47 protein-coding genes and 2 pseudogenes (1 of these 49 running past the window's edge) are annotated in these 57671 nt (G+C 62.8%); 27 read left to right on the forward strand and 22 right to left on the reverse strand.

Going from position 1 to position 57671, the window contains the following annotated elements:
- Positions 1 to 275 precede the first annotated feature (275 nt).
- Positions 276 to 1442 (forward strand): nucleotide sugar dehydrogenase, encoded by a 1167-nt coding sequence (locus tag ABD654_RS01995; protein WP_344701760.1) that lies wholly within the window; start codon positions 276 to 278, stop codon positions 1440 to 1442.
- 275 nt (positions 1443 to 1717) lie between these two features.
- On the opposite strand, the gene ABD654_RS02000 is transcribed toward ABD654_RS01995, so the two are convergent.
- Positions 1718 to 2044, reverse strand: a complete 327-nt coding sequence (locus ABD654_RS02000) for a hypothetical protein (protein ID WP_344701762.1) — start codon at positions 2042 to 2044, stop codon at positions 1718 to 1720.
- A gap of 272 nt (positions 2045 to 2316) precedes the next feature.
- Between ABD654_RS02000 and ABD654_RS02005 the strand changes: the two genes are divergently transcribed.
- A complete protein-coding gene (locus ABD654_RS02005; RefSeq protein ID WP_344701764.1) occupies positions 2317 to 3900 on the forward strand; it encodes a sulfatase-like hydrolase/transferase in 1584 nt (527 codons plus the stop codon).
- 5 nt (positions 3901 to 3905) lie between these two features.
- On the opposite strand, the gene waaF is transcribed toward ABD654_RS02005, so the two are convergent.
- Both waaF and rfaD read right to left on the reverse strand, forming a co-directional pair.
- Positions 3906 to 4934, reverse strand: a complete 1029-nt coding sequence (gene waaF / locus ABD654_RS02010) for a lipopolysaccharide heptosyltransferase II (RefSeq protein WP_344701766.1) — start codon at positions 4932 to 4934, stop codon at positions 3906 to 3908.
- Positions 4927 to 5883, reverse strand: coding sequence for an ADP-glyceromanno-heptose 6-epimerase (gene rfaD, locus ABD654_RS02015; RefSeq protein ID WP_344701768.1), 957 nt, complete (start codon positions 5881 to 5883; stop codon positions 4927 to 4929). The genes waaF and rfaD overlap by 8 nt, the downstream gene beginning before the upstream one ends.
- 122 nt (positions 5884 to 6005) lie before the next feature.
- Between rfaD and glyQ the strand changes: the two genes are divergently transcribed.
- The 5 genes from glyQ to ABD654_RS02040 all read left to right on the forward strand — a co-directional run bounded on the left by glyQ (position 6006) and on the right by ABD654_RS02040 (position 12361).
- Positions 6006 to 6980, forward strand: coding sequence for a glycine--tRNA ligase subunit alpha (gene glyQ, locus ABD654_RS02020; protein ID WP_344701770.1), 975 nt, complete (start codon positions 6006 to 6008; stop codon positions 6978 to 6980).
- Positions 6980 to 9046, forward strand: coding sequence for a glycine--tRNA ligase subunit beta (gene glyS, locus ABD654_RS02025; protein WP_344701772.1), 2067 nt, complete (start codon positions 6980 to 6982; stop codon positions 9044 to 9046). The genes glyQ and glyS overlap by 1 nt, the downstream gene beginning before the upstream one ends.
- 113 nt (positions 9047 to 9159) lie before the next feature.
- Positions 9160 to 9729 carry a D-glycero-beta-D-manno-heptose 1,7-bisphosphate 7-phosphatase gene (gmhB, locus tag ABD654_RS02030; RefSeq protein WP_344701774.1) on the forward strand — a complete coding sequence of 190 codons (570 nt, stop codon included), beginning with the start codon at positions 9160 to 9162 and terminating at the stop codon, positions 9727 to 9729.
- Positions 9730 to 9922: 193 nt separating this feature from the next.
- On the forward strand, positions 9923 to 10417 hold the full coding sequence (locus ABD654_RS02035) for a DUF3015 family protein (RefSeq protein ID WP_344701776.1): 495 nt from the start codon (positions 9923 to 9925) through the stop codon (positions 10415 to 10417).
- A gap of 87 nt (positions 10418 to 10504) precedes the next feature.
- On the forward strand, positions 10505 to 12361 hold the full coding sequence (locus tag ABD654_RS02040; protein WP_344701778.1) for an Lnb N-terminal periplasmic domain-containing protein: 1857 nt from the start codon (positions 10505 to 10507) through the stop codon (positions 12359 to 12361).
- Positions 12362 to 12506: 145 nt separating this feature from the next.
- Here the strand turns inward: ABD654_RS02040 and gyrB are convergent, their stop codons facing one another.
- From gyrB to dnaA, 4 genes and pseudogenes are all read right to left on the reverse strand, one after another.
- Positions 12507 to 14927 carry a DNA topoisomerase (ATP-hydrolyzing) subunit B gene (gene gyrB, locus ABD654_RS02045; RefSeq protein ID WP_344701780.1) on the reverse strand — a complete coding sequence of 807 codons (2421 nt, stop codon included), beginning with the start codon at positions 14925 to 14927 and terminating at the stop codon, positions 12507 to 12509.
- A 39-nt stretch (positions 14928 to 14966) separates the two neighbouring features.
- Positions 14967 to 16059 (reverse strand): annotated as a pseudogene (recF, locus tag ABD654_RS02050) (DNA replication/repair protein RecF).
- A 72-nt stretch (positions 16060 to 16131) separates the two neighbouring features.
- Complete coding sequence (gene dnaN / locus ABD654_RS02055; protein WP_344701783.1) at positions 16132 to 17235, reverse strand: DNA polymerase III subunit beta; 1104 nt, start codon at positions 17233 to 17235, stop codon at positions 16132 to 16134.
- A 63-nt stretch (positions 17236 to 17298) separates the two neighbouring features.
- The gene (gene dnaA, locus ABD654_RS02060; RefSeq protein WP_344701785.1) at positions 17299 to 18762 is read right to left on the reverse strand and encodes a chromosomal replication initiator protein DnaA; all 1464 of its coding nucleotides are present in this window, start codon (positions 18760 to 18762) and stop codon (positions 17299 to 17301) included.
- A gap of 615 nt (positions 18763 to 19377) precedes the next feature.
- On the opposite strand from dnaA, the gene rpmH reads away from it, so the two are divergent.
- The 6 genes and pseudogenes from rpmH (at position 19378) to ABD654_RS02090 (ending at position 26924) form a co-directional block, all read left to right on the forward strand.
- Positions 19378 to 19512 (forward strand): 50S ribosomal protein L34, encoded by a 135-nt coding sequence (gene rpmH / locus ABD654_RS02065; protein ID WP_344701787.1) that lies wholly within the window; start codon positions 19378 to 19380, stop codon positions 19510 to 19512.
- 13 nt (positions 19513 to 19525) lie between these two features.
- On the forward strand, positions 19526 to 19906 hold the full coding sequence (rnpA, locus tag ABD654_RS02070) for a ribonuclease P protein component (RefSeq protein ID WP_344701789.1): 381 nt from the start codon (positions 19526 to 19528) through the stop codon (positions 19904 to 19906).
- A gap of 125 nt (positions 19907 to 20031) precedes the next feature.
- Positions 20032 to 21726 (forward strand): membrane protein insertase YidC, encoded by a 1695-nt coding sequence (gene yidC, locus ABD654_RS02075; protein WP_344701791.1) that lies wholly within the window; start codon positions 20032 to 20034, stop codon positions 21724 to 21726.
- Positions 21727 to 21812: 86 nt separating this feature from the next.
- Positions 21813 to 23201 carry a tRNA uridine-5-carboxymethylaminomethyl(34) synthesis GTPase MnmE gene (mnmE, locus tag ABD654_RS02080; RefSeq protein WP_344701793.1) on the forward strand — a complete coding sequence of 463 codons (1389 nt, stop codon included), beginning with the start codon at positions 21813 to 21815 and terminating at the stop codon, positions 23199 to 23201.
- Between the two features lie 202 nt (positions 23202 to 23403).
- A pseudogene (locus tag ABD654_RS02085) lies at positions 23404 to 25197 on the forward strand (TonB-dependent receptor plug domain-containing protein).
- Between the two features lie 176 nt (positions 25198 to 25373).
- Positions 25374 to 26924 carry a Na+/H+ antiporter NhaC family protein gene (locus tag ABD654_RS02090; RefSeq protein WP_344701795.1) on the forward strand — a complete coding sequence of 517 codons (1551 nt, stop codon included), beginning with the start codon at positions 25374 to 25376 and terminating at the stop codon, positions 26922 to 26924.
- Positions 26925 to 26956: 32 nt separating this feature from the next.
- Here ABD654_RS02090 and ABD654_RS02095 read toward each other — a convergent pair whose 3' ends face one another.
- The gene (locus ABD654_RS02095) at positions 26957 to 27829 is read right to left on the reverse strand and encodes a LysR family transcriptional regulator (protein WP_344701797.1); all 873 of its coding nucleotides are present in this window, start codon (positions 27827 to 27829) and stop codon (positions 26957 to 26959) included.
- A gap of 149 nt (positions 27830 to 27978) precedes the next feature.
- Here ABD654_RS02095 and ABD654_RS02100 point away from each other — a divergent pair, with 149 nt between their 5' ends.
- Genes ABD654_RS02100 through ABD654_RS02115 form a run of 4 tightly spaced genes read left to right on the forward strand, consistent with a single transcriptional unit; the run spans position 27979 to position 33100 of the window.
- Complete coding sequence (locus ABD654_RS02100) at positions 27979 to 29445, forward strand: aldehyde dehydrogenase family protein (protein WP_344701799.1); 1467 nt, start codon at positions 27979 to 27981, stop codon at positions 29443 to 29445.
- 52 nt (positions 29446 to 29497) lie between these two features.
- Positions 29498 to 30505 carry a dipeptidase gene (locus ABD654_RS02105; RefSeq protein WP_344701802.1) on the forward strand — a complete coding sequence of 336 codons (1008 nt, stop codon included), beginning with the start codon at positions 29498 to 29500 and terminating at the stop codon, positions 30503 to 30505.
- A gap of 31 nt (positions 30506 to 30536) precedes the next feature.
- A complete protein-coding gene (locus ABD654_RS02110; RefSeq protein WP_344701804.1) occupies positions 30537 to 32330 on the forward strand; it encodes a hypothetical protein in 1794 nt (597 codons plus the stop codon).
- Positions 32327 to 33100, forward strand: a complete 774-nt coding sequence (locus tag ABD654_RS02115; protein ID WP_344701806.1) for an Ldh family oxidoreductase — start codon at positions 32327 to 32329, stop codon at positions 33098 to 33100. Before ABD654_RS02110 ends, ABD654_RS02115 begins: the two co-directional genes overlap by 4 nt.
- On the opposite strand, the gene ABD654_RS02120 is transcribed toward ABD654_RS02115, so the two are convergent.
- From ABD654_RS02120 to rdgB, 9 genes are all read right to left on the reverse strand, one after another.
- Positions 33097 to 33972 carry a Brp/Blh family beta-carotene 15,15'-dioxygenase gene (locus ABD654_RS02120; protein WP_344701808.1) on the reverse strand — a complete coding sequence of 292 codons (876 nt, stop codon included), beginning with the start codon at positions 33970 to 33972 and terminating at the stop codon, positions 33097 to 33099. The two genes, ABD654_RS02115 and ABD654_RS02120, sit on opposite strands and share 4 nt — an antisense overlap.
- Positions 33973 to 34111: 139 nt before the next feature.
- Complete coding sequence (locus ABD654_RS02125) at positions 34112 to 35302, reverse strand: lycopene cyclase family protein (RefSeq protein WP_344701810.1); 1191 nt, start codon at positions 35300 to 35302, stop codon at positions 34112 to 34114.
- Positions 35299 to 36345 carry a phytoene/squalene synthase family protein gene (locus ABD654_RS02130; RefSeq protein ID WP_344701812.1) on the reverse strand — a complete coding sequence of 349 codons (1047 nt, stop codon included), beginning with the start codon at positions 36343 to 36345 and terminating at the stop codon, positions 35299 to 35301. Before ABD654_RS02130 ends, ABD654_RS02125 begins: the two co-directional genes overlap by 4 nt.
- Positions 36346 to 36352: 7 nt before the next feature.
- Positions 36353 to 37942, reverse strand: a complete 1590-nt coding sequence (gene crtI, locus ABD654_RS02135) for a phytoene desaturase family protein (RefSeq protein WP_344701814.1) — start codon at positions 37940 to 37942, stop codon at positions 36353 to 36355.
- The gene (locus ABD654_RS02140) at positions 37939 to 39066 is read right to left on the reverse strand and encodes a polyprenyl synthetase family protein (RefSeq protein WP_344701816.1); all 1128 of its coding nucleotides are present in this window, start codon (positions 39064 to 39066) and stop codon (positions 37939 to 37941) included. The genes crtI and ABD654_RS02140 overlap by 4 nt, the downstream gene beginning before the upstream one ends.
- A gap of 110 nt (positions 39067 to 39176) precedes the next feature.
- Complete coding sequence (locus ABD654_RS02145; protein ID WP_344701818.1) at positions 39177 to 39947, reverse strand: bacteriorhodopsin-like; 771 nt, start codon at positions 39945 to 39947, stop codon at positions 39177 to 39179.
- Between the two features lie 383 nt (positions 39948 to 40330).
- Entirely contained in the window at positions 40331 to 41044 is a 714-nt protein-coding gene (locus ABD654_RS02150; RefSeq protein WP_344701820.1) for a YiaD family glycine zipper/OmpA-like lipoprotein, read from the reverse strand.
- A 38-nt stretch (positions 41045 to 41082) separates the two neighbouring features.
- The gene (gene hemW / locus ABD654_RS02155; RefSeq protein ID WP_344701883.1) at positions 41083 to 42252 is read right to left on the reverse strand and encodes a radical SAM family heme chaperone HemW; all 1170 of its coding nucleotides are present in this window, start codon (positions 42250 to 42252) and stop codon (positions 41083 to 41085) included.
- 8 nt (positions 42253 to 42260) lie between these two features.
- Entirely contained in the window at positions 42261 to 42881 is a 621-nt protein-coding gene (gene rdgB / locus ABD654_RS02160) for an RdgB/HAM1 family non-canonical purine NTP pyrophosphatase (protein WP_344701822.1), read from the reverse strand.
- A 201-nt stretch (positions 42882 to 43082) separates the two neighbouring features.
- Here rdgB and ABD654_RS02165 point away from each other — a divergent pair, with 201 nt between their 5' ends.
- Positions 43083 to 43310 carry a hypothetical protein gene (locus ABD654_RS02165; RefSeq protein WP_344701824.1) on the forward strand — a complete coding sequence of 76 codons (228 nt, stop codon included), beginning with the start codon at positions 43083 to 43085 and terminating at the stop codon, positions 43308 to 43310.
- 154 nt (positions 43311 to 43464) lie between these two features.
- On the opposite strand, the gene hemL is transcribed toward ABD654_RS02165, so the two are convergent.
- From hemL to ABD654_RS02185, 4 genes are read right to left on the reverse strand one after another with little or no spacing between them, the layout of a single operon-like run.
- The gene (gene hemL, locus ABD654_RS02170; RefSeq protein ID WP_344701826.1) at positions 43465 to 44748 is read right to left on the reverse strand and encodes a glutamate-1-semialdehyde 2,1-aminomutase; all 1284 of its coding nucleotides are present in this window, start codon (positions 44746 to 44748) and stop codon (positions 43465 to 43467) included.
- A complete protein-coding gene (gene thiD / locus ABD654_RS02175; RefSeq protein WP_344701828.1) occupies positions 44745 to 45587 on the reverse strand; it encodes a bifunctional hydroxymethylpyrimidine kinase/phosphomethylpyrimidine kinase in 843 nt (280 codons plus the stop codon). The genes hemL and thiD overlap by 4 nt, the downstream gene beginning before the upstream one ends.
- Positions 45587 to 46018 carry a protoporphyrinogen oxidase HemJ gene (gene hemJ, locus ABD654_RS02180; protein ID WP_344701830.1) on the reverse strand — a complete coding sequence of 144 codons (432 nt, stop codon included), beginning with the start codon at positions 46016 to 46018 and terminating at the stop codon, positions 45587 to 45589. The genes thiD and hemJ overlap by 1 nt, the downstream gene beginning before the upstream one ends.
- 37 nt (positions 46019 to 46055) lie before the next feature.
- Complete coding sequence (locus ABD654_RS02185) at positions 46056 to 47858, reverse strand: chloride channel protein (protein ID WP_344701832.1); 1803 nt, start codon at positions 47856 to 47858, stop codon at positions 46056 to 46058.
- Between the two features lie 125 nt (positions 47859 to 47983).
- Between ABD654_RS02185 and argC the strand changes: the two genes are divergently transcribed.
- The 5 genes from argC to ABD654_RS02210 all read left to right on the forward strand — a co-directional run bounded on the left by argC (position 47984) and on the right by ABD654_RS02210 (position 52093).
- The gene (argC, locus tag ABD654_RS02190; RefSeq protein WP_344701834.1) at positions 47984 to 49021 is read left to right on the forward strand and encodes an N-acetyl-gamma-glutamyl-phosphate reductase; all 1038 of its coding nucleotides are present in this window, start codon (positions 47984 to 47986) and stop codon (positions 49019 to 49021) included.
- A 113-nt stretch (positions 49022 to 49134) separates the two neighbouring features.
- Complete coding sequence (gene erpA, locus ABD654_RS02195; RefSeq protein WP_344701836.1) at positions 49135 to 49488, forward strand: iron-sulfur cluster insertion protein ErpA; 354 nt, start codon at positions 49135 to 49137, stop codon at positions 49486 to 49488.
- Between the two features lie 192 nt (positions 49489 to 49680).
- Complete coding sequence (locus tag ABD654_RS02200; RefSeq protein WP_344701838.1) at positions 49681 to 50502, forward strand: transporter substrate-binding domain-containing protein; 822 nt, start codon at positions 49681 to 49683, stop codon at positions 50500 to 50502.
- A 124-nt stretch (positions 50503 to 50626) separates the two neighbouring features.
- Complete coding sequence (locus ABD654_RS02205) at positions 50627 to 51298, forward strand: amino acid ABC transporter permease (protein WP_344701839.1); 672 nt, start codon at positions 50627 to 50629, stop codon at positions 51296 to 51298.
- Positions 51299 to 51307: 9 nt separating this feature from the next.
- Positions 51308 to 52093, forward strand: a complete 786-nt coding sequence (locus ABD654_RS02210) for an amino acid ABC transporter ATP-binding protein (RefSeq protein WP_344701840.1) — start codon at positions 51308 to 51310, stop codon at positions 52091 to 52093.
- 9 nt (positions 52094 to 52102) lie between these two features.
- Here the strand turns inward: ABD654_RS02210 and ABD654_RS02215 are convergent, their stop codons facing one another.
- Complete coding sequence (locus tag ABD654_RS02215) at positions 52103 to 52789, reverse strand: SDR family oxidoreductase (RefSeq protein WP_344701842.1); 687 nt, start codon at positions 52787 to 52789, stop codon at positions 52103 to 52105.
- A gap of 689 nt (positions 52790 to 53478) precedes the next feature.
- On the opposite strand from ABD654_RS02215, the gene mnmG reads away from it, so the two are divergent.
- The 4 genes from mnmG to ABD654_RS02235 form a co-directional block, all read left to right on the forward strand.
- Positions 53479 to 55398, forward strand: a complete 1920-nt coding sequence (mnmG, locus tag ABD654_RS02220; protein ID WP_344701844.1) for a tRNA uridine-5-carboxymethylaminomethyl(34) synthesis enzyme MnmG — start codon at positions 53479 to 53481, stop codon at positions 55396 to 55398.
- Positions 55395 to 56075: a 16S rRNA (guanine(527)-N(7))-methyltransferase RsmG gene (gene rsmG, locus ABD654_RS02225; RefSeq protein ID WP_344701846.1), complete on the forward strand. Its 681-nt coding sequence runs from the start codon at positions 55395 to 55397 to the stop codon at positions 56073 to 56075. The genes mnmG and rsmG overlap by 4 nt, the downstream gene beginning before the upstream one ends.
- Positions 56076 to 56843: a ParA family protein gene (locus tag ABD654_RS02230; RefSeq protein WP_344701848.1), complete on the forward strand. Its 768-nt coding sequence runs from the start codon at positions 56076 to 56078 to the stop codon at positions 56841 to 56843.
- A 71-nt stretch (positions 56844 to 56914) separates the two neighbouring features.
- Positions 56915 to 57671 carry the 5' portion of a ParB/RepB/Spo0J family partition protein gene (locus ABD654_RS02235; protein WP_344701850.1) on the forward strand. The gene runs 173 nt beyond the window's last position, so the window shows 757 of its 930 coding nt (coding positions 1-757); it begins with the start codon at positions 56915 to 56917; its stop codon lies beyond the right edge, outside the window.

Genomic DNA, 57671 nt, shown 5'->3' on the forward strand with positions numbered 1-57671 from the left:
CACCGGAAGACGATGCCGTCTCGAAATCGGCGTTCGGCGACGAGCTACCGGCTCCCCGGGGCTTCAGGATGCCCAATCAGCGTTCCGGTGAATAAGCCGGGTTTAAGCCAATGCTCGCTTGCCCCGGGCGCGCCGCTGGCACGCACTACGGCGCGGTCGGTATCATGCGCGTCGTTATCGCGCGACGCTCAGCGTGACGATCACGGGTGCGCTGGCATGGGTGGCATGAAACGGCCGCGCTGCTCTTTTACAGAAAACGGACGAAAAGGAACACTATGAACATCGCTGTTGCCGGTACCGGCTACGTCGGCCTTTCCAACGCTATGCTGCTGGCCCAGCATAACGACGTGGTCGCCGTGGATATCGTGGCGGAAAAGGTCAGCCTGCTGAATGACGGCGTCTCGCCCATCGAGGACGCCGAGATCAGCGACTTTCTCGCCAACCGCTCGCTAAACTTTCGCGCCACGCTGGACGGCGAGGCGGCCTACCGCGAAGCCGATATCGTGTTGATCGCCACGCCCACCGACTACGATCCGGACACCAACACCTTTGATACCTCCAGCGTGGAGGCGGTGATTCGCGCCGTCATGGCGGTCAATCCCGAGGCGCTGATGGTGATCAAATCCACTGTGCCGGTGGGCTACACCCGGGAAGCCAGCGAACGCTTTGCTACGCAAAACCTGCTGTTTTCACCGGAGTTTTTGCGCGAGGGCCGGGCGCTGTACGACAACCTGCACCCTTCGCGGATTATTGTCGGCGAACGCTCCGAACGCGCCGAGCAGTTTGCCGGCCTGTTGAAACAGGGGGCAGAAAAACGGGACATCGCCCGGCTGTTGACCCACAGCACCGAGGCCGAGGCCATCAAGCTGTTTGCCAATACCTACCTGGCCATGCGCGTGGCCTACTTCAACGAGCTGGACAGCTACGCCGAGTCCCACGGCCTGGACAGCCGCCAGATCATCGAAGGCGTGGGGCTCGACCCACGTATCGGCGATCATTACAACAACCCCAGCTTTGGCTACGGCGGCTACTGCCTGCCCAAGGATACCAAGCAGCTGCTCGCCAACTATCAGGACGTGCCCAGCAACATCATCCAGGCCATTGTCGATGCCAACCGTACCCGCAAGGACTTTGTCGCCGAGCAGATCATCAACCGCCGGCCGCAGGTGGTGGGGGTGTATCGCCTGATCATGAAGGCCGGCTCGGATAACTTCCGCGCCAGCGCCATGCAGGGGGTGATGAAGCGCATCAAGGCCAAGGGGATTGCGGTGATCGTGTACGAGCCGGTGCTGGAAGAAGCCACCTTTTATGGCTCACGAGTCGTGCGTGACATTGATGAGTTCAAGGGCGCCGCCGATGTAATACTCAGCAACCGTATGGTCAGTGAGCTCGCGGACGTCAGGGATAAAGTCTATACTCGCGACCTTTTCGGTAACGACTGACCGGGGCCGCTTGCCACTTCTAAACGCGGCTGGTCACGCTGGTCGCTGGGCAAATAATTAACTTTCGCTAATTAAAGTGACACGACTTTTCTTTCCCCTCTCGCCTTATGGCTTCGGTCGCATGGCATCAAAAGTCAGGTAACAAAACAGCAATTTTTGATGCCATCACTTCCTTCCTCTCGCCAATAATTTGACTTTTCTTCCCGCCTTTTCTTCGATTATTCTATTTAGCGATTGCTAAATTTATGGCAAATCCTGCAATTTTGCGGGAAATCTCATTCCGCAGTTTCCTCTGCAAAATTGCAGACCGCCACTGTAAAAATGCAGAATCGGTTGATGCCAAACCGGTGCGATTTTTCGGCTAATCCTGCAAAATTGCAGAAAATCGCATTCCGCCAAACGCCCTGCATTTTTGCAGAGCCACCGTGCAAAACAGCAACAGTCGGCAGCGTTTGAAATGAGCCGATTCTGCAAAATTGCAGAAAATACGATTCCATGGAAAGCCCTGCAAAATTGCAGAACGGCCTGCAAAATTGCATATCGGTGTCTCGTAAGCTATTGATTTTATTATACGGTGGCGATAAGTCGGGAATTATCGCCAACTATAACACCCCCGCGCTGTTCCACCTTTAGATCTACGCCAGCAAAGACGCTCTGGCCGAGGCACAAGGACCACCAATGAGCACTACAAGGAAATGCCGGTGCGCGCGGTGGTCAACGAGCTGATCGCCGATTTGCGCTTCGCCAGCGCTATTTGCCGGCAGCGGCACGGCCTTCGGGTCGTGCCGTTTTCATCTCCGTGATACGCTTTCGCCGTGATGCACTCGGGCTTATTTTTCATGAAAGATCACTACCTAAACCTTCGCGTTTCAGCATGCTTTCGCGCTTAGCGCCCGCTGCGTGGCTGCCCGCCACGGCGCTGGGCCTGGGGCTTGGCTATACGCTGATTACCCTGACGCGCCTGCCGTGGTGGACGCTGCCCGGCATTGCCGCGCTGGCCGGCGCGCTTGGCCTGCGGGTGCGGGCGGGCATGGCAGCCGGCGGCTATCGCCGGGCGCGGCCGTGGTCGCTGGTGCCGCTGTGCCTGTGGGGGCTTTACGTCTACCTGGCGGACAGCTTCGGCAACGTGGATCTCAGCGCGGTATTTTTCCATCTGCAGGCAGGCATTGCCGACCACGGCGGTAGCGAGCGCCTTATCGCCGCCGGGCTTTACACGCTTTCCATGCTGGGGCTGCTCTACGCGTTTACCTGGCTGGTGCGCCGGGATACGCGGCTGCGCCGCATCGAGCCGCTGATTGCGCTGGCGCTGCTGGTGAGCAATCCGCTGCTGGTCGGCGTCGGGCAGCGCAGCGCGGCGGTGGTTACCGAGGGCGGCAACTGGCTGGACCGCCACTATCGCCCGCCCGTTATCGAGCCGCAGCCGGCCCCGCCTAACCTGCTGGTTCTGTATCTGGAAAGTTTGGAGCGCACCTACGCCGCCCCGGCGTTTGGCGATGCCTACGATGACCTGCGTGCGCTGGGCAAAAACGGCGTGGTGTTTGACGGCGTCGAGCAGATCAGCAACACCGGCTGGACCATGGCCGGGATGATCGGCAGCCAGTGCGGCACGCCCTTGATGCCTGCCGGGCTGGTGCACGACCGCCAGTTTGCGCCGCTGGCCGAGGTGGTGCCGGGGGTGGACTGCCTGGGCGATGTGCTCAGCGAACAGGGCTACCGGCTGAGCTTTCTCGGCGGGGCAAGCAAGGCGTTCGCCGGCAAGGGCACGTTCTATCAGGGCCACGGCTTTGACCGCGTGCTGGGCCTGGACGAGCTTCGCCCGCGCCTGAATGATGCAGACTACGTCAACGACTGGGGGCTTTACGACGACACCCTCTACGACCTTACCGTTGAAGAAATCAAGCGCCTGGACGCCGAAGGCGACGGCCCCTGGGGCATGGTCAACATCAGCCTTGCCGCCCATGCGCCGGTGGGCTTTCCTGCCCGGCGCTGCCGCCGGCGCCAGGGCCAGTGGGACGGCGACGATATTCTCTACTCGGTGAGGTGTTCGGCCTGGCTGGCGCGCCGGCTGGTTGAACGGCTGGACGACCAAGGGCTTTTGGACAACACCCTGGTGGTGGTGGCAAGCGATCATTTGTCCATGCGCGTCTCGGCGTGGGACAAGCTTGTCGGCCTGCCCCGGGAAAACACCTTCATGCTGCTGGGCAACGGCCTTGAGCCGCGGCGTATTTCCCGGCGCGCCTCGATTGTCGATGTGTTCCCCACCGTTCTTGATGCTCTGGGCTACCCGCCGCAAGAGAACCGCGCCGGGCTTGGCGTTTCGCTTTTACAGCCGGAGACCCGCACGCTGCTGGAGCGCTACGGCAAAGACAAACTCAACGCCCGGCTGCTGGAAGAAAGCGCTCTGCAGCGCAGACTGTGGGAGGGGCTTGCGCCCAACCCCGGCCGCGCCGGCCGCTGACCGGGCTAGCCGTCGGTGGCGATGCGCCGGGTAACGGCGTGATACAGCGGCTCGGGGTAGAGATGGTTCAGGCAGTTAGTGTGGCCCAGCGGGCACACCCGCTTGAAGCACGGCGAGCAGTCAAGTGCCAGATAGTGAATCTGGGCGTTGGCCGTAAGCGGCGGCGTATACGCAGGCGAAGACGAGCCGTAAATCGCCTGCACCCGGGTGCCCACGGCGGCGGCCACGTGCATCAGCCCGGAATCGTTGGTCACCGCCTGCTCGCTGCCCGCCAGCAAGTCCACCGCGTCTGCAAGGGAGGTCTCGCCGCACAGGTTGCGGGCGTGCGCAAGCCCTTCAACGATGGCCTCACCGGCCGGATGATCCTTCGGCCCGCCGATCACGCGTACGGCATAGCCGTCTTCGCTCAGCCGTGCAGCCAGAGCGTGGAAGTAGCGCAGCGGCCACTGCTTGGCCGGGCCGTATTCGGCGCCGGGCATCATGGCAATGGCCGGGCGCTTGCCCAGCCCGTGCTGCTCGCCCAGCCGCGTCTGGCTTGCACGGTCGACTTCAAGGCGCGGTTCCGGCAGCGCAAACGCGCCGCTTGCGGTCTCGGCCTCGGGCAGCCCCAGCGCCACAAAGCGCTTGACGGTCTGGTCGAGCACGGTCTTGTCCAGCGCGCGGCGCTCGGTTAAAAGTCCGTAGCGCTGCTCGCCTAAAAACCCTACCCGCTCAGGGATGCGCGCCAAAAACGGCACCAGCGCAGCCTTCCACGAGCGCGGCAAAACAATGGCCCGATCGTAGCGGCCGCGAAGCTGTCGGGCCAGCGCCCGGCGGGCCTTCCAGCCGAACTCGCCGTGGCCCACCGCCAGCGGGTGCACGGCGTCCACCTCGGCCATGCGCTCAAGAATCGGCTCGGACCAGGGCGGCGCTACCACGCCGACGGTGGCCCCCGGGTAGCGACGTTTGAGCATGATGAACAGGCTCTGGGCCATGACCATATCGCCCACCCAGGACGGGCCCACCACCAGCAGGCGCGGGGCTTGTTCAGCCATTCAGCCACTCCAGATAGGCCGTCACGCCCTGGGCGACGGTCTTGAATGCCACGTCGCAGCCGGCCGCGCGCAGGCGGCTGATGTCCGCCCGTGTATAGCTCTGATAGCGGCCCTTGAGCGCTTCGGGGAAATCGACGTAGTCGATACGGCCCTTGCCGTAAAAGTCGATCACCGCCTCGCCGATGGCCTTGAACGGCTCGGCCCGGCCGGTGCCCAGGTTGAAAATGCCCGAACGCTCGGGGTTGTCCAGAAACCACAAATTGACGTCCACCACGTCACCCACGTAGACGAAATCCCGGCTCTGCATGCCCGCTTCGTAGCCGTCCCAGGCACCGAACAGCTTGAGATTTTCGCCGTTGCTGATCTGGGTGTGGTGGTGAAACGCCACGCTTGCCATCTTGCCCTTGTGCTGCTCGCGCGGGCCGTAAACGTTGAAGTAGCGAAAGCCCACCACCTGGCAGGAAAGCGTGTCCCAGCGCTCGCGAACGTGCTGGTCAAACAATAGCTTGGAATAGCCGTAGACGTTGAGCGGACGCTCGTATTCGGGGGCTTCCTTGAACACGCTGCTGCCGCCGTAGGTCGCCGCCGATGAGGCGTAGAGAAAGGCAACGCCGTAGCGGTCGCAGTAGTCCAGCAGCGTGCGCGAGTAGGCGTAGTTGTTCTCCAGCATGAACTTGCCGTCCCACTCGGTGGTGTCCGAGCAGGCGCCTTCGTGGAAGATCGCCTCGATCTGCGGAAGGTCGGTGGGCTCGCCGGCAAGGGCCGCGCGCACGTCGGCCAAAAAAGCGTTCTTGTCGCGGTAGTCGGCAAGCGTCAGGTCCGCCAGGTTGGCGAACTGGGTGCCGTCGGTTAAATCGTCCACCACCATGATGTCGGTGCGCCCGCGCGCGTTGAGCGCCTTGACGATGTTGGCGCCGATAAACCCGGCGCCGCCTGTGACTACGATCATGCTGGCTCCTTTTGTGAAATCGCTGGCGCCGCGCCGGTCTCAACGCGACGGGCGCCTATAACCTGTCTGCCATGAATTGTATACTTGACGGTCTGTGAATTCATGGTCAACGGGGCTTTGCGATGAGTGTTTCAACCAATAGCGCGACACCCGACGTGTCGACGTTCCAGGGCTTGATCCTGGCCTTGCAGCAGTACTGGGCCGAACAGGGCTGCGTGGTGCTCCAGCCGCTGGATATGGAAGTGGGCGCGGGCACTTTTCACCCGGCAACGTTTCTGCGCGCCATCGGCCCGGAAAACTGGAACGCCGCCTACGTACAGCCGTCGCGGCGCCCCACCGACGGCCGCTACGGAGAAAACCCCAACCGCCTGCAGCACTACTACCAGTTTCAGGTGGTGATGAAGCCGTCGCCGGCCCACTTTCAGGATTTGTACCTGGGCTCGCTCAAACGTCTGGGGCTGGACCCGCTGGTCCACGACGTGCGCTTTGTCGAGGACAACTGGGAATCCCCTACGCTTGGCGCCTGGGGGCTGGGCTGGGAGGTCTGGCTCAACGGCATGGAAGTCACCCAGTTTACCTACTTTCAGCAGGCCGGCGGCATTGAGTGTTTCCCGGTCACCGGCGAGCTGACCTACGGTTTGGAGCGCATCGCCATGTACCTGCAGGACGTGGATAGCGTCTACGACCTGGTGTGGACCGTCGCCCCGGACGGCAGCCGCGTGACCTACGGCGATGTCTACCTGCAAAACGAGCGCGAACAGTCGGCCTACAACTTTGAGCACGCCGACGTGGACTACCTGTTCAAGGCCTTTGACCATCAGGAAAGCGAATGCGCCCGCCTGCTGGACGCCGGCCTGCCGCTGCCCGCCTACGAGCAGGTGCTCAAGGCATCCCACACCTTTAACCTGCTGGACGCCCGCCACGCCGTCTCGGTGACCGAACGCCAGCGCTTCATCCTGCGCGTGCGCACCCTGGCCCGCAACGTGGCCAGCGCCTACTACGCATCTCGCCGCGCGGCCGGCTTCCCGCTCGCCGCCGAAGCGCTGCGCAATGAACTGCTCAATGATGAACCTGTGAACGACCAGGGAGACGCCTGATGGCCACGGATACGCTGCTACTCGAACTTGGCTGTGAAGAACTGCCGCCGGCGGCCCTGGACGCTCTGTCCGACGCCTTTGCCGAGGGCATAAAAAGCGGCCTGGAAGCCGCCGAGGTGCCCTTTGGCCGGGTGCGGGCGCTTGCCTCGCCGCGCCGGCTGGCGGTGGTCGTTACCGAGCTTGCCGCAAGCCAGCCCGACCGCGAAATCGAACGCCGCGGCCCCGCACTCGCCGCCGCCTTCAAGGACGGCGCGCCGACCAAGGCCGCCGAGGGCTTCGCCCGCTCCTGCGGGGTGGCCGTGGATCAGCTGATCGAGCTGGAAACGCCCAAGGGCACCTGGCTTGGCTTTCGCGAACGCCAGGCAGGCGAGCGCGTCAGCGCGCTTTTGCCCGGCATTCTCAACAAGGCGCTCGACGCGCTCCCGGTGCCCAAATACATGCGCTGGGGCGATACCCGCACCGAGTTTTCCCGCCCTGTGCACTGGCTGGTCGCGCTTTACGGCCGCGAGGTCGTCGCCGCTGAAGCTTTGGGGCTGAGTGCCAGCCGCACCACCTACGGCCACCGCTTTCACGCGCCGGACGCGCTGCAGCTGGCCCACGCCGACGACTACGTCGCCGCGCTGGAAAACGCCTTTGTGCTCGTCGATCGCGAACAGCGCCGAGAGCGCATCCGCGAGCAGGTGCTGGCCGAGGCCGAGGTCAACGAGGCCACCGCCGTCATCGACGAGGACCTGCTCGGCGAAGTCAGCGGGCTGGTGGAGTGGCCGGTGGCGCTGACCGGCAGCTTCGATGCGCGCTTTCTGGACGTGCCGGCGGAGTGCCTGGTGTCGTCCATGCAGGGCCACCAGAAGTATTTCCATTTGCTCGACGAGCACGGCCGGCTCAAGCCGCTGTTTATCACCGTGGCCAACATTGAAAGCCGCGACCCCGCGCAGGTCATCGCGGGTAACGAAAAGGTCATCCGCCCGCGCCTGGCCGACGCGGTGTTTTTCTTCGACGCCGACCGTAAGCGCACCCTGGCCAGCCGCCGGGCCGAGCTTGGCAGCATGGTGTTTCAGCACAGGCTGGGCACGCTTGCCGACAAGGCGCGGCGCAGCGAAGCCGTGGCCGCCTTTATCGCCGAGCGCATCGGCGGCGAGCCGGCCCACGCCAAGCGCGCGACCCAGCTTGCCAAGTGCGATCTGGTCACCGAAATGGTGCAGGAATTCGCCGAGCTGCAGGGCGTGATGGGGCGCTATTACGCCGCCGAAGACGGCGAGGCCAGTGAGGTCGCCGTCGCGCTTGAGGAACAGTATCTGCCGCGTTTTGCCAGCGATTCTATTCCGCAAACGGCCACCGGCAAGGCCCTTGCCCTTGCCGACCGGCTGGATACGCTGACCGGCATTTTCGGCATCGGCCAGCGCCCCACCGGCGCCAAGGACCCCTTCGCCCTGCGCCGGGCCTCCATCGCCGTGATCAATATTCTGGTCGCCGGCGAGCTGGATCTGGACCTGCGCGAGCTGCTGACGCTGGCCGCCGAGCAGCACGCCGATCTGCCCGGGGCCGACACCGTGGTCGACGACGTGCTGACCTACATGCTCGACCGCTTCCGCGCCTGGGGTCAGGATGCCGGCATCAGCGCCGAGATGTATCTGGCCGTGCGCAAGCGCCCGGTGACCAAGCCGCTGGACTTCGCTCGCCGGCTATACGCGGTCAAGGCGTTTGCCCAGCGCGACGAAGCCGCCGCGCTTGCCGCCGCCAACAAGCGCGTGTCCAACATCCTCGCCAAGCAGGACCACGACGGCAGCACCGGCGTAAACGCTGAGCTGCTCAGCGAGCCGGCGGAAAAGGCGCTGCTGGAAGCGCTGGGCAACCGCCGCGAAAGCGTGGCCCCGCTGCTGGCCGAAGACCGCTACACGGACACCCTGGACGCCCTGGCAACGCTGCGCGAGCCGGTCGACCGCTTTTTCGACCAGGTAATGGTCATGGCCGACGACGACGCCGTGCGCCGCAACCGCCTGGCGCTGCTGGCCAGCCTGCAGGCGTTGTTCCTGGAAGTCGCGGATATTGCCGAGCTGCCTCAGTAACCCGGGCCGCACCATAACGGACGAGAAAGCCCGGCACTTGCCGGGCTTTTTTTATGCGCCACCTTCGCGCACCGTGTCATGTTTCACGTGAAACACTTATCCAGGATCAAGATATGAAGGCGATAACCGCCCCGCTATCCCTTTTGCCAACGCGCCTGATCATGCTCGATCGGGACGGGGTGATCAATCAGGACTCCGACGCCTACGTCAAAACCATCAACGAGTTTGTCGTCTATCCCCAGGCCGTTGACGCCATCGCCCGGCTGAGCCGGGCCGGCTATGCCGTGGCCGTTGCCACCAATCAGTCGGGCATTGCCCGGGGCTATTTCAATATCACCACTCTGGAACAGATGCACGCGCACCTGCACGCACAGATAGCAAAAGCCGGCGGCCGGCTCGATGCCGTTGCCTACTGCCCCCACGGCCCGGAAGACGGCTGCAGCTGCCGTAAGCCGCTGCCCGGCCTGCTCTATCAGCTACGCGACAGACTGGGCCTTGAGACGCTTGCAGGCAGCTGGATGGTTGGCGACAGCCTGCGCGACCTGCAGGCCGGCACGGCCGCCGGCGCCCGCCCAGCGCTGGTGCGCACCGGCAAGGGCGCACGCACTGAAGCCAGGTGCTACGCCGCCGATACGCCGGTGTTCGACGACCTAGCAGGTTTTGCCGACTGGGTGCTGGAATAAGCGCGGTTTGCACACAGGGCAGAAAACATCAGAATAATTGATTAACTATATTTAACTTTTTGACTTATTGTGCAAAAATCATGCATTCATTTTTCGTACTTCTTACCAATAAAAACATACCAGATATCGGGCATAGGTTGGCCTGCCCGATCCATCGCCAAGGCCAACATCAGGAACAAGGGATGACACCTGGATGAAATTTTCTTTTACAACCGCCGCCGCCCTCACTGGCAGCCTGCTTGCCTTGAGCGCCACATCAGTCAGCGCTTCGGATGACATCAATCCATGGCAGCACTGCGGCATCGGCGCCGCTATCTTTGACAGCAACACCACGGCTGCCGCGCTTTCCAACGTTATCTGGGATTCGGGTACCACGGCCGTAACGTCGGCGACGATGTCTCCCGAGACTTGTAACAGCAAGGAAGTGGAAGTCGCCCAGTTTATCGATGAAAGCTACGATCAACTGGCACTGGAAACCGCCATGGGGGAAGGTGAGTATCTTAATGCAGCACTGAGCCTTATGAACTGTCGTCACAGCGCCACTCAAGACAACGTGGTACGCCAGCTTCGTTCGGATCTGTCGGCCGCCAGCGCAGTGTCCAGCTACACAGAGCAGCCCTACGCTGCAAAAGCCTACGACTACTACAAAAGCCTGAACCAGGCCACGGCCGACTGCAGCGCTAGCTAAAATCCAATAGCAGGTGATGTATAAAGGCCGGCCAGCCCGGCCTTTTTTATCCTTTCCTTTCTTGCACGCCCCACAGGTACTATCTCCATGCGACGCCTTACGGTGGCGCTGACGGCGGCTCTATGCCTGTCAGTTAGCACAGCTCATGCTCGTTTGAATGCTCTGGCCGGCGACCCCCAGTGGCTTTCAATGCTGCATTTCGACCGCGACGGTTTATTTGATCAGCCGCGCAGTGCCGTACTCGACAACGACTTTTTTTTTGCCCCGGATGGCCGCCATTCTCCTCAGCGGGAGTTACGTGCCACCCTGAACGCTTTGCGTCAGCCGCCGGTAGAGGGCAAGACTCACGCACGCTGCCGATTTCCCGCGCGCGCTTTGTGGCTCACCCGCAAACTCGGGGAGCAGTGGCCTGAAGCCTCCTGCCCGGAATGGGAAGCCTGGCAGCAACGGCACGGACAAACAGCGCCTACACTGATATTTGCTTCTGGCTACTTGGGCAATCCGGCTTCTTTTTTTGGCCACTTGATGCTGCATCTTGAGCAAAAGGCCTCACCGCAGGACGCTGCGTTTTCCTACCTGATGGATACAAGCCTCAATTTTGGCGCTGACGTACCCGAAAACGACGGACTTGCCACCTATATGGCCAAAGGGCTTTTGGGTGGCTACCGAGCCCGATATTCGCGTGCGCCTTTCTATCGCAACACCACGCTGTATTCAGAACGCGAGATGCGCGATCTCTGGCAGTACCGCCTGGCACTGTCAGAGCCCGATCGTGAGCTTTTGGTCGCTCATCTTTATGAAATCATGGGACACGATTATGAATACCTTTTCCTTACCCAAAATTGCGCTTCGCGTATTGCACGCACCCTAGAACTTGTCGTGGATGAGGACCTGACACCTGGCCATGCCCCCTGGGTCGCACCGGAAGCGCTGATTCGTGCCGTCGGCAAAGCCCATATGGACGGCACGCCGCTACTTGCCGACGTCCGCCACGAACCTTCAAGGCGGCTAAAAACGCAGTGGCGATACCACGACCTTACGCACAACGAGCAGCAGGCCGCTCAGGCCGTTTGGCCATTGATCAATACGCTTGCGTTGCACGCCCCGCGTTTTCAGCGGCTGAAAGAAAAGCGCCAATCGGCCGTTCTCGATACGCTGCTGGGGCATGCTGCTTTTCTCAAACAAACCGGAGAGGCAGCAGAGCTGGCCGGCATTGAGCGGCAGCTGCTTCAGGCACGCCTTGAATTACCTGCCGGAGCAGCTGCGCTCCCTGAGCGCGATATCCAACCAATCCATGAAAGCACGCCGCCGGGGCTCGTACGGATTTCCGGCGTTCATAACAGCGAACTGGGCAACGCGGCCAGGCTAACGCTTCGCCCTCTGCAGTATGACCTTCTGGACAGCAATGCCTCACGCATGCCGGATGCAGCACTGGAGATGGCACGGACAGAGCTGGACTTCCACGAAGGTTCTGTCCGGCTGCGACGCTTCGATCTATTCCACATCACGAACCTTCACGCTCGCAGCGTGCCGCTCCCTGATCTGCCAGGCACGGCCTGGCATGCCTCCGGCAGCGTTTACCGCGCCCGCCTGAGCTGCGATAACTGCCTTGAGGGCGGCGTGACACTCCTGGCAGGAAAATCATCCCGACTAGGCCGGCACCTCCCCTTTGCGCTGTTCGGAGGACAGCTGCGAACCACGCGACATCAGACAGGCCCGCTCGCACCTGCCGTACAGCTGGGCCTTCTCAGCAACTGGAGTACGCATCAGCGTACACTGATGAAAATCACTCGAACTGATGCCTTGAAAGGCAAAGCAGGTCAAACAACACGCTGGGAAGCGCAGTATCGATGGCGTCTGGGCAAAACCCTTGACCTTCGCGCAGGCGTAGAAGGAGATGATCAGGCGCATGAAATTCGCGTCGGTTTTTCAACCTACTGGTAAATTTTCAGGCTAGCGCTTCTTGTTTTGCGCCCAAATAAAAACGCCGCTTGAATAAGCGGCGTTTTTTGTTGCACGTACTGCGCAAAACTACGATACGAGCCCGATAGGTTTCACGTGAAACATGGCCGTTGTCGTTTATGCACGATCAAATATCAATATTGGCCACCAGCGCGTTGGACTGGATAAAGTCACGGCGCGGCTCGACTTCATCCCCCATCAGGGTATTGAACATCATGTCTGCGGCGATGGCGTCTTCAATGCTCACGCGCAGCATGCGCCGGCTTTCCGGGTCCATGGTGGTTTCCCACAGCTGCTCGGGGTTCATTTCGCCCAAGCCCTTGTAACGCTGTACGGAAAGCCCGCGCTGGCCTTCCTGCATCAGCCAGGCGAGTACCTCAGCGAAGCTTGCAACCGGCTTTTTGCGCTCGCCTCGGGTAATGTGGGCACCCTCTTCCAAAAGCCCGGCAAGCGCCTCGCCCATCACCGTCATGGCCCGGTAGTCGGCGCTTTCGAAAAAATCCAGCCCCCAGACGTAGCTGTTGGTAACGCCGTGGGCCACCAGCGATACCGCCGGCAGATGCAGCCCGCGCTCTTCGTCTTCGTGCAGGTAAAAATGGTAGCGCGGCCCGCCTTCGTAGGCGGCCTTGCTGTCCATGAGCTGCTGAACCTCATCAATCCAGTTTTGCATGGTGACGCGATCTTTCAGACTTTCTTCGCCGGAAAGCGCCGAGGCCTGCACCATCTGTTCCAGCACGGTGAACGGATAAATCCTTGAGAGGCGTTCGATGCGATTCATCACTCCGCGGTACTGGGTTACCAGCGCTTCCAGCTGCGAGCCGCTGATGCCCGGCGCGTCGGCGTTGACGTAGAGCTGGGCGCCGTCCAGCGCGGTGCTGGTGAGGTAGTCCACCATGGCCTGCTCGTCTTTGAGGTAGAGCTCCTGCTTGCCGCGCTTGACCTTATAAAGCGGCGGCTGGGCGATGTAGACATGGCCGCGTTCGATAAGCTCGGGCATCTGGCGGAAGAAAAACGTCAGCAGCAGCGTGCGAATGTGCGAGCCGTCAACGTCGGCGTCGGTCATGATGATAATCGAGTGGTAGCGCAGCTTGTCCGGGTTGAACTCTTCGCGACCGATGCCGCAGCCCAGCGCGGTGATCAGCGTGCCGACTTCCGCCGAGGAGAGCATCTTGTCAAAGCGGGCTTTTTCGACGTTGAGAATCTTGCCCTTGAGCGGCAGGATCGCCTGAATGCGCCGGTCGCGCCCCTGCTTGGCGCTGCCGCCGGCGGAGTCGCCCTCCACCAGATAGAGCTCGGACAGGCTGGGGTCTTTTTCCTGGCAGTCGGCCAGCTTGCCCGGCAGCCCGGCGATATCCAGCGCGCCCTTGCGCCGGGTCATGTCCCGGGCCTTGCGCGCGGCTTCACGCGCGCGGGCGGCGTCAAGCATCTTGTTGACAATGGCCTTGGCTTCGTTGGGCTTTTCCACCAGGTAATCGGCCAGCAGCCGGCCCATTTCCTGCTCGACGGCGGTTTTCACCTCGCTGGAGACCAGTTTTTCCTTGGTCTGGGACGAAAACTTGGGGTCCGGCACTTTTACCGAAACAATCGCCGTCAGCCCTTCCCGGGCGTCGTCACCGGCGGTGCTGACCTTGGCTTTTTTCAGCAGCCCCTCGGCTTCGATGTAGTGGTTGAGCGTGCGCGTCAGCGAGGCGCGAAAGCCGGCCAGGTGGGTGCCGCCGTCGCGCTGGGGAATATTGTTGGTATAGCAGAGGATATTTTCGTTGAAGGTATCGCTCCACTGCATGGCCACTTCCACTTCCACGCCGTCGTCACGCTCGGCGGTAAAGTGAAACACCGGATTGAGCACCGTTTTGCTGCTGTTGAGGTGCTCAACAAACGCCTTCAGGCCGCCTTCGTAGCGAAACAGCTCTTCCTTGCCGCTGCGTTCGTCCATCAGCCGGATGGCAACGCCGGAGTTGAGAAACGAAAGCTCGCGCAGGCGCTTGGCCAGGATGTCGTAGTGGAATTCAATATTGGCGAAGGTTTCCGCCGAGGGACGAAAGTGCACGCGGGTGCCGCTTTTGTCCGTGGTGCCCACCACGCCGAGCGGGGCCCGGGGAACGCCGTGGTGATATACCTGCTCAAACACGTCACCCTGGCGCCAGACGGTCAGCCGCAGCTCTTCGGACAGCGCGTTGACCACGGAAATGCCTACACCGTGCAGCCCGCCGGATACCTTGTAGGAGTTGTCATCAAACTTGCCGCCGGCGTGGAGCACGGTCATGATGACCTCGGCGGCGGAGACGCCCTCTTCTTCATGGATCTCGGTTGGAATGCCCCGGCCGTTATCGCTTACGGTGACCGATTCGTCCGGATGAATGACCACGCGGATCTCGCTACAGTGGCCCGCCAGAGCCTCATCGATGGAGTTATCCACCAGCTCAAATACCATATGGTGCAGCCCAGTGCCGTCGTCGGTATCACCGATGTACATGCCCGGACGCTTGCGCACCGCGTCCAGCCCCTTGAGCACCTTGATGCTGGATGAATCGTAAGCCTGATCGCTCATTGACCACTCCGTCGTGAAGTCTGTCGCGTTCCGTGTCGCCTAGCCTTCCACCAGCCGGCCTGACGCCGGCCGGCCCGGCTCCTCCCCGTCGGCATGTTTCACGTGAAACATTTTGGCCGCCGCCTGGGGGAGCCAGCGGGCACCCGGTTCAACGCTGGTAATAAATGCTTGGCACTGCATGGCGCCCAGCAGCTCGCCGAAGCGCTGCCGATAGCCGTCGTCCAGCTCTGCCGGCAGGTCATCAATCAGATAAACACAGTGCCGGCCGGGCGCGCTGGACGCTGACATGCTTTCCAGAAGCCGGCCCTGAGCCAGCTTGAGCGCGCTCACCACCAGTTTCTGCTGGCCTCGGGAAAGCACCTCGATCGCCGGTTTTTTGTACACCCGAATGCGCAGATCCGCCCGCTGGGGGCCCTGCTGGGTAAACCCCATCTGGGTATCGGTGCCGCGCCCGGCGAACAGCGCCTCGCTCAGCGAGCGCTGCCTGTCCCAGCCACGGGCGTAGTGCAGGGTCAGCCCGCTAAGCGGCAGCAGCGCTTTCAGGGTTTCTTCAAACACCGGCAAAAAAGCGCGAAACCACTCGCGGCGCAGCCGATCCACGGCCTCGCCGTGAGCGGCCAACTCCTGCTCCCATACGTCCAGCTNTCAGCGCCCGGCGTGCGCCCTTCCAGGCGGCTAAAAACGCATGTTTCACGTGAAACACGCCCCAGTCGAGAAACTCCCGCCGCCCCGCCGGTGAGCCCTCCAGCAGGCGAAAGGCATCCGGATTGATCAGCTGTAGCGGCAGGGTTTCCACCAGCTCGGCCAGGCGCACGCCGCGCTCGCCGCGCAAACGCAGCTCCAGTTCACGCTCGTCACGCAGCCGGCGAACGCCAAGCGTGGCACCGCCGCTGCCGTCTTCCCGAGCGGCCAGGCGGCCGAACAGAGCCAACTCGCGGGCGTCGTGCTGGATGACGTTTTTCAGCTGGCGGGTACGAAACGAGCGTCCCATGCCCAGGATATGAATGCCTTCCAGCAGGCTGGTCTTGCCGCTGCCGTTGGCGCCGGTGATCAGGTTGATACCGGCCGCCGGCGCCAGAGACAGCGGGTCAAGGTTGCGCAGCCCGTGAAACGTTAGCTGCTCGATACTCATGCAGGACTCATGTGGGCACCCAGTGGCAATAAACGAAAAGAAAACGGCGCTACAGCCACAGTTTGCGCGGCATTACAGTCGCATAGGCATAATTACGTAAAGCGCATCGCCGCCGCCGGGCTCTTCCAGCAGCGCACTGCTGTTGGGGTCGGCCAGAGTCACCTGCACACGGTCTTCGCCCAGCACGCTCATCACATCGATCAGATAGCCGACGTTAAAGCCCATCTCCATGGCCGGGCCGTCGTATTCCACAGCGACGCTTTCTTCGGCCTCTTCCTGTTCGGGGTTGTTGGCCATGACCTTGAGGTTGCCGGCCTCCAGGTATAGCCGTACGCCGCGGTATTTCTCGTTGGACAGAATCGCTGTGCGCGACAGCACCTGGCGCAGCTCGGCGCGCTCGGCCAGCATGACCTTGTCACCCCCGCGCGGTATCACCCGTTCGTAGTCGGGGAATTTGCCGTCGATGAGCTTGGAGGTGAACGTAAAGTCGCCGGTGTGGGCGCGCACGTGGGTTGGCCCCAGGGTGAGGCTGACCGGCTCGTCGCTGTCGTCGAGCAGCCGCGTGAGCTCAAGAACGCCCTTGCGCGGCACGATCAGCTTTTGCGGCGCGTCAACGTTGACCTCAAGCTCGCGCGAGCACATGGCCAGGCGATGGCCGTCGGTGGCCACGGCGCGTAGCAGGCCGCTTTGCATTTCCAGCAGCATGCCGTTGAGGTAGTAGCGCACGTCCTGCTGGGCCATGGCGAAGGCTGTGGCGTCCATCAGGCGCTTGAGCGTGCCGCGAGGTACGCTGAGCTCCTGGCTGGCGTCGGTGCCCTCAATGCCGGGAAATTCTGCCGCGGGAAGCGCAGACAGGGTGAACCGCGAACGCCCGCTGACCAGCAAAACGCGCCGATCTTCCACAGACAGCTCGATTTCGGCCTGCTCGGGCAGCGATTTGCAGATATCCATCAGCTTGCGCGCCGGCACGGTAATCGCTCCCGGCTGCTCTACGGCGCTGGCCACGGTGCGCCCGATCAGCTCGACCTCAAGATCACTGCCGGTCAGGGCCACCTGATCACCGTCGATGTCAATCAATACGTTGGAAAGCACCGGCAGCGTCTGGCGGCGTTCCACTACGCCTGCCACCAGCGTCAGCGGGCGCAGCAGCGCTTCTCGGGAAATGGAAAATTTCATCAAGGCTCCGGTTTCGACTTGAAGGATTGGAATGGCGCCATTTGCGCCTTTTGAAAGGCGCCGTCAGCTGGTCAAAAGGCGCAGCAGATTTTTATAGTCTTCGCGAATATCGGCGTTTTCTTCCTGCAGCGCACGCACCTTGCGGCAGGCGTGCAGCACCGTGGTGTGATCGCGCCCGCCGAAGGCATCGCCGATCTCGGGCAGGCTGTGGTTGGTCAGCTCCTTGGCCAGCGCCATGGCCACCTGACGCGGACGCGCCACCGAGCGCGAGCGCCGTTTGGAGAGCAGATCCGCCACCTTGATCTTGTAATACTCGGCCACGGTGCGCTGGATGTTGTCCACCCCCACCTGCTTGTCCTGCAGGGCGAGCAAATCCTTGAGCGACTCGCGAATGAAGGTTTGGGTAATAGGCTTGCCCATGAAGTGCGAGTCGGCAATGACTTTTTTCAGCGCGCCTTCCAGCTCGCGGACGTTGGAGCGAATCTTCTGGGCGATAAAAAACGCCGCGTCGTGGGGCAGGTCCACCTTGGCCTGATCGGCTTTTTTCATCAGGATCGCAACCCGGGTTTCCAGCTCCGGCGGCTCGATGGCCACCGTCAGCCCCCAGCCAAAGCGTGATTTCAGCCGCTCTTCGACGCCGCTGATTTCCTTGGGGTAGCGATCCGAGGTCAAAATCATCTGCTGGCCGCCTTCCAGCAGCGCGTTGAAGGTGTGGAAAAACTCTTCCTGGGAGCGCTCCTTGCCGGCGAAAAACTGAATATCGTCGATCAGTAAAGCGTCGACGCTGCGATAGAAGCGCTTGAAATCGTTGATGGCGTTGAGCTGCAGCGCCTTGACCATGTCGGCGACGAAGCGTTCGGAATGCAGATACACCACCCGGGCGTTTTCCCGACGCCCGGCCAGAGCGTTGCCCACCGCATGCATCAGATGGGTTTTACCCAGCCCCACGCCGCCGTACAAAAACAGCGGGTTATACGCCCCGCCGGGGTTTTCCGACACCTGACGCGAAGCGGCCCGGGCCAGCTGGTTGGATTTGCCCTCAACAAAGGTATCGAACGTGAAATTGGCATTCAGCCCGCTGGTGTGTTTGAGACTGCCTTCCACCTGCACCTGCCGTTCGCCCGAGGGACGCGGCGTTTGCTGGCTAAGACCGTTGACGGCGTGCTCGCCGCCTGCGCTGCTGCGAGGAGGCGAATGCGCCGCCGAGCCGGTGCTGGCCGGTGCGGCCGACACCGGGTTGCCCAGCTCCCGCGGGTCAGGGGCGGATGCAGCGGCGGCGCGGCGGCTGCCTACGCTCAGGCTGACGCGAGGCGGCTTGGCAGGGGCAAGTTCGCGCATCAACTCGCTGATTCGCTTGGCATATTTATCGCTTACCCAGTCACGCACGAAGCGATTGGGGGCCAGCAGAAAAAGCTCGTTGGCTTCTCCCTGCTCGGCCTGCAGCGGGCGTATCCAGGTATTGAACTGCTGGGAGCTAAGCTCATCTTGCAAGCAGTCCAGGCACTGATGCCAAAGCGCGAGTGACACTTATCTCACCATGGGATTGAAAAAGGTCGGCCATTGTAGCGCTCAGCGACGCTGTTATCCACATGCAAATACGCACGACTCTGCCTGTGGATAACCTCTTGGTAACATGGTGATTTCTCGTTGATAACCGCTGGATAACTCGGGGGATAACCGAATTGCTCCAAAGCGTCCACTGCTTCGTCACAGGTTATGCGCACTTTTTCCAACGCTTACCCACAGACTTTTCATCTATCTAGCCGTTTGATTCACGCAGTGAAAAATGAGTTATCCACAGATATGGCCTGCACCAATAATAACAACAGCAGTAGACCTTTAATAACAATAGTAACTGTTATGTCCCGATGCCCGCGCCTGTGCGGCATGGCCGTTTTCCCCATTTATCCCGGGCGTGGGTCCAATCAAGCCAGACCCGAATTCGCTCAGAAACGCCGATAACGAATCACAAACCGGCAAAACGCACGCCGGTCGCTTTGGAATTCGCCACGGAAAAATTGCACCGGGCGGATGGAAGCTCTACAATTTGCGGTCTTTCATTGGATATCCCCGTGCGGCGGCTGCCGGACAGGGGCTTCCAGCATTGATGTTTCGTCCTAAACCACGTGGGAATCACCAGTTATGAAACGCACTTTTCAACCCAGTGTTATCAAGCGCAAGCGCCTGCACGGCTTTCGTGCCCGCATGGCCACCAAAAGCGGTCGGGCGGTCATCACCCGCCGCCGTGCCAAAGGCCGTAAGCGTCTGAGCGCCTGATCAAGCGTTGGGTGTGTCCCGTCAAGGTTTTCCCCGCGCGCTGCGTCTGCTAAGCGCCGGGGATTTCCGTTACGTTTTTGCGCAAGCCGATCTGAAAATCCACGCGAAAGGCATGCTGGCACTGGCCCGTTTCAACGACGGCGATCATGCGCGCATCGGTCTGGTAGCGGGCAAGAAAAACGTCAAGCTTGCCGTCGAGCGCAACCGCTTCAAGCGCCTGACCCGGGAGTCGTTTCGCCTGCGCCAGGAAACGCTGCCTGCCGTTGACGTGGTGATACTTGCCCGGCGCGGCGTAGACGACATGGACAACGCCATGCTGCAACGCCAGCTACACGGGCTATGGAAACGGCTAAAGCGCGAAGCCTTGCGGCGCAGCGGCGCCCCCAGGACATAACGTGACGCTTGATGCCAACACGCCGCTCGACCCCGGCCTGCCGTACGGCAGGCTTTTGCACGTCATGGGTCGGGTAAAACAACACTGCGCCATTGCATGTTCATCACCCAGCGGGCAGAACCCTCATGGACGTTAAACGACTGATATTAGTGATTCCACTGGCAGTACTTGCGTACCTGCTGGTGGTCCAATGGAATCAGGACTACGGGCAATCGGCAAAGCCTGCGCCTGCCGTTGAAAATACCCGGCTTGATAGCGCTACAAACGGCAAAGCCGGTACGGCCAGCACCGACGACAACGGCCTGTCTGTTCCTGATAAAACGCCGTCTGCCAAGACCGACGACGATGCCAGCCTGGCCGATGCCGGCGATGAAAGCCGGGGCCGCGACGTGATCGCTGTGACCACCGACGTGCTTGACGTGCGTATCGACCCGCACGGCGGCGACATCGTGTATGCCGCCCTGCCGCAGCACAAGCAGACGCTGGACACCGAGCGCAACTACGTGCTGCTTTCCGACAACAGCGTGCGCAGCTACGTCGCGCGTTCCGGCCTGCAGCTCGGCGGTGACGCCAGCCGTATTGCGTTTACGCCGGAAAAAACCGAATACCACCTAAGCGAAGACGAAGATCGGCTTGACGTCGACCTGAAAGCAGAGGTCAACGGCGTTGAAGTGACCAAGCGGCTACGCTTTACGCGCGGCGACTACGCGGTCAACGTGCGCTATCTGGTCGACAACCAAAGCGAGACACCGGTGGATGCGCGCTTTATCGGCCAGCTGGTCCGCGATGACAGCCCGGACCCCTCCACCGGTTCCGGCGTAGGCATGCGCTCCTTTTTGGGGGCGGCCTACTCTACCCCGGAAAACCGCTATGAGAAGGTCGACTTTGAAGACATTCAGAAAGGCAACGTAGAAAACCGCGAAGCCGAGGGCGGCTGGATCGCCATCCTGCAGCACTATTTTGTCTCTGCCTGGGCGCCGCCGCAGAACCAGCAAAACCTGTACTACGTCACCACCGATGCCAAGGGGCGCAACGTCGCCGCCTTTGCCGGCCCCACCAAAGAGCTTGGCGCCAGCGAACAGACCACGCTTGATGCCACGCTCTACATGGGGCCCAAGGTGCAGGACTACCTGGAACAGGTCGCCCCCAACCTGCGTTTGACCGTGGACTACGGCTGGCTGTGGTTCATCGCCAACCCGCTGTTCTGGCTGCTGGACAAGATCCACGACGTGATCGGCAACTGGGGCTGGTCGATTGTGCTGCTCACCGTGCTGGTGAAGGCCGCGCTGTTCCCGCTGTCGGCCAAGGCCTACCGCTCCATGGGGCGGATGCGCAAGCTCGGCCCGGAAATGAAGCGCATCAAGGAACGCTTCGGCGACGATCGCCAGAAGATGTCCCAGGAAATGATGAAGTTCTACCAGAAGGAGAAGATCAATCCGCTGGGAGGCTGTCTGCCTATCGTGGTGCAGATGCCGGTCTTCATTGCGCTTTACTGGATGCTGCTGGAATCCGTCGAGCTGCGCCACGCGCCGTTCATGTTCTGGATTCAGGACCTGTCGATCAAGGATCCGTACTTCATCCTGCCGATTCTGATGGGCATTTCGATGTTCGTTCAGCAGCAGCTCAACCCCACGCCGCCGGATCCCATGCAGGCCAAGATCATGAAGATGCTGCCGGTGATCTTCACGTTCTTCTTTTTGTGGTTCCCGGCCGGTCTGGTGATCTACTGGGTGGTCAACAACGTGATTTCCATCACCCAGCAGTACTTTATCACCCGACAGATCGACAACGATCCGAGTATTGGCAAGGGCAAGACCTAGCGTTTGGTTGAGCCTGTTACCGTACCCTCCGAACCCCCGCCCCTGCGGGGGTTCGGCGTTCCGGCAGCTGCCCACAGAGAGCCCCTATGGCCGATTACTTTTACACCCCCGATACCATTGCCGCGCTTGCCACCCCGCCCGGTCGCGGCGGCGTAGGCATTATTCGCCTGTCCGGCCCGCACAGCCGGGAAATGGCCGCCGCCGTTCTCGGCCGCTGCCCGGCCCCGCGCTACGCCCACTATGGCCCTTTTTACGGAAGCGCCGCCCTGCACGGCGAGCGCGAGATTATCGACGAAGGCATTGCGCTGTTTTTTCCCGGGCCGCATTCGTTTACCGGCGAAGACGTGCTGGAGCTGCACGGCCACGGCGGCCCGGTACTCATGGACCTGCTGCTTGAGCGCTGCGTGGCGCTGGGCGCGCGGCTGGCCCGGCCCGGCGAGTTTTCCGAGCGGGCGTTTCTCAACGACAAGCTCGACCTCGCCCAGGCCGAAGCCATTGCCGATTTGATCGACGCCACCTCGCGCTCGGCGGCACAAAACGCCGTGCGCTCGCTACAGGGCGAATTTTCCCAGCGCGTCGCCGGGCTGGTGGAGCGCCTGATCGAGCTGCGCATCTACGTCGAGGCGGCGATCGACTTTCCCGAGGAGGAAATCGACTTTCTCGGCGATGGCCGCGTGGCAGCCATGCTCAACGCCGTCATGGCCGAACTGCGTAAGGTGCGCGCCGCCGCCGGCCAGGGCGCGCTGATGCGCGAGGGCATGAGCGTGGTGATTGCCGGGCGGCCCAACGCCGGCAAGTCCAGCCTGCTCAACGCGCTCACCGAGCAGGACACCGCGATTGTCACCGACATCGCCGGCACCACCCGGGACGTGCTGCGCGAGCATATCCACATCGACGGCATGCCGCTACACGTCATTGACACCGCCGGGCTTCGCGACACGCCCGACGCCATCGAAAAAATCGGCGTGGCCCGGGCCTGGGAAGAAATAGAAACCGCCGACCGCGTGCTGCTGCTGGTCGACGCCGCTACCACCGACGCTACCGATCCGCGCGCGATCTGGCCCGAGTTTGTCGATCGCCTGCCGGATACTGGGCGTTTGACGCTGGTGCGCAACAAAATCGATACCAGCGAAGAAACGCCGGAAACCGACTTATCCACAGCCCACCCAACCGTGCGCCTGTCGGCCAAAACCGGGGCGGGTGTGGATAACCTGAAAGACCACCTGAAATCCATCATGGGCTTTAACGCCACCACCGAGGGGCGTTTTTCCGCCCGCCGGCGCCATCTGGACGCCCTGGACCGCGCCGCCGCGGCGCTGGACAGCGGCCAGGGCCAGCTCACCGGCTTTGGCGCCGGCGAGCTGCTCGCCGAAGATCTGCGCGACGCCCAGCAGGCGCTTGGCGAGATCACCGGCGAGTTCAGCGCCGACGACCTGCTGGGCGAAATTTTCGGCAGCTTTTGTATTGGCAAGTAAAGCGGGACGTTTGAAGCAATAAATGAATGCGAATCAATTTCAATCGCTTTATTTTTCGCTATAATGCGGCCCGCCGTACACACCACATCACAAAGGCACCCCCATGAAGAGAACACACTGCAAACGCATCGCGCCCTGCTTGGCCGGCCTGACGATATTGCCGGCGCAGATGGTTTTGGCGGCTGACGCTGAGCTCGAAGAGATGGTGATTACCGCCAGCGCAGGGCTGAAAACCACACGGCTTGAAGCGCCGGCCACCGTGACGGTGATCGATGCCCAGGAGCAAAGCAAATACCAAATGGCCGCTGACGTGGGGGAACTGATCGCTGATGCACCCGGCGTGAACGTATCGTCGCAGTCAAACGGTTCACGCGGTGTTCGCATTCGCGGCATGAGCAACGAGTACACCCAGGTGCTGTTGAACGGCCGGCGCTCCTACACCAAAGAGGCCTTGTGGCGCGGAAGCGATAACGCCTTGAGCCTTACCCCGAGCATTGCCATTGACAGCATCGAGGTGATCCGCGGCCCCATGTCGACGCTTTACGGAGCGGATACGATGGGCGGGGTTGTGAACGTGAAAACCCGCAAGCACAGCGGCGTTGCAGAAGGCGCTGTGAGCGTGGAAGGCCAGCATAACCAGGGGGACGAAAACGGCAACGGCCAGGTGTACGGCGTGTATTATTCAGCGCCGGCAACCGAATCTTTGAGCTATACCGTTTACGGCAACTATCTGGATGTCGACGAGTCGTTCTACGACGATCATCCCGACGCCACCAAACACCGCTCTCAGGAAAACTACAACCTGGTCAACCGGTTTGATGTTGCCCTGGATGAGCAAAACAGCCTGGATCTTGAAATTCAGCTGTCAGAAGAAAACCAAACGGGCACATCGCTGTTTCGAGGGCGTTCCTATGAGCAAGAGCGCGCCCTGAACCGCTACACCCTTGGCTACGGCTACCAGTCCGCCACCGCCGAGGCAGACGCCCATGTGTACTACAGCGACTTTGACGTTGACTACGACACGCCTGCCTCTGACATCACTGAGACAGACTACGGCAGCGATGCACAGGCGGTCTTTTTTATAGAGGACCATACGGTGACGGTGGGTGCTGAAGCGCGAAACGCGGAAATAGAAAACACGCGCATTGCCGGCGGCTCAACCGATAGAACCAGCTCCGCTGCGTTTGTGGAAACAACCCTGGCGCTGGCCGACACAACGAAGCTGACCTTGGGCGGGCGCTTCGATCACGACACCTTGTTTGACGATGAATACACCTACCGGGGCTATCTGACCCAGTCGCTAACCGATAGCTGGAGTTTGAAGGCGGGCGCCAGCACCGCTTTCAAGGCCCCTACCATGGCGCAAATATCGCCCTCCTATTCCGCGCCGGGCTGCGCCGGCAGGTGCAGCGTCAACGGTAACCCTGATCTGAACGCCGAAACGGGCACGTTCAGCGAACTGGGCGCGTACTACGCAAACGGCGCCACCTCTGCCAGCGCCACCCTGTTCTACAACGAAGTTGACGACATCATCAGGATGGCAACAAATCCCAGTCCCACAAACGATGATGTGTCTTTTATCAACGTCGACGAAGCGACGCTCAAGGGAGTAGAACTCTCTGTAAAGCAGCAGTTTGCAAAAATGGACCTTGATCTTTCCTACACCTACCTGGATGCGTAGGACAATCGCGGTGACGTTCTCGTCGGCACCTCAGAGCATGAAGCTTCGTTGAAAGCCAACTGGTTCGCCAGCCCCGTGATGGATGTATTTGCCAGAGCGCAGTACAGAAGCGAGGTAACCGGTGAGCTGGGCAATAACGACGTTGCCGATGCCTATACCACGCTAGACGTCGGCATGCGCTACAGCCTGCTGGCCGATGTTGATGTAAAACTGGGGCTTAACAACATAACAGATCAGGAAATATCAAGCCCGGATACCTACAGCGAGGTGCTCAAGGGCCAGACCTACTATGCCGGGCTGAGCTACCGCTTCTAGGGATCAGCCAGCGTTTGCTGCCTTGACCTGGCCGCTTCAAGCAGCTGCATTCCGGCGGCCGGGACAAATATGGCCAGGTGCTTTCGCGAAGCGGGGATCAATGCGCTAGTATTGCCGACCTCGACGCCGCCGCGTCTTTGAAACTGGCAACAACGATACCCTGAGAGAGAGCCACGATGTCCTTTGGCCTATATTCCCTGCTTCCCCCTTTGCTCGCCATCGTGCTGGCGCTGGCAACCCGCAACGTGATTCCTGCCCTGTTCTGCGGGGTCTGGCTGGGCGCCACCATGCTCAGCGGCGGCAACCCGGCGGCCGGGCTTTACAGCAGCTTCGGTGATTTCATCATTCCAAGCGTGGGCGACGAATGGAGCGCGACCGTGCTGATCTACTGCGCCCTGTTCGGGGTGCTGATCACGGTGCTGCAGCGAACCGGCGGCGCCCAGGCCATTGCCCGTTCGATTGCCACCCGGGTGGCCTCGCCCCGGGGCGCTCAGGGCGCCGCCATGGGATTTGGCGTGCTGATTTTTTTTGAAGACTACTTCAACGCGCTGACGGTGGGTAGCGTCATGCGCCCGATTACCGACCGCATGCGCGTTTCCCGGGAAAAGCTGGCCTATATCGTCGACTCGACCTCGGCGCCGATGTGCCTGCTCGGGCCGGTCTCTACCTGGGTGGTGTTTGTCATGGGCCTGATCGGCACCCAGCTGACCCAGATGGACATGGCCGGCTCAGAGTATCTGATCTATCTGTCGTCGATACCGCTCAATTTCTACGCCTGGCTGGCGCTTTTGCTGATTTTGATCATGGTGATAACCCAGCGCGACTTCGGCCCCATGGCCCAGGCCGAAGCGCGCGCCCGGGAAACCGGCAAGCTGCTGGCAGACGATGCTCAGCCGCCTTCGGATCGCGAAGTCGCCGAGATGGCGGGCGTCGCCGAGGAGCATTCGCTCAAGCGCAACATGCTGGTGCCCATCGCCGTGCTGGTGGGGCTGATCCCGGTGCTGTTCCTGTGGACCGGCAACGTCGTTGAAAACGGCTTGATCGTCGCCATGGGCGAAGCCGACGGCGGCAAGTCGATTTTGATCGCTACCTTTCTCGCCGTCAGCGTTGCCCTGGGCATGGGCCTTGCCCAGCGGCTGTTTGATTTTCGCGAGGCCATGGAGCTGGTGGTAACCGGCATCAAGAGCATGACGCTGGTCTACATCATTTTGACGCTTGCCTGGTCCATCGGCAGCGTGACCGAGGCGCTGGGCACCGCCGACTACCTGGTCACGCTGGCCCAGGCCGGCGTCGCGCCGAGCCTGATTCCGGTGCTGCTGTTTCTTATCGGCTCGCTTGTCGCCTTTACCACCGGCACCTCCTACGGCACCTTCGCCATCATGATCCCCATTGCCATGCCGGTGGCCATGGCGCTGGACATGCCGCTGGCGCTGGCCATCGCGGCGGTGCTCAGCGGCGGCATCTTCGGCGATCACTGCTCGCCGATTTCCGATACCACCATTCTCTCCTCGGCGGGCTCTTCCTGCGATCATATCGACCACGTTCGCACCCAGCTGCCCTACGCGCTGAGCGCCGGCACGGCGGGAATCGTGGCGTTTTATATCGCCGGGGTGACGGGCAGCGCCTGGCTGGGCGCCATCACCGGCACCGCGACGCTATTGATCGTGATTACCGGCCTGAGACGGTTCTGGCGGCCGGCGTCGAGCGCATCAAAAAGCGCGACATAGCGCGCTGCAGGGCAGGCCTTAAGGCGGCGCGGCTAGCCCAGTGCCCGGGTAACGAAATCCGCCATGGCGCGGGCGCCGGGTGAAAGGCTGCGCCCGGCCAGGCGCAAAAGGCCGATTTCCCGCGTTACCCGGGGCGCGCTCAGCGGCACAAAGCGCAGGCGCTCGTACTCTTCGGGAAATGCCAGCCGGGGCAGGGTAGTAACACCCAGCCCCGCCACCAGCATGGCGGTTAGCGACACCATGTTGGAAATATAAAAAGCGTGGTGCTCGCTCAGTGCGGCGGCGTCGGTGCCCTGCAACAGCCGTGAGGTGCCGTTGCCGATCAAGCGCTCTTCTACAAGCTCCCGCCAGTGCACGGCCTGCCGGCCGGCGAACGGATGATCATCGCGGCAGACCACGCCCAGCGCGTCGCGCAGCAGCGGGGTAAAGCCCAGCGCCGCCTCTTCCTCCCACAGGCTGGTCAGCCCCAGATCGACCTCGCCGGCGAGCACCTGATCACGGACGAAGTCGGCGTTGCCGTCGTGCAGGCTCACTCGAATGCCCGGATAGTCGGCGACAAAATCGGCTAGCAGCTCGGGCATCAGCCGGCTGGCCACCGACGGCACCGCGGCCATGTCCAGATGCCCGGCCTGGCGCTCTACCTGCGCCGTAAGCTCCCGGCCCAGCCGGTCGTGCTGGGTTAAAAGCTCGCGAAAGCGCGGCACGCAGTAGCGGCCGAACGGCGTGAGCGTGGCCTGGTTGCCGCGCTCAAAAAGCGCCTCGCCCAGGCGGCTTTCCAGCTCGCGTATCGCCATGGAAAGCGCCGGCTGGGTGCGGTGTACCTTACGCGCTGCGGCGTGAAACCCGCCCTGGTCGACCACCGCCAGCACGTAGCGCAGCGGCGTTATTTTAAGCTCGGGCAGCATGGCACATCTCCGGAAAAACGCCGCGAGAAGCGGGGCAATCGCTGTGCAACGCAGCGGTAAGAAAAAGTGATCATTCAGTATTAATTATTGATTATCTTTATACATGCCGCGCCCCTAGCCTGTCATTACCGACTTTCAAGGAGGCAGTCATGACACACGCAGCGTCCCCGTCTCGCACGCAGAGCCATGCGCTTTATCTCAACGGCCGGTGGGTCGAAGGTGAAAGCCACGTGGAAAACCGCAACCCGTCCGACCTGAGCGACGTGATCGGCCACTATGCCCAGGCAAGCGTGGCTCAGATGCACGAAGCCGTTGCTGCCGCCAAGCAGGGGCAAAAAGCGTGGGCCAAGACCGGCCTTGAGCACCGCTACGGCGTGCTGATGGCGATTGGCGACGAGCTGATCGCGCGCAAGGCCGAGCTTGGCGAGCTGCTCGCCCGGGAAGAAGGCAAGACCCGGGCCGAAGGCGCGGGCGAGGTGCACCGCTCGGGGCAGTTTTTCCACTACTACGCCGCCGAAGTGCTGCGCCAGATCGACGAGCGCGCCGAATCGGTACGCCCGGGCGTGGAAGTCGATATCCGCCGCGAGCCGGTGGGCGTGGTGGGCATTATCAGCCCGTGGAACTTCCCGCTGGCTACCGCGGTGTGGAAGATCGCCCCGGCGCTGGCGTTCGGCAACGCCGTGGTGTTCAAGCCCGCCAATCTGGTGCCCGCGAGCGCCTGGACGCTGGCCGAGATCATCAGCCGCCAGGACATGCCCGCCGGCACCTTCAACCTGATCTTGGGCCCCGGCAGCTCCGTGGGTGACGCGCTGATTTCAAGCCCCGAGATTCACGCCCTGAGCTTTACCGGCTCGCTGGCCGTGGGCCGTCGGGTGGCGGCTGCCACCGCGGCGAACCTGGTCAAGTGCCAGCTGGAAATGGGCTCCAAGAACGCCCTGATCGTGGCCGACGACGCCGATCTGGATCTGGCCGTGGAGGCCGCCTTCAACGGCGCGTATTCGGGCACCGGGCAAAAGTGCACCGCCTCGTCCCGGCTGATCGTCACCGAGAAGGTCCACGACGCCTTCGTTGAGAAACTCACCGCAAAGCTTGAGCAGGTCCGGGTCGGCCACGCGCTGGAAGACGGCGTGCACTTCGGCCCCGTGGCAAGCCAGAGCCAGCTGGAATCCAACCTCGAATGGGTCGAACGCGCGCAGCGGGACGGCGCCACGCTTGCCTTCGGCGGCGAGCGCCTCGAGCGCGACACCGACGGCTACTTCATGGCACCCACGCTGTTTGTCGACACCACCAACGACATGGCGATCAACCGCGAGGAAGTCTTCGGCCCGGTGGCCTGCGTGATCAAGGTGGCCGACGCCGATGAGGCCATCGAAGTGCTCAACGACACCCAGTACGGCCTGACCGCGGGCATCATCACCGATTCGCTGGCGCTGGCCACCGAGTTCAAGGCCCGGGCCGAAACCGGCTGCGTGATGGTCAACCTGGCCACCGCCGGCACCGACTACCACGTGCCCTTCGGCGGGCGCAAGAACTCAAGCTTCGGCCCCCGTGAGCAGGGTCGCTATGCCCGGGAATTCTACACCGTGGTCAAGACCAGCTATGTCAAAGCCAACTGAGTCAAGGCCAACCGAGTCAAGGCCAACCGAGTCAAAGCGTAAGGAGGCTGATATGTCACAGGACATGCTGATCGTCGACGGTTTGCAGTATTCCAACTGGTCCCGGGAGATTTTCCAACAGATGCGCGAGGGCGGCGTCGACGCGGTTCACGCCACGCTTGTCTACCATGAAACCACCCGCGATACGCTCTCCCGGCTGGGCGAGTGGAACCGCCGCTTCGAGGCGCACAGCGATCTGATTATGCCGGTACGCGAGCCGGCGGATATCCACCGCGCCCGCCGACAGGGCCGGGTGGGCGTGTTTCTCGGCGCGCAGAACTGCTCGCCCATCGAGGACGATATCGACATGGTCGAGGTCATGCGCGATCTGGGGCTTTTGATCATGCAGCTGACCTACAACAACCAGAGCCTTCTGGCCTGCGGCTGCTACGAGTCCGAAGACAGCGGCATTACCCGCTTTGGCCGTCAGGTAATCCGCGAGATGAACCGGGTGGGCATGGTCATCGACATGTCCCACAGCGCCGAGCGCTCGACCCTTGAGGCCATTGAACTCTCCGAGCGGCCGGTGATCATTTCCCACGCCAACCCCGCGGCCTGGCAGCCGGCCAAACGCAACAAGTCGGACAAAGTACTCCACGCCATCGCCGAGAGCGACGGCCTGCTGGGCTTTTCGGCCTACCCTTTCCACCTGAAAAACGGCCCGGACTGCACGCTGGCCGAGTACTGCGAGATGATCGCCCGTACCGCCGACAAAATCGGCGTGGAGCACTTAGGCATCGGCACCGACCTATGCCAGAACCAGCCGACATCGGTGCTCGAGTGGATGCGCAACGGCCGCTGGTCGAAGGACATGGACTACGGCGAGGGCAGCGCGGCCAACGCCGGCTGGCCCGACCCGCTTTCCTGGCTGCGCGACAGCCGCGATTTTCCCAACCTGGTGGCCGGGCTGCGCGAGGCGGGCTTCGCCGAACACGAAGTCGCCGGCATCATGGGGCAGAACTGGGTCGCCCTGCTGGAACGCACCACCGCGCCGCAGTGCGCGGTGGCCTCAGTTGCCTGACGCGCGCCATTGCCGTCTCGGGAGGTGTGAGATGATAAACCGTATTTCCCCGCGTGAAGAAAACCTGCGCCTGCGCCCGCCGGAGCGGGTGATGGATCTGGAGCGGCTGGGCAGCCTGCACGCCAGCCGGCTGAGCTTTACCCGCAGCCTGATCCGACAGATGGCCCGCCAGCGCTGGCAGATCAGCGCCGCCCGTTTCGACCTGGATGATGCAGGCCACGGCACGGTGATCTACCGGCTGCAAACGCCGCGCGGGCGCTATCACGGCGTGATCTTTTCCCAGCCGCTGGACGACGAGGCGCGCTCGGATCGGGTCATCGCCGAGGCCTGGGATGTTACTTTCGGCGTGGTTGAAGGCGAGGTCGACGAGGCCCTGCTGGAACAGATGGCCGCCAACGTGCCGCTGCAGGAAGCCGGCCGCCAGCATCCGCGTCTGCTGGTGCTGTCCCGGGCCAACCGCAGCCTGCGCAACTTTGATGCGTTCACCCGGGCGCTGGCCGAGGGTTACCAGCCCGACCCGGCCTGGCTGACTCGGGCCGGCTACCTGTATCGCACCACCGCGGTGTACGGCAACGGCAAGTTCGGCATCGCCGATTTTGGCCGGCTCAAGGACAATCCCGACTTCCAGCGGCCGTTTTCCGCCCAGATGCTGGCGGTCTATCTGCTGCGTCACTTTTCCATCCAGCAGGTGGAGCATATTGCCCGCCGCCAGGCGCCGGCGACCGCCGTAGGCCTGGCCACGCCGCTGAAGCGCTATCTGGGCATCGGCAACGCCACCGGGCTTGGCATGGCGCCGTTTTTGATCAACCACCCGCAGCTCATCGAGCAGTGGGTCAAAAGCCGCGAGCAGGCGCTGGCCCAGATCAGCGCGCAAACGCCGGACGAGGCCCAGCGCGAGCGGCTGCTGGCGCTGCTGGAGCGCGCCCGGCGCCATCTGGAGCAAACGATCACCGGAGACGTTCAACAGGGCGAGCGCAACCGTGAAACGGCCGCCGCGCTGCCCGACGTGCGCGCCTGGCTTGAGCAGGTGCCGCTGACCGCCGATCTCTGGCGCGAGCTTACCGAATGGAGCCATCGCACCCTGCCGCTGGAAGCCCAGGAGCTGATCAACACCCTGCTGCTGGAGCTTTATCCGGCCATTGTCGAGCCGTTCGAAAACCGCATGGGCGTTGATGAACGCCTGGAGCTCACCCCGGAAATGCCGCTGGTGCACTTGAAGCAGCTCATTGAAACCCACTACGACTGGGCGCTGGCCGTTGACTTCGACGCCCCGGACAGCCGCTACTGGTTCTGGTACCGCTCGGTGGAAAAAGAAGAGCCGCGCCTTGGCGTACGCGGCCATGAGCCCGGCGCTGACCGCGAACTCAAGCTGGCGATTGCCCCACGCGTGGCCGACACCCACCGCGCCGTTGAGGCATATCTCGGTGATAACCCCCACGCCACCACGGTGGAATTCCTGATCGCACACTGTCGCCACAAGGACATCGTACGGCGCATTCAGACCATGGCCGAAACCCCTTACGGTGAGATTCGTGCCAACCTCTGGGCCCGGGAGATGAAGCCCATGCACCTGCTGCGCGCCAAGCTTGCGTTTTTCGGCGCCGGGCGCTTTGATCCCAAGTCGGACCGCTGGGTACGTATTACGCTGTTCCAGGGCGCGCCGCTGGTCGAAGAGCTCAACGCCGAGCCCGACGACCTGCGCGATTTTGACGACTGGAGCTTTCCTCTGGAGCCGTCGCCTGAAACAAGCGCACCCGACTCGGCCTGTCTTTCACACCGCACCGCTTCACACCGTACTGCGGCCACGAACGGAGTCGCCTTATGAAGGTCTCCTACAACGAACTACAAGGGCTCTGCCGCAAGGCGTTTCTGGGCATGGGCTTTGGCGACGGCGATGCCAGCGACGCCGCCGACATGGTCGCCTGGATGCAGCTTCACGAGCTTGACGGCCTCCAGGCGCTCAACCGCGGGCTTGACTACCTGCTGGCTGAGCAGTTGGAAGGCGCACGCACGCCGGTGATGCTCTACGCCGACGGCGATCTCGCGGTGCTCGACGGCCAGGGCGGCAGCGTGCTGGGCAGCTCCAGCCTGGCGCTGGAGCTTGGATTTGCCAAGGCCCGCGCTCGGGGCCTTGCGGTGATCAAGATTCGCCGCTGCCACAACCGCCAGCTGATCATGGGCTATCTGGCGCGCATTGCCGGGCGCGGGATGAACGCCACCGCCTTCTGGCGCAACGCCCAGGCCCCGCTGACCGAACAGGTCGTCGGCTTTCGCGCGGGCGGCTCGGTGCCCGAAATCCGCGTGTACGCGGTGACCCAGGTGCCCGAAGAAAACGCCCACAACGACGGCGTTACGCTGTTATTTGCCAACCACGTGGAGCTGCTGCCTTCCATGCGCTCGGAATACGCGTATGACCTGCTGGCCTGCCATAGAGAATCCGACCTGCTGGCCAGCCGCGAGCGCGCCATGCTTGACGGCATCCTTATCGATGACGCCGTCTGGGACAGGCTCAAACACCTGGCTACGCGCATACTGGTCGAGTCCACCGAGGCCTCGCGCAGCGGAGCCGGGCCGGGAACAGACGACAGTGATTAAGGTATCGCCCGGGACGCCTTGGGCGATACCATCCACAGGCCGACCAGCAAGGCGTGGGGCACGGTCAGCACGGCCAACCCCCAGAACACCACTCTGACACCGTCCGCTAGCCAGTCCGCCTGCAGCGCGGCGTACGTACCCCCGCGCTGCAGGCCCCACCATGCCAGCAGACCCAGCACGATCGCCCCGAGCGTGGCGGGCGCGGCGCGCCGTGCCAGAGCGGCCGCGTTAAAGGCCGGCTGCTGGCAGCGCTGCGCGGCCAGCAGCGCCAGAAAATGGCGCATGCTGTGCACCGCACAGAAATAAAAGGCAAAGCCCAGCAGCGGCGGCAAGGCAAGCAGCAGACCGCCCACGATACCCAGCTCCATCAGCAGGGCCGCGCGGCTGTCGCGAGCCGTTTTAACCAGAACACCGGCCAGCAGCGCTCCCCAGGCGAGCAGCAGCCCATACCCTGCGATTTTTACCAGCGGTACCAAAGCGCTGGCTTGCTGCTGGAGTAGCCAGGCAAAAAGTGCGGCCACCTGCTCTGGATGGCCGACCATGGGGCCAACGATGGGCAGGCTCCCACTTAGCCATCCGGCAAGTGAAGGCGTTTGTGCGGGCAGAAACAAGCGATCCGTGGAGGCGAAGTGCCAGGCCGAGAGGCACAAAAAACCCACCAGCGCAAGCGTTGGCTGCCATACGATAAACGCCACCGTCAGCGCCATCAGTATCAGATAGCCGCCTAGCCAGAGGGCGCTGCTGGAGCGCTTGGTCGCGCTAAGCGCTCTGATGAGAATCGGGTCCGCCCCGCCGTGTGACATGCCGAAAACGGCGATCGGTAACAGCACGACCCAGAACTGGCCGGCAAGATCCATGGTGGGCAACCACACGGATGCGACACCGCATGCCATAGCCGTGATGACCAGTCCCAGGCGGTGGCGTCGAACGGTAGTGCTTGCAAGCGCTGGCATGAGAAAACCTCCCTTTTACTCGGCTTTTTAGCCCGGCAAACAGCTCAGCCCCTGAACGTCAGGCGCTATGGGTGGGGGTAAAAGCGGCACGCAAAAAAGGCCCCGGCGGCAGCGCGCGCATGATGGCAAAAAGATCGCTCAAGCGGGGCTGATCGCCGAGAAAGCGCCTTTGCTGTGCGGCGCTGCTGCCCTGAAACAGCCGCATGAACCAGTCAGGCGCCTGCTCGGGATGCCGGCGTATGGCGTGCAGAAAAACCTTGTCCATCCACTGAAGCGAAGACGGTCTGATACGTGGTGCGACGAGATTCCAGCGGCCGGACGCGTGGGCCTGGCGCAGCTGGCGCGCCACGTCGGCAGCGCCTTGCTGGCAGCTGGCAAACATGTAGCCGGTGGCAGGGCGCATCCATCCGCCGCGAATGCCGGCGGAGAGATAGCGTGGCCCCCGGCGCGGCGGCAAGACCGGCATCATCGGCAAACAGCCGGTTTCATGACGCGTCACCGACCAGCCCGGCCTTAGCCGTTTGTCCAGCCATTCGCCCAGCGCAGGCGGCGTTGCGTGCTGGTTCAGCAGCGCCTGGCAGTCCTCGTGCGCGCGATCGGCATGAAAACAGGTCCACTCAACCAGCAGCCGATGGGCTCCCAGGGGCAGCACATAGATGAAATGAATACCGCTCGATGCCGGCTGAAAGTCCATCAAACGGGCGGTAGACGGCGGATAGCCATGATCCGGGGCCGCAATTTCCAGACCGTGAAAGACCTGCCACACACCGCCGTGGGCGACAAGCGCTGTGCTCGGCGGCGGGCGCGTATCGATGACGGCCCTGGCCCTGAGACGACCGCTCGACGTGGCCACGTCGAGCGCGCTGTCGGAAGAAGTCACCGCGTCCACCGCCACGCCCCGGATCATGGTGAACTCCTCGCGCTCAGCCAGTGCGGCGTAGGCGCTGCGCCTGAAGTCGGTGGCCGTGATCATGGCGTAGCCGTGCCTGCCGTCTTCGCGCTCGACCGTTTGTCCGGCGTGGCGCACCTGCCAGCGTGGCCAGCGGTGGCTGATTGCTTGACGAAACGGGTGCGGCTGCTGATCCCAGAAACACCAGGTGCGATCCTGCGTGTCTTCGCGGCGCGCATCAAGGATATGCACCTGCGGTGCCGGGGCCTGCGAGGAAGTCGTGGTGGCCAGCCAAGCGGCAATGCTCAGCCCGGCAAGGCCGGCGCCAAGGATCGCCACGTCCGTATCCGCCGAGTTCATGGCGCGTCTCCGGCCGGGCCAAGCCCGTAGGGAGACAGGCAGTGGCCCAGCGGCGTGTGCAGGCTGGCGTCGTGTTGGCCCCGGCGCCCAAAGGCGAACAGCGCCGGCATGGCCCGTATGCTTTGATAGCCTTTGCTGACGGCTGGAACCACAACGCGGCCGGCCCAGTACGCGCGCTCGTCCAGGCGCTCAAGGCGCTTGCCGATGGCGCGATACACGCGCAGCGCCACGCCGATAGCCAGCCGGGCACGCCACGGAAGATACGCCAGCCCCTGCCAGCCGCTGGCGTAGTAGGCATCGGCCTGCGCTACCAGCCGCCGGGCGGCCAACCAGGCCTGGCGGCGCGCGTGCGCGTCTCCCTCAGCGATGGCCTCGGCCGTTACATCGCCGGTCAGCCAGCTACGCGGTAGATACACCCGGCCGCGCCGGGCATCTTCCAGCACATCGCGCGCGATGTTGGTCATCTGCATCCCCATGCCCAGATCAATGGCGTGCGGAAGTGCGCACGCCTGGTCGCGGACGTTGAGCAGCGGACACATCATAACGCCGACGGTGCCGGCCGCGCCGTAGGCGTAGCGCAGCAGCGCCTGCTCGCTTGTCAGGTGCAGCGGCGAAAGATCCGTTTGCATGGTGGCCAGCAGGTCCTGCATGGCATGCACGGCCAGCGAATTCTCTGCAAAAAGCGCGTCTATATCGGCCTGGATATCCGCAACGAGGCGCTGCTCGTCCGATGACAGCGCAGCGTTGGCCGCGCCTGCGTCCGCGACGCGGCCCGGGGCCTGCACGTCAATGATCAAAGGCGAGGTGCTTGAAGCCGGTCGGCGCGCCGCCAGGCGCTGTTGCAGCGCTGCCAGCAGCCGCGCTGCCCTGTCGCGCTGGGCATCGTTGGCGGCGTTATCCGCAATGTCGTCCACCTGGCGGCATACATGATAAAGGCGCGCCCCCGCATGCAGCTGATGCTCCGGCAGAAAGCGGCCGGCCCAGTGAAAACTTCGGCCGTGGCGGCGCAGCGTTGCCCGTGACTGTGAAGGAGAGGACGTCATGTTGACCTCACGCCGTTTTGGAAGCGGCGGCACCGGGTCGGGTTGCCGCGTCTTCTTTAACAAGCCGGGCGACAACGCCTGCCGACGAAACCACCCCCGGAACGCCTGCGCCCGGATGCGTGCCGGCTCCTACAAAATACAGGTTGCGATAGTGCGGTGAGCGATTGTGAAAACGCAGGCCGGCCGACTGTGTCAGCGTGGGGGCGATGGAAAAGCCGCTGCCGAACGGGCTGGAGAGCGCGCCGTGAAAATAACGCGGCGATACCGTGTGCGTTGCGCCGAGCTGATCCAGCACATCCGGCATCAGGCGGCGTTGTAACATGGTGAAGATCTGATGCGTCAGCCGAGGCTCAAGGGCATCCCAGTCGTGGTGTCCCTGCAGGTTGGGCACCGGCGCCAGCACATAAAACGCATCGCCGCCCTCGGGGGCCATCTGCGAATCCGTAGCGCCGGGACGGTGCAGATAAAGGCTGAGGTCGTCGGGCATTTCATGCTTGTCAAAGATAGTGTCGAGGATCTCTTTGTAGGTATCCCCGAAGACGATGGTGTGGTGCTCAAGCTCAGGATACGGGCGCCGGGTTGTAAAATAGACGACCAGCAGGCCCATCGACTGCTTCATGCGCCGCCGCCAGGCGTTGAGCCAGCGGCCCCAGGGCTTCATCGGCAGCCAGCGGTCGTAGACATGCAGCGGATCGACGTTGCTGATGACGATGTCGGCGCGGTGATATTCGCCGGAGACCGTCTTTGCCCCGATCACACGGCTGCCGTCCACGTCCAGCGCACTTATCTGCTGGCGCGTATGGATGACGCCGCCGTGACGCTCAAACAGCGCCGCCAGCGCCTGCACCAGCGCGCCGGTGCCGCCTTTGGGATACCAGACGCCGCCGCGGCGCTCAAGGGCGTGAATCAGGCCATACAGCGAGGACGTGCGAAAAGGGTGGCCGCCGACCAGCAGCGACGGTACGGAAAAGGCCCGGCGCAGGCGTTCATCGGCAAAAAAGCGGGAAACAAAATCGTACAGGCTTCTATCGGCGCGCAGGCGAACCAAATCCGGCAACACCTTGAGCATGTCCGTGACCCGTGTAAAAGGCTGCTCGGCCAGATCGACAAACCCGCGCTGGTACATCTTCTCGGTTTCAGCCAGAAAATCGTGGTAGATCGCCCCCTGCCCCGGCGCGATGCGATCGATTTCTTCGATCGTTTCACTGACCGTGCCCTTGTATTCAAAACGGCTGCCGTCGGCAAACTCCATCCGGTAGAAAGGGTCCACCGGCAGCAGCGTCACGTGATCGTGAAAGCGCTCGCCGAAGCGTTCGAAAAGCGCTTCGAAAATAAACGGGGCTGTAATCACGGTGGGGCCGGCATCAAAGCCAACCCCGTCCAGTTTGAACACCCGGGCGCGCCCGCCAAGGTCACCGTGACGTTCCACAAGTTCTACGTGCCAGCCGTCGGCAAGAAGGCGCAGGGCCGCTGCCAGACCGCCAAAGCCTGAACCAATGACCAGGGCCTTTCCGATTTTTTCTTTCGCGCCGGCACAGGCAGACGAGGTGTCGGGCGAGGCCATGTTGGGTAACGGTGTGCTGGGTGGCGCGGTCATGAGGCTCGCTCTCCGTAAGGCTGACGGCAGGGTTGGTACCTGTCTCTCTGGCGTGTAGTTGTATGGTACCTGTCTCGATCCAGCGCCGCGGCGTGCAGGTGGCTTAGCAGCCGTCGCTGCAAGTCCGCAAGCATCTGTCGCAGCGTCGTGCCAAGCCCTTCGGGAAAACAGGGCGTGATCTTTTCGGCGCGCGCCAGCGCAGACGCCGCGTGTCGGGCGGCGCGCTGCACCGCACGGGCACCGGCGTCGTCGCTTTGTGGCCGGCCTGCCGGCCAGTGGCGCGGCCAGGCGTGATAGGGATGAAAGGCATCCGGCTGCGAGCGCGAAGGGCAGGCAAGGTCAATATCATCCAGGTCGTCGATGATTTGATAGGCCAGCCCTGCCGCGCCGGCGAACCGCTGTAGCAGCAGGCGCTGTTCGCCGGAGACCGTGCCGCCAAGGGCGCCGGCTTCCAGCGGCAGTGCGATCAGAGGAGCGGTTTTGGCCAGAGTCGCCTGCAGATAGGCGCTCAGCGAAGGGGGGTTGTCATACGCTTGGCGTGCGGTCTCCTGGCGTGCGGCCGGCGGGGCCACTTCAATGCTCTGCCCGGCGATTACCTGACTGGTCTGCCGGGTCAAAAGCGTTATCAGCGCCAGACGGTGTTCACAACGGTCGCTTTCGAGCGCGGCGCGAAAGGCCGTTGTTAAAAGAAGATCGCCTGTGCATACGGCAACGTGGTGGTTATAGCGCTTCCACACGGCTGCCTTGCCGCGACGTATTGTATCGCCGTCGCAAAGGTCATCATGCACAAGCGAGGCGTTATGAACGAGCTCTGCGGCGGCGGCCGCCGCCGTCCGGTGGGCCTTTGATGCGCCATAGGCCTGTCCGCTGAGCAAAGCCAGCCGTGCGCGTAGAAGGCTGCCGCCGGTATCCAGGTGATAAAGGCTCGCTTGGGTGGCAGGCCAGCTAGCCGGTGCGCTTATGCTGGCCTGCATCAGAGAGGTGACGCATTCGAGTTCGTGATCCACGTCGAGGATGTCCGCGGGCGCACAGGGCGCCTTTTCGCGACGTGGTGCCAACGATGGCGCATCGATGTGTTCAGCGACGGTGAAATCAGCAGTTTGATGAGCCGTTACATTGACCATGCCAATATCCTTTAGCTCGGGGCCATCCGTGGCCGGGTGAAGCTCCTTGATCTTGAATCAGTGCTTATTGGAGCGTTGAGCTTTCGCTGCCGTCCCTGTCAGCACTCGCTTTAGACTGCTTCATTCTCCGTGTTTTCGACTGCCTTTGACTTGCGCACTGCGATTGTGAAGATGAATACGCCAAAGAGGGCTTTCGCGACGATGTCGGCAATAGTGTAGCCCACTTCAAGCGCTGTGATGGCGGCACCACCGGTCAGACCCACCAGGGGGAAGAGGTAGACGATGGGGTAGAACAGCCAGGCGCCGATCACCAGGTATACCGCAATGTTGATCAGTCCTTTCACTTCTTCAGGCTGCTTGGCAATGGAGTCTTTCAGGCCAACGACCAGCTGGTGGACGATGAAGACGAACGGGATCATGGACAGTACCCAGAACACAAAGCGCAGCCCGCCGGTGCTGGATACTTCGCCGGGATAGCCAAGCACGATCATCAGTGCGGCTGCACCGCCGAGCATGGTGGTTTTCTTGATCGTTTCCTGGCGTGTCAGGTTCATGACCAGGATCAGCTCGATCAGCAGCAGCGGTACGGTCAGCAGCCAGTCCACGTAGCGATAGGCCTGGTTAAAGGGCGAACCCGTGGCCACGACTTCTCCTGTGGTGACATCGGCTGCGGCTCCCCACGAAAGCATGATCTGCAGGTAGTGGTATGCCGCGATGGCCGTTACCAGCCCTGTGATGGTGACGGCCAGGCGGTAAGAGGGGGCGAGTTCAGACTTCATGAGCCAGAAAAACAGGGACGCGGCGGCCATGACGGCAAAGCCGAACGAGTACCCGTTCTGTATGAAGGTGTATTGCCCAAGGGATAGCGTTTCAAGTTCCATTATGATCTCCAACGGCGATTGCTGGTTTAGGCAGCTATCACGCACGCTTCGCTGAGATGGAGGGCCCAGACCATCGCGGAAAAGCGCGGATGACGCGTTATAAAGTCCTTTCCACAACAGCTGTACAAAATCCTTTTTCTGTACAGCTACAATCAGCGTAGCCGGTGCGGTGTGAAAATACAACGCTTATGTGATGCGGTATTAAAAACGCATCTTTTCGGGCCAACACCCGCCGGTGCCCGCCCCCTTGAACACTTTGGCCAGACTCGATAGCGCAGCGCCGGGCCGGTGTTTTCATGCCGGTCCAAAAGCGCAAAAAAAGCCCGCCATGCAAGGCATGGCGGGCTCAGACGGCGACCGATGCACCGTTCAGGGAGCGGCCGTTAGCGGGGCGGGCGCTGGCCGCCGCGACTGCCGGCGTCCCCGGTAGGCGTCAGCGTGATTTCCACGCGGCGGTTCTGCGCGCGGCCGGCGTCGGTATCGTTGTCCGCTACCGGCTGATTTTCACCGTAGCCTGCGGTATTCAGGCGCATGGCGGATACGCCGTTTTGGGTCAGATAGCTGCCCACCGACCGGGCGCGGCGCTCGGACAGCTTCTGATTGTAGCCGGCATCGCCGGTGCTGTCGGTGTGGCCGGCGATGTTGACCCGGGTATCCTGATACTCACGCAGCACGCTGGCCACTTCGTTGAGCGCGCTTTGCGCCTGGCCGGTCAGCTGAGCGGAGTCGAACCCGAAGGTCACCTGGCTTGGCATGTTGAGCACGATGTCGTCGCCGCGGCGGTCGACTTCGATGCGTGAACCCTGCAGCCCTTGGCGCAGCTGCTTTTCCTGGCGGTCCATGTAGGCGCCTACGCCGGCGCCGGCGGCAGCGCCCACGGCCGCCCCGATCAGCGCGCGGTCGCGGCGGCTGGTGCTGCCGTCACCGGAAAGCGCGCCGGCCACCGCGCCCACGGCGGCCCCGACGCCGCCGCCCATCGCCGTCTTGTTGGAGCGTTGAGTCTGGCTGCCCTGCTGGCCGCCGTAGGGATTCTGGGCGGCACAGCCGGCCAGCAGAATCGCCGCCGCCAAAGGGGCCATTGCTCGAACCATTCGCATTGCTCTACTCCTTTACGGTCATTGAAACGTCGCGGTTGTTATCCGTTGCTGATGTCTGCCAGCAGTTCATTCAAGAATAATAGACCTTGAGGCGTCGGTTGCAGTCTGTTTGACGTTTCCTGCAAAAGTCCTTTTTTGACGCTGTCTTGCAGCAAAACCTGCAGCGCGCCGAGGGGCTGTCCGGTATGCGCCGGCCAGCGTGCGGCATCCACGCCCTCGGTCAGGCGCAGGGCGTTCATGCAAAATTCCAGCGGCAGCTCATCGGCCGGCACCTCGCGCTTGCCCGCTACAAACCCTCGCATATCCCAACGACGCTGCAAATAGGCCTCGGGCTGGCGGGTTTTCCAGCGCCGCTCAATGGTCCAGCGGCCCTGGCGGTCCACGTCGCTGAGCTTGCCGTGCGCCCCGGCGCCGATCCCCAGGTAGTCGCCAAACGTCCAGTAGTTGAGGTTGTGCCGGCTTTCGTGCCCCGGGCGGGCGTAGGCGGAAATTTCATAGCGTGACAAACCGGCCTGCTCCAGACAACGGTGGCCGAGCTCTTGAATATCGTACAGGGTATCTTCCTCGGGCAGCACGGGCGGGCGGGCGTAAAACGCCGTATTGGGCTCCAGGGTAAGCTGATACCAGGACAGGTGCTCGGGCGCCAGCGCCAGCGCCTGTTCCAGATCATCAAGCGCCAGCGCCGGAGTTTGGCCGGGCAGGCCGTGCATCAGGTCGATATTGAGGTTGTCAAACCCGCCGGCCCGGGCCTGCTCTACCGCGCGCACGGCTTCCTCGCCGTCGTGAATCCGGCCCAGCGCTTTGAGCTGGGCACGCTGAAAGCTCTGCACGCCGAACGACAGGCGGTTGATGCCGGCCGCTCGATAGCCGCTGAAGGCGTGGTATTCGGTGGTGCCGGGGTTGGCTTCCATGGTGATTTCGATATTCGCCGCGAAAGCCAGCCGCGCACTTATTGCACTGAGCAGGGTCTGGTAAAACTCGGGGGACAGCAGACTTGGCGTGCCGCCGCCGATAAAGATCGACACCAGTTCACGTTCGCCGGCCAGGGGCAGGTCCTGATCCAGATCCTCCAGCAGCGCGGCCAGATAGTCGCGCTCCGGCAGCGCCCGGCGGCCGGATTCATGGGAGTTGAAGTCGCAGTAGGGGCACTTGCGCACGCACCAGGGCGTGTGGATGTACAGCGACAGCGGCGGGCGCCGCTTCGCCATCGGCTCGGTCATGCTGCCCCCTTGCCACCGGCTGCGTTCAGCGCTTCCACCAGCGCGCTGAGTGCGCGGCCGCGATGGCTCAGGCGGTTTTTTTCCTCGGCCGGGAGTTCTGCGGCACTCATGGCCTGAGCGGGCAGCCAGAACAGCGGATCATAGCCAAAGCCGCCCGCACCTCGGGGGTGGGCCAGCACTTCGCCCTCCCAGCTTTGCTGGACGATGATCGGCACCGGGTCCAGGGCATGGCGCAGATACACCAGCACGCACCAGTAGCGCCCGGTGCGCTGGCCTTCGGGGCAGTCGGAAAGCGCCTCCAGCAGCTTTTGGTTGTTGCGCGCGTCGCTTTTGGGCTCGCCGGCGTAGCGGGCGGAGTAGATCCCCGGCTGGCCGGCGAGGGCGTCCACCTCCAGGCCGGAATCATCCGCCAGCGCCGGCAGGCCGCTGATGCGGCTGGCTGCGCGGGCCTTGAGCAGGGCGTTTTCCACAAACGTCAGCCCGGTTTCGGCAACGTCCGGCGCATTGATGTCTGCCTGGGGGCGCACGTCAAATCCCAGCGGCTGCAAAATCTGGTTGAATTCCTTGAGCTTTCCGGCGTTGCCGCTGGCCAGTATCAGCGTTTTTGTTGCGGTCATAGCGTGGTCTCCTTGGCGGCCGGCCAGTGTACGCCGGGTCGGAGTAGACCAAAAGGACGGGGCATCCGAGCCTTTTTACGACCTGCTTTTACGGCCTTCTTTTACAATCTTCTTGCGTAACTTTAATTTACAAACTTAAATACATTAAGCAACAAATCAGCCGGCACCTGCTCAGCCGTTCTCTGCTCGAGGGTCACTTTCATGTCGCAGGACAACACCCGCAAAACTGTTTACCTGGTTACCCAAAAAAGCCCGCAAACACAGCTGTTTGCGGACTATCTCGGGGAAAAGACCGGCTGCAACGTCTGCATACACCCCCCTGCCGGGGTGTTTCAGGCCCCGCCCGCTGATCGGGTGCTGGTACTGATCGACAGCGACCACGTAGCCGTCGACCGGCTCCCGGCGTGGCAGCAGCGACGAGACGCATAGCGCCGCCCCGGGCAGGCCGTAGCGGATGATACAACGCAGCATGGAAACCTCCGGTGGCGTGTCACAACGCAAAGAAGCCGCCTATAGGCGGCTTCTTCAGTATAGCCCACAAGTGTAACACTTGGTTACATCAGGCGGACACGGTAGGCCGTGCTTACGCCATGCCGGCAAACACCCGTTCGGCGGCGTCCAGCGTGTGCTGGATGTCCTCAGCGGTATGGGCGCTGGACATAAAGCCGGCCTCGAACGCCGACGGCGCCAGGTACACGCCTTCATCGAGCATGCCGGTAAAGAAGCGGCGGAAGGCTTCCGGGTCGCAGGCGGTGGCCTGGGCGAAGTTGTCCACGCGGCTCTGCGCGGTGAAAAACAGCCCAAACATGCCGCCGGCCCACTGCGCTACCATCGGCACGCCGGCGGCGTCGGCGCGTTCCTTGAGGCCGGTGCACAGCGTCTCGACCCGCTGGGTCAGCGCGTCGTGGAAGCCCGGCACCTGAAGCTTGTTCAAAAGCGTGGTGCCGGCGGCCATGGCCAGCGGATTGCCCGAGAGCGTACCGGCATGGTAGACCGGCCCCAGCGGCGAGATCTGCTCCATGATCTCGCGGCTGCCGCCGAATGCGCCCACCGGCATGCCGCCGCCGACGATCTTGCCCAAACAGGTCAGATCCGGCGTCACGCCGTAGTGTGCCTGGGCCCCGCCCATGGCCACGCGAAAGCCGGTCATCACCTCGTCAAAAATCAGCAGGCTGCCGTGCTCGCTGCATACCCGGCGCAGGGTGTCGAGAAATTCCGGGCGTGAAGGAATGCAGTTCATATTGCCCGCTACCGGCTCGACGATAATGCAGGCCACCTGGTCGCCGATTTCGTCAAAGCAGGCTTCCACGCCGTCCGGGTCGTTAAACGAAAGCGTCACGGTGTGCTCGGCCAGCGAAGCGGGCACCCCGGGTGAGTTGGGCACGCCGTGGGTCAGCGCACCGGAGCCGGCCTTGACCAAAAGCGAGTCGGAGTGGCCGTGGTAGTTGCCTTCGAACTTGACGATCTTGTCACGGCCGGTGTAGCCCCGCGCCAGGCGAATGGCCGACATGGTGGCCTCGGTGCCGGAGCTGGTCATGCGCACCATGTCCATGCTGGGGATCATCTCGCAGATCAGATCCGCCATGGTGGTTTCGATTTCGGTGGGGGCGCCAAACGACAGGCCGTTGTCCAGCCGGGCGCGCACCGCGGCCAGCACGTCGCGGTCGGCGTGGCCGGTGACCATCGGCCCCCAGGAGCCTACGTAGTCCACGTAGCGGTTGCCTTCCACGTCGAACAGATACGCGTTTTGGGCGCGCTCAATGAACACCGGCGGGCGGTGCATCCCCTTGAAGGCGCGTACCGGCGAGTTGATGCCGCCGGGAATGTGGCGGTTGGCGCGTTCAAACAGTTCAGCGGAAGTGGTCATGGCATCCTCTTTGTCGCAGGTAAGTGGCAATGAGCAAAAAAGCGGTTGGGCAGATGCTGGCCGTGCGCCGGCCGGTAGCCGTGGGACAGGCTCTGCCAGGTAAAGTGCTGGGCCTGCTCGCAGGCCGTGACCAGCGCATCGCCGGCGGCCAGGCGAGCGGCCAGCGCTGCCGCCAGCGTACAGCCCGAGCCGTGATACGTCGCCGCCAGGCGCGGCCAGTGCCACTGACGGGCGCTTTCCGGGGTGTGCAGCGTGTGGGTCACCGTTTGCTCGCCGTGCGCCAGCGGGGTGTCGGTGCCGGTGACCAGCACGCCCTGGCAGCCCGCAGACAGCAGCGCCACGGCGCGCTCGGTATCGTTTGCGCCGGCCTGCTCCGGGGTCAGCCGGGCAAGCTCGTGGCGGTTGGGGGTCACAATATCGGCATGCCCGATCAGCGTATCCACAAACCGCCGGCACAGTTCGGGTGTGGATAACTCCGCGCCGCCGCCGGCCCTGAGCACCGGGTCGATCACCACCGGCACGCCGGGAAAGCGGCGCACGATCTGCACCGCAGCGTCGGTGGTAGCGGCGTCGGCCAGCAGGCCGATCTTGATCGCCGCTACGGGGATATCCGCAAGCGCCTCGACGGCGGCCAGCATCGTGTCGGGGTCGGCGGGGATCACCCGGCGCACATCGTCGCAGCTTTGCACGGTCAGCGCGGTAGGGACGGTCAGCGCCCAGCCGCCGTTGGCCGCCACGGCTTCGCTGTCGGCGATAAGCCCCGCGCCGCCGGTAGGGTCGTGGCCTGCGAGCACCAGTACCGCCGCCGGAAGCGGCTCATTGAGCAATGACGTCGCCATTAAAAAGGCTTCACCACGACGAAAATCATAATGGCAATCAGCGCCAGCACCGGCAGCTCGTTAAACCAGCGGAAGAACACGTGGCGCTTTGTGCAGCGATCCTCGGCGAACTGCTTGAGATAGATCAGGCAGACGTGATGGTAGGCAATCAACAGCACCACAAACAACAGCTTAGCGTGCATCCAGCCCTGGCTGAGCCAGCCGGGCGCCAGCGCCAGCAGAATGCCGCCCAGCACGACAACCGCGATCATCGACGGTGTCATGATGCCGCGATACAGCTTGCGCTCCATGACCTTGAAACGCGCGATGCTCTCGTGCTCGCCGCTATCCCGGGCCATGGCGTGATACACGTACAAACGCGGCAGATAAAACAGCGCGGCAAACCAGGTCACCACAGCCATCAGGTGGAATGCTTTCACCCATAGATACATAACAGCTCCTTGTACAGCGGACGGACCGACAAACGCCTCAGGGGCCACGCTCGGGGCTGCGGCTTTCGGGAATGTGGTCGGTATAGCGGTAATAACGCTCGACGGCGCCACGGGTGATGATACCCGAAATTCGCTTTTGCTTATGCCGATAGCCGTGCACTACGTAAAGCGCGCCCAGCGTCTCGTTTTGCAAGGCCAGAAACGCCTCGGACAGCGTGGCCTGCAAGTTGATCGGTGCAAGTTCCAGGCGCTGGCCGGGAATTTCCAGCAGATCAACGTGCTGATAGCCGCGGTGCCCTTCATTGATGGGCGTTTCATGTTCCAGCAGCCAGCGTGCCAGCGCCGAGCCTTTCAGCGCCAGCGGCGGTTTGTCATCCTTGGCGCGCTCGATCACCAGCCACACCGGGTTGGTCGTCAGCAGCTTGCGCGCCTCGGCCGGCGTTACCGTCCGCTGGCTGCGCACCAGATTACGCTCCATGACCGCCGGCACCGACACCCGCGACAGCGCCTGCATCAGCGGGTGCTGCAGCGGATGGCGGCTGCCCTGACGGGCCTGGTTGAAAAAGCCCTTGCTGCCGGTCAGCTGGCGGGTGGTCAAACAGGCCACCACAACGCTGAGCATGCCCGGCAGCATCATGTTGGGCGTATGGGTCAGCTCCAGCAGCGCCATCAGCGCGGCCAGCGGGGCCTGCAAAATCGCCCCCATCATGGCGGCCATGCCCAGCATGGCGTAAATCGTCGGGCTGGCAGAGGCATTGGGCATCAGCTGAGCCCCCAGCACGCCGAACAGGGCCCCGGCCGCGCCGCCGGCCACCAGAATCGGCCCGATGATGCTCACCGGAATGCCGCAGGCCACGGTAACCGCCGTCAGCAACAGCTTGCCCACAGCCACGGCCAGCAGCACATCAACGGCCAAATGCGCGCCGAACGTCAGCCCCAGCGTATCGTAGCCCATGCCCTGCACTTGAGGATAAAACCAGGCCGTGCCGCCCAGCAGCACGCCCACCGCAATGCAGCGCACGGTCAAGGAAAAATGCGCCAGCCGCTCGGACAGCCGGGCCAGCTGCAAAAAGCCGGCGGCCAGTATGCCGATGCCCAGCGCGCTGATTACAATCCAGGGCAGGTTGGCAAAAGCGCCCAGCGCAAGATCGCTGACCTGAAAGGGACGCTCAAAGCCGAACACCAGCTGGGCGATCAAACCGCTGACCGTAGACGCCAAAATCACCGGCATAAATCCGGTGATGGTGTATTCCATCATCACCACTTCCATGGCGAAGATGACCCCGGCAATGGGCGTATTAAACGATGCCGAAATGCCCGCCGCCGTGCCGCAGGCCACCAGCACCCGCAGGCTGTTGTGGGGCAGGCGCATATATTGCCCGAGCCCGCTGGCCGCCGCGGCTCCCAGATGAATCGCCGGCCCTTCCCGGCCGGCAGACAGCCCGCCGAGCACCGACACAAGCCCTACCCACCATTGAGTGAACCAGTTTCCCCGAGGAAAACGCCCCTGGTGGTAGCTCAGCCGCTCGATTACATGCGCCACGCCGATCTTGCGCGCCGACGGCGACAAGCGCCCAAGCCACAGGCCGATGAGCGCCACGGCGATCAGCGGCAGCAGCGCTCGTCCCCAAGGGGCCAGCTGCTCAAAGGCTTCGGGATTGCCTTCGGGCATATAAAGCGTGGCGCCCAGACTCAGCAAAAAGCGAAAGGCCACCATCAGCGCGCCGGTCATCACCCCGGACACCAGGCCCAGCACGCAAAGCTGGGGCAGCGCATCCACGTTGGCGAGCTGGCGCCGGAAGCGCTCAAGAGTCAATAAGGAGCGAAATACGCGTGCCACGCCAGAGGTGTCCTTGTAGTGTTTTTGCGGTTGTACGCTTTACCATGATGTTCACTCTATTGTGTATCATAGGCGCATCAACTTCGACAGTCCGGCGCTTCAAGGCGCCCGTGAAGGAGTCAAACGTGATCAAGGTTGGCATTGTAGGCGGTACCGGCTATACGGGCGTGGAGCTTCTGCGCCTGCTGGCCCAGCACCCCGAGGTTAGCGTCGAGGCCATCACTTCGCGCTCTGAGGCAGGGAAAAACGTCACCGCGATGTATCCCAATCTGCGCGGCTACTACGACCGTCTGGCCTTCACCGCGCCCGACGCCAAGCAGCTGGGCGACATGGACGCGGTATTTTTCGCCACGCCCCACGGCGTGGCCCATGCTCTTGCCGGCGAGCTGCTCGAATGCGGCACCCGAGTGATCGACCTCTCGGCGGATTTCCGCCTGCGCGACGTTGCCGAATGGGAAGCCTGGTACGGCCAGACCCACGGCGCCCCGGCGCTGCTGGAAGAAGCCGTTTACGGCCTGCCCGAAGTCAACCGCGAGGCGATCAAGCGCGCCCGCCTGATTGCCGTGCCCGGCTGCTACCCCACCGCCGTACAGCTAGGCTTTTTGCCGCTGCTGAAGGCCGGCATGATCGATCCCGGCCAGCTGATCGCCGACTGCAAGACCGGCGTCACCGGTGCCGGGCGCGGCGCCAAGGTGGGCTCGCTTCTGGCCGAGGCCAGCGAGTCGCTCAAGGCCTACGCCGCCGGCGGCCACCGCCATCTGCCGGAAATTCGCCAGGGGCTGGTTGCCGCACACAATGGCGAGATCAACCTGACGTTTATTCCCCATCTGACGCCGATGATTCGCGGCATTCACGCCACGCTCTACGGCCAGCTTATCGCCGAGCCGGAGGCCGATCTTCAGACGCTGTTCGAGCACTGTTACGCTGACGAGCCGTTCGTCGATGTGATGCCCCCCGGCAGCCATCCGGAAACCCGCAGCGTCAAGGGCAACAATACCTGCCGGCTGGCCGTGCACCGCCCGGAAGGTAGCAATACCGTGGTGGTGCTGTCGGTGATTGATAATCTGGTCAAGGGCGCATCCGGCCAGGCCGTTCAAAACCTCAACCTGATGTTTGGCCGAGACGAAACCCTGGGCCTTGCCGCCCCGGCGCTGATGCCCTGACCGCCGGCGCCCCGGCAGACGTTGACCCTTTTGCCAAGGGATATCCATAATGGCGGCAATAACCGTTGAGCGGTTGTTGACTTTGATTTCCTCTCACGCTTGCGGAGATAACCATGAGCAGCGCCGAATCTTTTGTCCCCACTCCGCTGCTGCTTTCCGACAGCGCTCGTATACGCCTCAAGGCGCTGATGGAAGAGCAGAGCAATCAAGCACCCAGGCTGCGCGTCTACGTGACCGGCGGCGGCTGCTCGGGCTTTCAGTACGGCTTTGACTTTGCCGACCGGCTCGCCGACGACGACACCGTCATCGACTTTGGCGATGCGACCCTGGTAGTGGATCCGCTGTCCTACCAGTATCTGGTCGGCTCTACCGTGGACTATGAAGAAGGCCTGGCCGGGGCACGTTTTCGCGTACAAAACCCCAACGCCAGCTCCACCTGCGGCTGCGGCGCCTCCTTTATGGTGTAACGTAATCCTGCCCCGTCGCCGCTTCTATCAAGCACTCAACGTCTGGCCCCGTCAGCGCCAATAAACTTGACGCTCCAGCGGTTTCTCGCCAAGGTTATCCCGTCCAGTCGCTAAAAAAACCAACAACAGCCGTGGTCGCACGCGGGTTTTCCGGCGGTGCGCCACAGGCACTTCCATGACGGGGTTACGACAATGCTGAACAAAAAACTGAGCGCCATCGCCCACCAGGCCATCGGCCATACGCCGCTGGCATCCGCTGTGCTGGCGGCTGTCTTGGCCGCAGGTCTTGGCAGTGCCGGCATCGCCGCCGCCCAAGAACAGGACAAGCCCAGCGTCAACGTGGCCACCGACCCAAGCTTTGTCCCCTTCGAAATGTTGGATTCCGAAACCAACGAGATGGTCGGCTTTGACATGGACATCATCAACGAAGTCGCCGACCGCGCCGGCTTCGAGGTCAACCTGACCACCATGAAGTTCTCCGGCATCATCCCCGCGGTGCAGACCGGCAGCCAGGAAATCGCCATTGCCGGCACCACCATCACCGACAAGCGTGCCAGGGTCGTGGACTTCTCCGACCCCTACTACGACTCCGGCCTGCGCCTGATGGTCCGCGAAGGCAACGACGACATCCAAACGCTGGAAGACCTCGAAGGCAAAGCGGTAGCCACCAAGATCGGCTCTACCAGCTACGACTACCTTCAGGAAAATCTGGGCGACAGCGCCGAGATTACGCCCTACCCCGGCACCTCCGACATGTACATGGCACTTCTTGGCCGCAACGTCGACGCCACCTTTTATGATGCGCCCAACGTCGCCTATTTTGCCCAGACCCAGGGCGAAGGCCGCGCCAAGGTCGTCGGTCCGCTGTACGAAGGCCAGCAGTACGGCATCGTTTTCCACAAGGGCAGCCGGTGGCTCAAACCCGCTAACGAAGCGCTCGCCGCGATGAAAGAAGACGGTACCTACGACGAAATCTACCGCAAATGGTTCGGTAAAGCCCCCAGCGCCGAGTAACCCGGCGCGCTATCTGTGATTTCTTGTCAGCCAAGAGGTTGATCAGGGCCGGTGGGCGTCGCTCCCGGCCCTGCGTCATTTCTTCGCTTTGGTTTATGTATCGTCCCTTCTCAGGAGATTCGACGTGGACGTCACCTTCAATTTTGATTGGGCAGCGGCGCTCGCCTCGATTCCCCACCTGCTGCCCGGGATCCCCTGGACGCTTCTGATTTCGTTCGGCGGGCTTGCCGTCGGCTTTGTTATCGGCATTGTGTTCGGGCTGATGCGCATCAGCCCGCTGCGCTGGATGCGCTGGCTGGCCGTTGTCTATATCGAAGTGTTTCGCGGCACGCCGATTCTGGTGCAGGTATTGTTCATCTTCTACGGCCTGCCCCAGCTGCTGGGCGGGCCCATCGATGCGCTCACCGCCGGCATTGCCGCGATCGCGGTGAACTCCGGTGCGTATATTTCCGAAATCGTGCGCGGCGGGGTGCAGTCCATCGCCCGGGGCCAGCGCGAAGCGGCGCTGTCGCTGGGTTTATCGTCGCGCCAGGCGTTTCGCTATGTGATCTGGCCCCAGGCGCTGCGCCGCATGATCCCGCCGCTGGGCAACCAGGCGATCATCAGCATCAAGGATACGTCGCTGTTTTCAGTGATCGGCGTCGGTGAACTGGTCCGCCAGGGGCAGATCTACATTGCCACGACCTTCACCGCCATGGAGGTCTATTTCATGGTGGCGCTTTTGTATCTGGCGATCACCTGGACGCTTTCCATCGTGCTCGCCCAGCTTGAACGCCGCGGCCTGGCCGGAGAATAAGGACAACCCATGAACGCAACGACACAATCCGCTCAGCCAGCTCAAAACGCACGGCCCATCGTGCGCATGGACAAGCTCAACAAGCATTTCGGCAGTTTGCACGTGCTCAAGGATATCAACCTTGAGATTACCCAAGGCGAGGTCGTGGTGGTGATCGGCGCCAGCGGTTCGGGAAAGTCCACGCTGATTCGCTGTATCAACGGGCTGGAAGAGTTTCAGCAAGGGACGCTGGACGTGGCCGGCAAGACGCTGCTCCCCCACGGCAAAGGCGGACAGGCACTGCAGAAAATCCGCACGGAAGTGGGCATGGTGTTTCAACAGTTCAACCTGTTTCCCCATCTCAGCGTGCGCGACAACGTCACGCTAGCGCCGGTGAGCGTGCGCGGGCTCGGGCGCGAGCAGGCGCGGGACAGCGCAATCCGACTGCTGACCCGGGTGGGCATCGAAGATCAGGCCGACAAGTACCCGGCACAGCTTTCCGGCGGCCAGCAGCAGCGCGTGGCGCTGGCCCGGGCGCTGGCCATGGAGCCACGGTTGATGCTGTTTGACGAGCCCACCTCGGCGCTGGACCCGGAGATGATCGGCGAGGTGCTCGACGCCATGCGCGAGCTGGCCCGGGAAGGCATGACCATGGTGATCGTCACCCATGAGATGGGCTTTGCCCGGGAGGTCGCCGACCGCGTGATTTACATCCACCAGGGCGAAATCACCGAGCAGGGCCCGCCGGAGCAGCTGTTCGACGCGCCGCAGCACGCGCGCACCCGAAGCTTTCTGGCTCGGGTGCTCAAGCACTAGCTGCGAGCGTTATTCAACGGCCGGCGTGGGGCGTACCAGGATTTCGTTGACGTCTACATGGGCGGGCTGCTCCAGGGCGTACAGCGCCGCGTTGGCAATATCTTCATCTTTCATGGCGTGGTCCGGACGCTCATCAAAGAAGGGCGTGTCCACCATGCCGGGCTCAATGAGGGTGACGCGAATCCCCGTACCGCGCAGCTCTTCGCGCAGATTGTAGCCAATGCCGGTCACCGCCCATTTGCTGGCGCTGTACATGGAGCCGGGAATGGTCGCGCGCCCGGCGGCGGAGCCGGTCAGCAGCACGTGCCCCCGGCTTTCCCTGAGAGCCGGCAGCGTTGCCTGCAGCGTCAAACCGACGCCGTAGACGTTGGTCAGCAGCATGTCTTTCCACTGCTCGTGATCCGCCTCGCTGAAGCCGCCGGGCGAGCCGCCGCGACCGGCGTTGGCGAATACCGCATCGATACGACCAAAGCGCGCCAGCGCCTGCTCGACCAGGGCCTGCTGGTCGGGCATTGACGTGACGTCACAGCCTATTGTCATGACGCTGTCTTCGCCGAGTTCTTCAGCGAGGGCCGTCAGCTTATCGTGGCGGCGCGCTGCCAGCACCAGCTTGTAGCCCTTGTCCGCCGCGGCGCGGGCGGTGGCAGCGCCGATGCCGCTGGAGGCACCGGTAATCAGCAATACACGTTCTTCCATACCGAACTCCTCGTTGCGTGATAAAGCAGCGTTGCGTGATTGAACAATGCAGCTTCCCAGACTAACGCTGCCTGCCGTGCAGCCTCAAGCCGACCGTGCCCTGCGCGCTTTTTGCTCTCCTGATTCCCCGTGGCGGCGCTTTACTTTGGCACATTCGCCTGGCGTTTGAGCGGTCGCAAGGCCGATTTTTGCCTGTGGATATCATTTTTTGTTTGTGCCTTCCGTTTTTCCTGCCAAGCCGCGCCGTCAGCGGCTTTCGCAACGAAAACTGCCGGCTGTTGGCCCTGTTGATAACCGTGTGCATAAAGGCGGTATACATCGGTGAATAACTTGTTGCTAACACCGCCTGTGGATAAGCAGGCTGTTTATCCACCGGCCGTCCACTGCTCATGCACGCCTTTCCAACAGTTTGCCCACCGCTTTGCCAACAGACTAGATAGCTGATTTTTTAATGAAAAAATGAGTTTTCCACAGAAAACGTCAACCCCAATAATTACAACAACAACAGAACTTCTATTATTTAATTGATTTGTTATTAACTCAGCAGAGAACAGGCAAACCCGGTGTGGAAAAACCTGACGGTTACCCACAGGAGGTTTATACTGCCCGGCTGAACAACCGCGGCGCGTCTGCGCTGTGCTCTTGAATACCCACTGCCATCGGTGCCGAGCGCACAAACGAGGTGTCTTTTGAACTATCCCGACCGCTTTGACGTCATCGTCATCGGCGGTGGCCATGCGGGAACCGAAGCCGCACTGGCCTCCGCTCGCATGGGCTGTCAGACATTGCTGTTGACCCATAACATCGAAACCCTGGGCCAGATGTCGTGTAACCCCGCCATCGGCGGCATCGGCAAAAGCCATCTGGTCAAGGAAATCGACGCCCTGGGCGGCGCCATGGGGCTGGCAACGGACAAAGGCGGCATCCAGTTTCGCGTGCTCAACGCACGCAAAGGACCGGCCGTACGCGCCACGCGTGCCCAGGCCGACCGCGTACGCTACAAAAGTGCGATTCGCACGATGCTGGAAAACCAGCCCAACCTGACGATTTTCCAACAGGCCGCGGGCGATCTGATCGTCGACGGTGATACCGTGCGCGGTGCGGTGACCGAAACCGGCATTCGCTTTCACGCCGACGCCGTGGTGCTGTGCACCGGCACTTTCCTGGGCGGGGTTATCCACATCGGCCTGGATAAAACCCTGGGCGGCCGCGCCGGTGACGCGCCGTCCAACGCCCTGGCCGAGCGCCTGCGCGCGCTGCCGTTTCGGGTCGACCGGCTGAAAACCGGCACGCCGCCGCGCATTGACGCCAAAACCGTGGATTTCTCGAAGCTGGCCGAACAGCCCGGTGACAACCCCCGCCCGGTGATGTCCTACATGGGCCGCCGCGAAATGCATCCGCGCCAGATGAGCTGTCATATCGCTCACACCAATGCGCGCACCCATGCCATCATTCGCCAGAATCTCGACCGCTCGCCGATGTATTCCGGCAGCATCGAGGGCGTCGGCCCGCGCTACTGCCCGTCGATCGAAGACAAGGTTGACCGCTTCGCCGACAAGGACAGCCACCAGATTTTCATCGAGCCCGAAGGGCTGGACACCCACGAGCTCTACCCCAACGGGATTTCCACCTCGCTGCCGTTCGACGTGCAGCTGGAGGTCGTGCGCTCCATCGAAGGGCTGGAGAACGCGCACATCACCCGGCCCGGCTACGCCATCGAATACGACTTTTTCGACCCGCGAGACCTCAAGCACTCGCTGGAAACCCGATTTATCCACAGCCTGTTTTTTGCCGGCCAGATCAACGGCACCACCGGCTACGAAGAGGCCGGCGCCCAGGGGCTTTTGGCCGGGGTCAACGCAGCCCGCCGCGCCAAAGGGCTGGACGCCTGGTGGCCGCGGCGGGACGAGGCGTATCTGGGCGTGCTGGTCGACGATCTCATCACGCTTGGCACCAAAGAGCCCTACCGCATGTTCACTTCTCGGGCGGAATACCGGCTGCTGCTGCGCGAAGACAACGCCGATCTGCGCCTGACCCAAACCGGCCGTGAGCTGGGGCTGGTGGACAACGCACGCTGGCAGGCCTTCACCGACAAGCGCGAGGCCATCGAGCGAGAAAACCAGCGCCTGGCAAGCACCTGGGTACAGCCAAGCTCTGCCGCCGGCCAGCGGCTTGCCGAAACGCTGGGCAAACCCCTGGCCCGAGAATTTACCCTGGCCGCACTGCTCAAGCGCCCGGAGCTGGGCTACGCCGACGTCGCCGCGCTGCCGGGCATCGACGGCGCTCCGATCAGCGACGACACCGTCGCCGAGCAGGTGCAGATCCAGGCCAAGTACCAGGGCTATATCGACCGTCAGCAGGAAGAAATCAACAAGCTCAAGCGCCACGAGGCCACGCCGCTGCCGGCGGATATGGATTACACCCGCGTGGACGGGCTTTCCCACGAGATGCGCCAGAAACTCGGCGAGGCGCGCCCGGCAACGCTGGCTCAGGCGGCGCGCATTGCCGGTGTGACCCCTGCGGCCGTATCAATTTTGCTGATTCATCTGAAAAAGCATCGCCTGCTGCACAGCGCGGAAGTTGGCAAAGAAGAGGTAGCCAACGGATGAGCACGCCAACCGCTTTGCCCGTCCCGGCGCTGACGGCCGGGCTGCCCGAGCACGCGTCAGCCCGTCTGGACGAGGGCTTGAGGCGCCTGGACATTGCCGTGGACGACGTCAAGCGCCGCCGGCTGCTGGGGCTTGTAGCCTTGTTGCACAAGTGGAACCGGGCTTATAACCTCACCGCGGTACGCGACGTTGACGCGATGGTTTCACGCCACGTGCTCGACAGCGCCGCGGTGCTGCCCTTCATCCGCTCCGGGGCGCTGCTTGATGTGGGCGCCGGCCCCGGTTTTCCCGGGCTGGTGCTGGCCGTTTTGCGCCCGGAGCTTGCGGTCACCCTGCTTGACAGCAACGGCAAGAAGGTGCGCTTTCAGCGCCAGGCGATCATGGAGCTGGGGCTTTTAAACGTCACTGCCACCCAGGCCCGCGTCGAGTCGTTTACGGCCGGCGGCTTTGATCAAGTGATCTCCCGGGCCTTTGCCAGCCTGGCGGACTTTATCGCGCTGACGCGCCGGCTGCCGGCACCCGGCGGCGAGTGGCTGGCGATGAAAGGCCCCGGCGCCGACGACGAGCTTGCCGCTTTGCCCGGCGGCGTGGCACTTGCCCGGCGTCATCGGCTCGACGTGCCTTTTATCGACGGCGAACGCCAGCTTTTGATTCTGACCCCGCAAGGAGGGGAATAAGTGAGCCAGATTATTGCCCTGACCAATCAGAAAGGCGGCGTGGGCAAAACCACCTCGGCCGTCAACCTCGCCGCCAGCCTGGCCACGCTTGGACGCCGCGTGCTGCTGGTGGATCTAGACCCTCAGGGGCACGCCAGCATGGGCAGCGGCATTGACAAACACGACCTGGCCACCAGCGTGCTGGACGTGCTGCTGGAAAACGCAAGCGCCCGGGACGCCATCGTCTGCGACTCGCCTGCCGGGTACGACGTGCTGCCGGGCAACGGTGACTTGACCGCCGCCGAAGTCGAGCTTTTGCACTGCGACGAGCGCCAGAGCCGCCTGGCCCGGGCGCTGGCGCCGCTGGCCGAGACCTACGACGTCATCCTTATCGACTGCCCGCCGTCGCTTAACATGCTCACGGTCAACGCCTTGACCGCCGCCGACGGCGTGCTGATTCCGCTGCAGTGCGAGTTCTACGCTCTGGAAGGGCTTTCGGCGCTGCTGGACACCATCGAGCAGATTCAGCAGAGCGTAAATCCCGACCTCGACATTTCAGGGATTCTGCGCACCATGTACGACAAGCGCATGAGCCTGACCCGGGAAGTGGACAGCCAGCTGCGCCGCTATTTTGGTGACCGGCTGCTCAAGGCGACGATTCCGCGCAACGTCAAGGTGGCCGAAGCGCCCAGCCACGGCCTGCCGGTCAGCCACTACGCGCGGTTTTCCCGCGGCAGTCAGGCCTATCGCGTGCTCGCCAAGGAGATGCTGAGCCGCCTGGCGCTGTGACGTTTGCACGCCAGAGATACCCGTGCTTCGCTCAGCGATAGCCACTTTCGGTTGATGACGAGGAAAAGCCAATGACGCGTAAACGCGCGCTGGGGCGCGGGTTGGACGCCCTGATCGGTTCCCACAGCCGCCCGGCCGGCGGTGTAAAACCAGTAGACGATGCCGCGCCCGGCGCCGGCGATCCCGCGTATGCGCGTCAAGACAGCGGCGAAGACGGCGAGCGCCTTGAACGGCTGCCGCTGTGGCAGCTCTCCCGCGGCACGTATCAGCCCCGGCGCGATTTCAACCCGCAAGCCCTGGAAGAGCTGGCCGACTCGATTCGCGCTCAGGGCGTTATGCAGCCGATCGTGGTGCGCGCGGTGGGCGAGCAGCGCTATGAAATCATCGCCGGTGAGCGCCGCTTGCGCGCCGCCCAGCTGGCCGAGCTCGACGTTATTCCCGCCGTTATTCGCGACGTGGACGACGACACGGCACTGGCCCTTGCGCTGATCGAAAATATCCAGCGCGAAAACCTCAACGCCGTGGAAGAAGCGCTGGCGCTCAAGCGTCTAAGCGACGAATTTGCCCTGACCCAGCAGCAAATCGCCGACACCGTAGGCAAATCGCGCACTCAGGTGGCCAACCTGCTGCGCCTTTTGACCCTGGACGGTGAAGTGCAAACCCTGCTGGAGCGCGGCGATCTGGACATGGGCCACGCCCGGGCGCTACTCGGGCTTGCCGGCGGCCAGCAGGTGCGCGTTGCCCGGGACGTCATCAACCGCGACCTGACCGTGCGCGCCACCGAAACGCTGGTGAAAAAACTGGCCGCCAAGGGCGATGCGCCGTCGC

This window comes from Halomonas cibimaris, assembly GCF_039537045.1.
In the GTDB taxonomy this organism is placed as follows: Bacteria; Pseudomonadota; Gammaproteobacteria; order Pseudomonadales; family Halomonadaceae; genus Vreelandella; species Vreelandella cibimaris.

Bases quoted from the DNA above. Each gene is read 5' to 3' on its own strand.
- ABD654_RS01995 (WP_344701760.1), top strand. From the start codon at position 276: ATGAACATCGCTGTTGCCGGTACCGGCTACGTCGGCCTTTCCAACGCT.
- ABD654_RS02005 (WP_344701764.1), top strand. From the start codon at position 2,317: ATGCTTTCGCGCTTAGCGCCCGCTGCGTGGCTGCCCGCCACGGCGCTG.
- waaF (WP_344701766.1), bottom strand. From the start codon at position 4,934: ATGGCTGAACAAGCCCCGCGCCTGCTGGTGGTGGGCCCGTCCTGGGTG.
- rfaD (WP_344701768.1), bottom strand. From the start codon at position 5,883: ATGATCGTAGTCACAGGCGGCGCCGGGTTTATCGGCGCCAACATCGTC.
- glyQ (WP_344701770.1), top strand. From the start codon at position 6,006: ATGAGTGTTTCAACCAATAGCGCGACACCCGACGTGTCGACGTTCCAG.
- glyS (WP_344701772.1), top strand. From the start codon at position 6,980: ATGGCCACGGATACGCTGCTACTCGAACTTGGCTGTGAAGAACTGCCG.
- gmhB (WP_344701774.1), top strand. From the start codon at position 9,160: ATGAAGGCGATAACCGCCCCGCTATCCCTTTTGCCAACGCGCCTGATC.
- ABD654_RS02035 (WP_344701776.1), top strand. From the start codon at position 9,923: ATGAAATTTTCTTTTACAACCGCCGCCGCCCTCACTGGCAGCCTGCTT.
- ABD654_RS02040 (WP_344701778.1), top strand. From the start codon at position 10,505: ATGCGACGCCTTACGGTGGCGCTGACGGCGGCTCTATGCCTGTCAGTT.
- gyrB (WP_344701780.1), bottom strand. From the start codon at position 14,927: ATGAGCGATCAGGCTTACGATTCATCCAGCATCAAGGTGCTCAAGGGG.
- dnaN (WP_344701783.1), bottom strand. From the start codon at position 17,235: ATGAAATTTTCCATTTCCCGAGAAGCGCTGCTGCGCCCGCTGACGCTG.
- rpmH (WP_344701787.1), top strand. From the start codon at position 19,378: ATGAAACGCACTTTTCAACCCAGTGTTATCAAGCGCAAGCGCCTGCAC.
- yidC (WP_344701791.1), top strand. From the start codon at position 20,032: ATGGACGTTAAACGACTGATATTAGTGATTCCACTGGCAGTACTTGCG.
- mnmE (WP_344701793.1), top strand. From the start codon at position 21,813: ATGGCCGATTACTTTTACACCCCCGATACCATTGCCGCGCTTGCCACC.
- ABD654_RS02090 (WP_344701795.1), top strand. From the start codon at position 25,374: ATGTCCTTTGGCCTATATTCCCTGCTTCCCCCTTTGCTCGCCATCGTG.
- ABD654_RS02095 (WP_344701797.1), bottom strand. From the start codon at position 27,829: ATGCTGCCCGAGCTTAAAATAACGCCGCTGCGCTACGTGCTGGCGGTG.
- ABD654_RS02100 (WP_344701799.1), top strand. From the start codon at position 27,979: ATGACACACGCAGCGTCCCCGTCTCGCACGCAGAGCCATGCGCTTTAT.
- ABD654_RS02105 (WP_344701802.1), top strand. From the start codon at position 29,498: ATGTCACAGGACATGCTGATCGTCGACGGTTTGCAGTATTCCAACTGG.
- ABD654_RS02110 (WP_344701804.1), top strand. From the start codon at position 30,537: ATGATAAACCGTATTTCCCCGCGTGAAGAAAACCTGCGCCTGCGCCCG.
- ABD654_RS02115 (WP_344701806.1), top strand. From the start codon at position 32,327: ATGAAGGTCTCCTACAACGAACTACAAGGGCTCTGCCGCAAGGCGTTT.
- ABD654_RS02125 (WP_344701810.1), bottom strand. From the start codon at position 35,302: ATGAACTCGGCGGATACGGACGTGGCGATCCTTGGCGCCGGCCTTGCC.
- ABD654_RS02130 (WP_344701812.1), bottom strand. From the start codon at position 36,345: ATGACGTCCTCTCCTTCACAGTCACGGGCAACGCTGCGCCGCCACGGC.
- crtI (WP_344701814.1), bottom strand. From the start codon at position 37,942: ATGACCGCGCCACCCAGCACACCGTTACCCAACATGGCCTCGCCCGAC.
- ABD654_RS02140 (WP_344701816.1), bottom strand. From the start codon at position 39,066: ATGGTCAATGTAACGGCTCATCAAACTGCTGATTTCACCGTCGCTGAA.
- ABD654_RS02145 (WP_344701818.1), bottom strand. From the start codon at position 39,947: ATGGAACTTGAAACGCTATCCCTTGGGCAATACACCTTCATACAGAAC.
- ABD654_RS02150 (WP_344701820.1), bottom strand. From the start codon at position 41,044: ATGCGAATGGTTCGAGCAATGGCCCCTTTGGCGGCGGCGATTCTGCTG.
- hemW (WP_344701883.1), bottom strand. From the start codon at position 42,252: ATGGCGAAGCGGCGCCCGCCGCTGTCGCTGTACATCCACACGCCCTGG.
- rdgB (WP_344701822.1), bottom strand. From the start codon at position 42,881: ATGACCGCAACAAAAACGCTGATACTGGCCAGCGGCAACGCCGGAAAG.
- ABD654_RS02165 (WP_344701824.1), top strand. From the start codon at position 43,083: ATGTCGCAGGACAACACCCGCAAAACTGTTTACCTGGTTACCCAAAAA.
- hemL (WP_344701826.1), bottom strand. From the start codon at position 44,748: ATGACCACTTCCGCTGAACTGTTTGAACGCGCCAACCGCCACATTCCC.
- thiD (WP_344701828.1), bottom strand. From the start codon at position 45,587: ATGGCGACGTCATTGCTCAATGAGCCGCTTCCGGCGGCGGTACTGGTG.
- hemJ (WP_344701830.1), bottom strand. From the start codon at position 46,018: ATGTATCTATGGGTGAAAGCATTCCACCTGATGGCTGTGGTGACCTGG.
- erpA (WP_344701836.1), top strand. From the start codon at position 49,135: ATGAGCAGCGCCGAATCTTTTGTCCCCACTCCGCTGCTGCTTTCCGAC.
- ABD654_RS02200 (WP_344701838.1), top strand. From the start codon at position 49,681: ATGCTGAACAAAAAACTGAGCGCCATCGCCCACCAGGCCATCGGCCAT.
- ABD654_RS02210 (WP_344701840.1), top strand. From the start codon at position 51,308: ATGAACGCAACGACACAATCCGCTCAGCCAGCTCAAAACGCACGGCCC.
- ABD654_RS02215 (WP_344701842.1), bottom strand. From the start codon at position 52,789: ATGGAAGAACGTGTATTGCTGATTACCGGTGCCTCCAGCGGCATCGGC.
- rsmG (WP_344701846.1), top strand. From the start codon at position 55,395: ATGAGCACGCCAACCGCTTTGCCCGTCCCGGCGCTGACGGCCGGGCTG.